The following is a 57,671-nucleotide window of genomic DNA, read 5'->3' as shown; positions in this document are numbered from 1 at the left end:
TTCTCGCCGTGGTACCTTCGTACAGCGCCATGCTGTTGCGCACTGTTACAAGTCCGGCGCAGAGTGGACGCCGCTGGAAGGCCTCACCGACGACCAGGCAGAATTTGCGATTTATGACTCATCACTATCTGAGTACTCGGTGCTGGCATTTGAATATGGCTACTCGGTGGAGCGCCCTGATGCGCTGGTGCTGTGGGAAGCACAGTTCGGCGATTTCGCCAATGGTGCGCAAACGGTGATCGACGAATTTATCTGTTCAGCTGAGCAGAAATGGAATCAGAAGAGTTCGCTGGTCATGCTGCTCCCGCACGGCTACGAAGGCCAAGGACCGGACCACTCATCGGCGCGAATCGAACGCTACTTGCAGTTGTGCGCGGAGAACAACATGCTCGTGGTACAACCGTCGACGCCGGCAAATCACTTCCATTTGCTGCGGCGGCAAGCCTTTGCTCGCCCACGCAAACCACTCATCGTGTTCTCCCCCAAGCAACTTCTGCGCCGTAAAGGCGTTACCTCGGATGTTGCCGAGTTTACTCACGGTAGTTTCTTGCCAGTGATCGGTGAACAGGATACGGCGATCAAAGACGTTGATCGCGTGCTGCTGTGCTCTGGTCGTATCTATTATGATTTGCTCGACGAGCGTTCCAAGCGTGGCGATCAGCGCACTGTGATTGTGCGACTTGAGCAGCTCTATCCAAATCCGGTTGAAGAACTGACTCAGGAGCTTAGTAAGTATCCTGGTGCTGAGGTTGTGTGGGTTCAAGACGAACCAGCGAACCAAGGTCCGTGGCCACATTTGGCGCTTGAGATGTTCTCCCAGATGGATGTAGCTGTGCGCCGCGTATCGCGACCCCATGCTGCTGCACCATCGACTGGCCTTGGCGCAATCCACAAAGCCCAAAACGCTCAGATTTTGGCACAGGCCTTTGATCGGTAGAAATAACAGGCTAAGCGATAAAAATGTAAACTGGTTGGTGGCGGCAAACTTTTCGTTTGCCGCCACCAACCATAGTGGGAATTGTAAACATGGCAAAAATTGCTATGGGTAACGGGTGTTAGGAGTTCACGGTGCAGGAATTGCGAGTCTTTTTTGTTGGCGATGAACTTGTTGCCGGCAAAGGCGATGCCCGTGCTTTGGGTTGGGTTGGGCGAATTATTGCGCGCACCCCGCTCGAGCCTCCAATCACTGCAATTACGTTGGCATTTCCGGGTGAAAACACTGGCCAATTAACTGAGCGATGGGAAGGCGAAGTGCTCCCGCGTCTGAACCGAGACGCCACTAATCGCCTCGTGATTGGATTGGGATCGCGCGATCTCGATGCAGGACTCAGCTCCGCACGCTCACGGCTTCACTTAGCTAATTTGCTCGACAATGCAGAACGCCGGCAACTCTCACCTTTTGTTGTTGGACCGCCTCCACGCGCTGATATGCCAGTGCGCCGAGTAGAAGAACTATCGCACGCCTACGCCGATGTGTGTGCGCGGCGTTCCGTGCCCTATGTAGAGACCTTTGCGCCGCTGGTCAATCACGAACAGTGGAATACTGACATGTCGGTATCCGGTGGCTATACACCACACCAGGCTGGTTACGGCTTAATGGCTTGGCTGGTGCTTCATCGTGGCTGGCATCAGTGGCTTGGAGTGAATCCTGCCAGTTTTGGCGAATAATTCTGCCAACCACCCCGCCCCGAGCTTGCCAAAGAATGAAATGAGGGGCTCAACGAGCCCCTCATTAAGTCATTCTCAAGCGTTTGGACGCTTGCCGTGGTTTGCACCGCTCTTCTTACGGGAGCGACGCTTGTTTCCGCGCTTCGACATATCATTCTCCTTTGTAACGCATCTTTCGATGCCAGACGCCAACTAAGTCTAGCGAACAAAGCCCCCGCCCGTCACCTTCACATCAGGTGAAACTCAACTCACACCGGCGTCGCTATCCTAGCTCGCCACGATACTGCACGATGAACTGCGAAATCCTCACACGCAATTCCGAAGGCGCAACTTCTGAGCAGGAGCGCCGCACTATTTCACGGATACGCATTTCAGCTGCTATCTGTTCTGAACAGTTCACGCATTCCTCGCCGTGAGTGTACAACACTTCGGCACGCTCCTGCGGAATTTCATGATCGAGTAGCTCAAAAAGGCTGTCCACCACGTCACCGCAGCTACAGTTCGGGTCCGACTGGCAATCAACGAGTTGATCAACAAGTTCATCAATCTTAGACGTATGCTCATGCTGATTGTCCGTCATTTCGACCCTCCTACCTTATATCCGAGCTCAACGGCATAGTCGTGTAATATTTCGCGCAACTGCTTGCGCCCACGGTTTAACCGAGACATTACTGTACCGATAGGAACGCCAGTAATACCAGCAATTTCTTGGTAAGAGAAACCTTCAACATCCGCCAGATACACAACGGTGCGCCGCTCCGGTGGAAGCTGTTCAAGCGCCTCCCGAATATCGGTATTCGGCAAGCGCTCCAACACTTCTGCCTCAGCGGACATCAAACCCACTGAATCGTGCGTGGAAGCCTCATACTCGTGCCAATCTTCGACCTCAGCTCCGTCGATTTCCTTAGGACGACGCTGTTGCTTGCGATAGTTCGAAATGAACGTATTGTTCAAAATCCGATACAACCAAGCTTTCAGATTGGTGCCCGGCTGATATTGATGGAACGCAGCAAAAGCCTTTGCAAATGTCTCTTGCACCAAATCTTCCGCGTCTTGCGGTTTTCGCGTCAGACGCAACGCAGCGCCATAAAGCTGATCCAGATATGGGAGAGCATCACGCTCAAATCGCGCTGCGCGCTCACTCATATCTTCATCAGCGTTTACACGCGAAAGATCTTTGCTCAAACGTTCTTCCTTGCTACGGCCTAGCCACGAGTATCTGACACAATCATAGCGCCTTCACGCCAGACTTCACCCACATCTAGAGCTTCATCGAAACACACCACCGAGGGCTTGCTTCCTACTCTCCATTCGAGCGTGACACCCGCAGTGGAATCGTCAACTCCCAACGCAACAGCTGGCGCCGCCACGCAGGCGCGTACAGCTTGCTCCATCGTGACAGCACCAGCCGTAACCATGCGTTTGATCTCTTCCGAAAGTCGAGCTGTGCCACCAGCAATCGCACCTCCACGCGTAAGCCGCGCTACGCCGTCGGCAATCGTGACCGGCAAACTGCCCAGTTCATAGGAGCCATCGGGCATTCCAGCGCCCGCCATTGCATCAGTCACGAAGACGACGCCGAGCTCACCTTGATCGCTAGCCCCAACGTACGACGTCACGTCCGATACGAGATCTGGGTGCAAATGAACACCGTCGGCCACCAGTTCGACGACGCACTCACCGCGTCGTGCCGCCTGGATAAACTCTCGCACTGGTCCGGGCTCGCGATGTGCCAAAGGTGGCATCGCATTGAACAGGTGCGTCGCCGTCTGCGGCGGACGACCAAATCCACGCGCACGGCCTGACTCAGCAGTCTCGCGCAAGCGCTCAAGAGCCTGCGCCCCGAGTGCCGAGGTGTGACCCCACGACGGCACTGCCCCGTAATCGAGCAGCAACTCAGCCGCAGCCTGAGCCCCGGCCACTTCCGGCGCAATCGTCATGGTGCGAATCCAGCCCTCGCCCGCTTCCAACCAGGTACGAAGCTCGGCTAAGTCCGGCTCACGAACTGCGGCAGGATTTTGCGCACCACATTTGTGCGGGGAAATGTATGGTCCTTCAAGGTGAATGCCCAGCAACTGCCCACGCTCACACCACGGCACCAAGGCTTCAATGGCAGGAAGTGGATCAATCATCGACACGAGCGAAGCTAGCAAACCGGACGTGCCCATCTCTTGATGCGCCGCTATAGCTGCAGCAATACCCTCGTCGTCGGTATCATCAGGGAACGAAGCGCCACCGCCGCCGTGATTGTGAATGTCCAAGAAGCCAGGCGTAACCCAGCCACGAACGTCGTCGCGCACGGGCAGAACCTCGGTGAGCACGCCGTCGTCGTCCAAAACAATACCGGAACCCACTAGGCGACCGAAGCCGTCAAGCAAGCGCCCCTCAATGCGCGTCATAGCGTCTCCCAGCGATCGCGGTAAAAATCTTTGCGGCTCAAAAGCTCAGCAGCAGCCTCATCAACCAGCACGGTCACATTCGGGTGCATCTGCAAGATAGTTGCTGGCCAGAAGCTCGAAACAGCGCCTTCAACCAGCTCTTTCACGGCCTCTTTCTTGGCACTACCAGTGGCGATCAGCAAAATAGACCGCGCGTCCATAATCGTGCCCAAACCTTGGGTGATGCAATGCGTAGGAACCTGGTCGATATCGTCATCGAAGAAACGAGCATTATCGGCGCGCGTCTGGCGCGTGAGCACGTCAACATGGGTGCGCGACGTGAGCGCGGTGCCCGGCTCGTTAAAACCGATGTGTCCATTTGAACCGATGCCGAGAATCTGCAGCTCAACGCCACCATGACCACTGATCACCGCATCGTAGCTAGCAGCAGCCGCAATTGGATCTGAATCATTTCCGTTCGGCGTGAACAGGCTCTCCTCAGCCAGCCCGGTCTTATCCTCGCCCACAAGTTCAGTGCGCAAAACATTGCGGTAACGCTCGGGGTAATCTTCGGGCACATTGACGTATTCATCAAGCGCAAAAGCACGTGCACCAGCGAGTGTGAACGTTCCTGCTTGGAAAGCCTCACGCAGTTGCGCATAGAGATTGAGCGGCGTCGATCCGGTGGCCACACCCAAATTTCGCTCCTGGGCATTGTTCATCGCATCAATGACGATCTGAGCTGCCGCAACACCAACAGCTTGCGCGTCGCTAAAAATTCCAACCTTCATGTTCTGTTCTCACTTCTCGTTTTTCGTTGCAGTCACGGCGTCGTTGAACCAGCCGGTGATCGACGTAGGATGGGTGATCGCGGTTCCAACGACGACGGCGAAAGCGCCCGCTTCCATCGCCTCAGCCGCGTGTTCAGGGGTGTGGATACGCCCCTCACAAATAAGTGGGACCTGCGGGAATGCCTGCGCAATTTGCGAAAGCAATTCGAGGTCCGGTCCGAACGTTTTAGGACGATCTGGGGTGTATCCGGCAAGCGTGGTGGAAATAATATCCGATCCCGCAGCTACCGCCATCTGTGCGTCTTCAAAAGAACCACAGTCAGCCATCACCAAAATGCCGTCCTCTTTCAAAGCAGCTACTGTTTCGGCATAAGTGCGCCCATCAGGACGAGGACGGTTCGTTGCATCAATCGCCACAATATCAGCGCCCGCTAGCGAACAGGCGCGGGCATGGCGAAGAGTAGGAGTGATATAAACGCCGTGTTCGCCTTCTTTCCACAAGCCAATGATAGGAATCTTCACACGGCCTTTAATTGCCGAAATATCTGATAGCCCTTGGCAACGAATTGCTGAGGCGCCTCCTATTTCAGCTGCCGCTGCAATTTGCGCCATCGTTTCGGGATTGCGCATTGGTTCGCCTGGATACGCTTGGCACGAAACGATCAGTGTTCCGCGCAGACTTTCAATCAATTCATTCATCGTTAGAATCCTATCGTGGTGTTGCGTACAAAGAAATTAATCTCTAAGGAAGTTCAAAACTGCACCCAGCAAAGGAGCATCACTACCGAGATCGCCGAGCAAAATTGGGGTGCTCTGCACTGCGTCCATCGCGCAGTTGGCAAAACCTTCGCGCACTCCTGCCCACCATTGCTCTCCCGAGCGAGTCATTGATCCGCTCAAAACGATTACCGACGGGTCTATGGAATTTGCCAAAGATGCAATTGCTTCTCCAAGGGCAAAAGCAGATTCGTTAAAACACGCACGTGCCAACTCGTCGCCTTGGTCAGCGCGATCTTGAAGCTCGCGTCCATTGGACACGGGCGTGGCCGACGACGCCGTATCGGCTGCTGGCGCAACCTCACTACTAAGTTCACTAGTATTGATGTGCTCGCGCAGACGAGCCAAGCGGGCGTTATACCACGCAGTGATGCCGCTTCCAGAGCATATCGCCTCGATATGACCAATACGCCCACAGGAACACTGCATTCCCGCCGCATAATGATGGTGAATATGGCCAACGTGTCCGGCGAGGAAATGCGCACCGTATTGCACTTGTCCGGCGTCTATCATAGCTCCGCCAATGCCAGTGCCAACCGCAACCGAAAGTGTGGAATCGTGGCCGCGGCCGGCACCAAGGCGCGCCTCCCCCAGCCCATGCGCATGAACATCGTTCAAAACGCGAACTGGAAGATGCACGGACTGTGAAATGAGCTTTGCAAGCTCGGTACCACCCCAACCAGGCATGGTATTGGTGGCGGAACGAATCGAGCCAGTATTGGGATCAACCACCCCTGCGCTAGCAATTGCCACACCTGTAACCTGTGGGTTTGCTTCATAAAGTTCATTGACGAGCGAAACTATCCGCTGCGCCACAATTGCACCACCGGATAGCGCTTCGGTTGGAATTGAACCACGCTCCACAATATTGAGCATGGGAAGCCGAGTTTGCCCAGCTTGATCGGCTACTTCTACGGCTTGAGAAAACTCAACTATTCCCCAACCAATTTTGGTACCACCGATATCTAGGGCAATCACCGAATCCATATTCTCTCCTCCCCAAAGCGAGACTTTGTTGTGCAATGCTGAGTTGTGGTGGCAGCCAGCCATCCGGTTGGCTGCCACCACAACTCACCAGCGTAATACCAAGATTTTTGCCTAATTCAGCATGCCAGTCTTGAGGAGTACCTTGCGCACCCACTCAACGTTTTCGCCGGTCAATGCTTGAACTGGCTCTGGCATCTCGTTGCTTTCAAATTCACCCATCAGCATGAGCGCTGTCTTGAATGCGCCAACACCAGCGCCAAATCCTTGCACGCCATGCACCATAACGATCGTCATGAGATCTGCCAAACGATCCTGTTCAGCTCGCACTGCTTCCCAATCGCCACGCTGATATGCGTCCCACTGGCGCACATATCCATGTGGATCTACGTTGCCCAGGCCTGGCACCGAGCCGTCCGCACCCGAGAGATACGCACCGTCAACCACTACTTCATGGCCAGTGAGCAGCTGCAATGGATGTCCGGCTTCTTCGTTCATCCGCACCAAGAAACGGAAGGAGACGTCGTCGCCCGAAGAATCCTTCACACCAGCAAGCACGCCTTCCTTGCCAAGCTGTACCAATAGCTGTGGCGGGAGCTTAGTGTGAACACAAACTGGAATATCGTAAGCCCAAATTGGCAGGTCAGTTGCCTCGTGCAAGAGACGGAAATGACGCTCAACTTCAGCCATTCCTTGCAGCGCGTAGAAAGGAGCTGTGGCAACAACGCCGTCTACCCCATAGCTCTCCGCCTGGCGAATATGCTCGATCACACGACTGGTCTCGGTATCGATGACGCCTGCAATCACTGGGATACGACCGTTAACGATCCGCATCGTGTGCTCGAGTACTTCACCACGACGCTGCGCGGTGGAGAAGGCAACTTCGCCTGTCGAACCGAGCACGAAAATACCGTGAATACCGGCCTCAATCATACGATTGAGGTTGCGCTCAAGCGATGGAACATCGATTTCTTGATTTTTTAGTGGAACCGCAAGCGGTGGAACAACGCCACGCAACGGTGCATTCATGATTTCTCCTTAGAGTACTGGGTGAAGCAATGAAGGCGCTGCACCCAAGAGTTTTTGGGTATAAGGGTCTTGAGGATTATTGAGGAGCTGCGCTGCTGGGCCTTCTTCCACGACCTTGCCAGCATTCATGACGGCGATCCGATCCGATACGTAGCGCACCGTCTGGATATCATGCGAGATGAACACCATCGCGAGTCCCAAATCGCGTTTGAGATCCGTCAAAAGATTGAGAATCTGGGCGCGAACTGACACGTCGAGAGCCGAGGTAGGCTCGTCGGCGATGATTGCATCTGGGCGAATAGCCAAGGCACGAGCAATTGCCACGCGCTGACGCTGACCACCTGAGAGCTGACCAGGCAGAGCATCAAGAGCTGAGCTAGGCAACCCCACCATCGAGATCAATTCCTCCACCCGCTTCATGCGATCAGCCTCTGTGCCAATCTTGTGTACACGCAACGGGTCCGCCAGCTGGTCTTGCACCAACATACGCGGGTTGAGCGCCGTCGCAGGATCTTGGAAAACTACCGAGACAACACGACCAATCTGCCGGCGATTCTCCGCGCTGCGCTTGGTCACTTCCATGCCTTTGAAAAAGACTTTTCCGGCAGTAGGCGCTTGCAAACCACACATCACATTCGCTGTGGTTGATTTGCCGCAACCAGACTCGCCTACAATACCGAGCGTTTCACCTGGGAACAGCTGCATATTGACGCCGCGCACAGCCTTAATCGTGTTGGGCTTGAAGATTGTGCCGGTGCGAGTTTTGAAACTCACTTCAACATTTTGAAGGTCGATAATTGGTTGTGTATTCGTCATTTCTGTTCCTCCGCAGTTTCTGTGCGCTCCGGTGTGAGGATTGCATGGGCTCCACGTGGCGGCAACGCTGCGTAGAAGTGATCTGGAGATACTTCTTTGAGCACCGGCCGAATATCGTAGCCGTAATCAGGATGCGAAGATCGCGGCGAGAATCGGTCTCCTGGCGGGAAGTCCTTCGGAGATGGCACGGTACCTGGTACTTGATGCAAACGACCCGAACCAGATTCGATGGAAAGCACAGCACCGAGCAGTCCGCGTGTGTATTCATGAACTGGATTAGTGAGGAGCTCTGCGGTTGGAGCTTGCTCCACAACCTGGCCTGCGTACATCACCGTAATGTGATGAGCTACCTCAGCCACCAGGGCGAGATCGTGCGAAACGAAGATCATTGCAAAACCAAGCTTCTCACGTAGCTCATTGAGCAGGGCGATAACCTGTTTCTGAACGGTCACGTCCAGAGCAGTGGTCGGTTCGTCTGCGATGATCAGCTTCGGATCGCGCGTCAAAGCCATTGCAATTAGCACGCGCTGGCGCTGACCTCCCGAAAGTTCATGCGGATACGATTCAAGGGTGCGCTTCGGGTCGAGACCCACGAGTTCAAGCAATTCTTCTGCTGTGCGGGTACCGCCACGCGAAGTGAGCTGCTTGAGCTGCGACTTAATCAGCATTGCCGGATTGAGCGAGGACAGAGCGTCCTGGTAAATCATCGCCATCTCGTGTCCCAGTAGCGCTTGGCGCTCAGCGGCGGACATCTTGAGCAGGTCTTTGCCCTCGTAGAACACTTCGCCGCTAATCTGCGCACGGGGATCAATTAAGCCCATGATCGACAGCGCAGTAATCGATTTACCACAACCAGACTCACCCACAAGACCCATCGTCTCACTTGGGCGCACCGAGAAGGAGACGTCGTCAACCACATTGACATCGCCGTGACGTGGGAATTTGATCGAAAGGTGACGCACTTCCAACAATGGTTCGCGACCGGCGTCGGCAATGAAACGGTCGGTACGTTGCATTTCAACAGCCTTGAGCGCATCAATACGTGCTTGCAAGGATTCAGCCTGCTCAGCGTAGGCGCGGCGCGGATCGAGCAGCAAACGATCAGCCTCTCGCTTGGAGTCCGACGCCGGCGCGTCCGTGAGCTTTCCACCGCTCGGCGCGGCAACCATTGCGTCAGTAATACCCTCGGAAAGGATATTGAGGCACAGCACGGTGACCATGATGAAGAGGCCTGGGAAGAGCGCCGTCCACCAGTTTCCGAGCATGACCGACATGTTCGCGGAGGCGTCGGAAAGTACGTTGCCCCAGGTAGGAACCATCGACGATTGGAGACCAGAACCGATGAAGGTCAAGGAAGCTTCGAGAATAATCGCATCGGCAACCAGCACCGTAGCAAATACCAGCACTGGAGCTGCACAGTTGCGGATCACGTGCTTGAACAGAATCCACGGAGCGCGAGCGCCCGACACAATCACTGCTCGTACGTAGTCCTCACCGTATGCGCTCATCACATTCGCACGCACAATTCGAGCAAGCTGAGGAATGTAAACGAAGGCAATCGAAAACACAATCACCGTCAAGATACCAACAGTATCGTCGGCCTCAAGGCGCTTGGAAAACACTAGTACCGTTACCGCTGCCAGTGCGATGCCTGGTACAGCCATGACTATGTCGAGGATTCGCATAATCACTTCGGAGAAGGACTTGCGCACAACCGCCGCCACCGAACCGATGATCGAGCCGATAAGCAGTGCAATCAACGTGGCGCATAGGCCGATAATGAGCGAGAAACGGCCGCCGTAAAGGATACGGCTGAGAATATCGCGGCCAACATGATCGGTGCCGAAAATGTGTTCACCGTTAGGCGCAACCCACGGCTCGAAGATCTGTTCTGGGTTGTACGGCGCAATCAGCGGGGCAATCACCGAGATCACCGCCACCAGCGACAGAACTACCATCGCAATTTTCGCGCCTAGGCTCATATTCCGAATACGGCTAAAACGCACACCTTGTTGGGTAAGTTTATTTAGCTTCGCTTGCTTGCTCATCACTACACCGACCTAATTCGTGGATTGATGAGGAGGTAGAGCATATCGACGATAATGTTCACGATAATGAACGCGATAGCCACCACGAGGGCTCCTCCTTGAACCAAGTTCACCCAGTTGTTTTGGATGCCTTTAATAAGAACTTGACCCATTCCATTGATGGAGAAAATAATTTCGATCACGACGGCGCCACCCATGAGATATCCGACGCGCAGGCCGAGTACCGTCACCGGAGTAATAAGCGCGTTGCGCAGTACGTTACGTCCGATCACAACATGCTTGGGGATGCCCGCGCCGAGTGCGGTGCGTACGTAGTCACGGTCGAGTTCTTCCACCATTGAGGTACGCACGACGCGCGTCATCTGCCCGATCACCGGAATAGCCAGGGCGACGGCGGGAAGCAACATTCGCATGAACCAACCAGCGAAATCTTCCGACATCGCCGGTAAGTCACCAGAGACGGGGATGGTTCCCACAAATGCGAGCACGAGCAACACAGCGAGCCAGAATGACGGCGTTCCAATGCACACAACAGAAAGAATACGGATCACTTGATCTGGCCAACGATCACGATAGATTGCAGCGAGAATGCCGAGTGGGAAAGCCACAAGCACTGCCAAGAACAGACCAAAGAAAGTCAGTTGCAGAGTCACAGGCAGAGCTTGACCCACGAGATCGGTCACGCGGTTAGTCTCGCCAACACCGTAGATTCCGAGATCACCGTGGAGCATATTGACGATATAGTGCCCGTACTGAACCAAGATCGGGTCGTTGAGTCCTTGACTTTGCCTGAATGCTTCAAGCGCATCAGGTGTGGCATTTTCACCAAGCGCCGTGTACGCCGGATCAATTGGCGAAAGGGCCATGATGAAAAAGACGAGGATGGTTACGCCCAGCACCATAATTGGGAGAGCAATAAGCCTTCGTCCTAAGAGTCGAAGAAGATTATTCATGGATCCTCATTCTTCCTATTTTCTGTTTCTTAGCGCAGTTGAGGAGGGACAGGACGTGCTGTCCCTCCTCAACGATTACACAATCGCCAATACTGGCAGGAGATTTGACCCGATTGGGTTACTTGGCAGCCGAGACTCCAACAACCTCAAGGCCAGTGGTGCCAATTGGCTTGACATCCATGAGCTTCTTCGGGTTGTAGGCGGTGATCATCACGCGGTGGAAGAGTGGGTAGAGTGGCACTTCTTCCGAGATCATGTCCTGAACTTCGCCCCACTTCTCTTTGGCGGCATCGCCTGTTGCTTGGCTAGCTTCCAAAGCGAGCTTCTGAAGCGCTGCAAACTTGTCTGGTGCAGAAACCTGCCATGCGTCACGCTGCTTGGTCCATACGTTGTCTCCGTACCACCAGTTAACGATGATGCCAGGATCGACGCCGAATACGGATGGATCACCAGGAGCGACGATCGCGTCGTAGTTCGAGTTTGGATTGTCAGCGTAGTTTGCGTAGACATCAGCCGAAGCCTGCGACTTGATGTTCACCTTGATACCAACTGCTTCAAGATCGGACTTGATCTGTGGAGCGAGGTTAGCAATCCATGGGTGGTCAGTGGTAACGAGCGTCATTTCGAGGCTGTTTACACCTGCTGAGGCGAGAAGTTCCTTAGCCTTAGCTTGATCGTACTTGTACTGAACCTTTGCTTCCTTGAATGCACCATTGGTTTCTGGCAAGAAAGACTTGGCAGCAGTTGCCTTGCCATTCATAGCAGAATCAATGAGCTTTTCGGTGTTGATTGCGTAGTGGAATGCTTGGCGAACCTTTGGATTGTTGAAAGGAGCCTTCTTGGTGTTGAACATCAAGAATGGGTTGTTGTAACCCTGAACTTCCTCAACCTTCCAGCCAGCTGCCTTGAGCTTGTCGATTGATGGAGCTGGAACTGCTTCCATAATGTCGATCGTGCCGCCGATAGCTGCTGCGAGGCGTGCGGAGTCATCCTTGAGGATGCTCCACTGCATCTTCTCAACGCGAGCAGGCATCGAACCGTTGTAGTGCTCGTTCGGCACTGCGGTGATCTGCGTATTGGAGATAGCCTCGTACTTGAATGGACCCGATCCAATTGGCTTTGCAGTCAGATCGGCATCGCTCACCTTGGCAGGAACAATCTTGACATCAACGAGGCGCTCTTTAAGCGTTCCGAATGGGAACTTGAGCTTGACAACAACAGTCTTCTCGTCCTTAGCCTTCACTGAGTCAACGAAGGTGAAGAACTGCTTGTAAATCGACTTCTCACCAGTGGTGCGCCCGTAAGAGGCAACAACATCCTCAGCCTTTACAGGCGTTCCATCGGAGAATTTTGCACCATCACGGAGTGTGATTTCGTATTCGGTATCGGAAACCTTCTTCGGTTCACCCTTTGCAAGAGCTGGGTACACCTTGTAGGTTGCCATGTCGAATTCGTACAGTCCTTCAACTACGTGCCAGTTCGTACCCATAGCGAGGGCAGACGACGTTGTTGAGGGGTGGTAGTTCGTGGTTTCGTATGCAACACCGAGGTTGATCTGACCACTTGGCTTTCCGTTGTCCGCAGAAGTCTTTTTGGCATCGCTAGAACCGCCGCCACACGCTGAAAGCGCAAGTGCAGCAGCACCAACAATGGCCGATACTTTTGCCAAACGTTTTGAAAGACGCATAATCTGTCCTCTCCTTTGAGTGACACCGGGAGTTCCGGTCGGTATACTTATCGTATGATGTCTGACAAATTTAAGCAAGTGGTAACAGCAGATTACTTGCGACCGAATTTCACTGCTGATGAAAATTCCAATATATTGGCTGTGAACAGGCTAGATGCAACCATGGATGCGATCAAAGCCTATATTTTGAGGCACCAACTCACCACTGGCGACCCACTTCCCACTGAAGCAAAGCTCTGTGCCGATCTGGGCGTCTCACGATCTTCTGTGCGCGAAGCTCTACGAAAGCTCGAAGCGCTGGATATTATCTCCGTTCGGCAAGGACGTGGCTCGGTAGTTGGGCAAATGTCGATGCAACCGCTCGTCGAAACGCTGGTACTCAAAAACGCACTCGATCACACGCAAGGCACTCGCTCTCTGCGCAGTATCGTAGCCACACGCCGTTTTCTCGATTTAGGAGTAGCCGAGGAGATCGTGACCAATATGAAAGGCACGTCAAATCCTCATCTCTCCGAGCTTGTGTCAGAAATGACTCGCAAAGCACAAAACAACGAGCTATTTCCGAATGAAGATATTGCTTTCCACACTGCCCTGCTCAGATCGTTGAACAACGACCTTATCGAGCAACTCATGCAAGCAATGTGGCTAGTACACCAGGCAATCATCCCACAGCTCATGGGCAAAGATACCCGCGGACTCATTCACACTGCCGAGTCTCATCAACGAATGCTTGACGCAGCCGAAAAGGGAGATCTTCAAGCGTACATTGAGGCAATCAATGAGCACTACCAGCCGCTTGACCAGATCATCAAGGATAACGAAAACAAGCCTCTTTCCTAAGGCGCCTGTATTAATACCGCATAATACAAACCTTCGTTATTGATACACATTGGTCCCCACTATCGACGTAGAATAGGCACTACTGAGAGAGCATTCCTCAGTAGTGCTCTACTCTCTACAACTACCCGAAACAAAAGGAAGTACCATGAGTGTCCTACGTAAAATCGCTCGTCCGATGCTAGCTGCGCCATTCGTTCTCGCGGGACTCGATGCAGCAATTCGCCCGGATACTCACCGCGAGCGCGCCCAAAAAATTTATAATCTCGCGCAGCAGTTCGGCGTCAAAGCGCCATCTGCCGAAGTGACCGACGCCGTTACTCGCGGAACGGGAATAGCCATGGTTTCGTGTGGCCTCGCTTTGGCACGCTCGCGTGCTCCGCGAATTTCTGCAGCACTTCTCGGGTTCATGAATGTCCCACTCGCACTCGCCAACAACCCATTTTGGGAACATCGCGGTGAAGAACAGCGCCAAGATTTCCTCAACCTAGCGAGCGCGGCGGGATTAATCGGTGGAGCGCTCATCGCTTCGTCGGATCGCGAAGGAAAACCATCGCTGGCGTGGCGACTCAACAAATGGTCGGACGGCGTCGCCACCTCGGTGGAAAACACCGTTTCTCATGCTGAAACGAAAGTCAAAGAGCTGGGAGCTCAGCTTTGACGATCTGGCAAGCGCCACATATCTCACAGTCTTCGCCTTTGCAGCCCATTGATACACACGCTATTGATGCACACGTTGCCATACCTGGGTCGAAGTCATTAACGAACCGCTATTTAGTGTTGGCGGCGTTGAGCGAAGCGCCTGTTGTTATCGCAAATCCTTTGCAGGCGCGCGACACTGAACTCATGCGCCAAGCCCTGTGTGCGCTCGGAGTCTCGATTGAGGAAAGAGTCGACGGCGAAACAGTTACCTGGATTGTAACGCCGCGGCCTTTGCATGGTGCTCGCATTAACTGCGGGCTCGCCGGCACAGTCATGCGTTTTATTCCGCCGCTCGTTGCGCTTGCCAACGGCGAAAGTGTTCTCGACGGCGATCCCCAGGCACGCTTGCGGCCCATGACTCCCATTGTGGATGCGTTACGCCAGCTCGACGTGCCTGTCGCGACTGCTAGCGACGCCTTACCCCTTCGCATCCAGGGCGCACACCGTCGCCACGGAGGTAGCGTGCGGATTGACGCCTCGGCGTCGTCGCAATTCGTATCTGCATTGTTACTGGCTGGAGCACGTTTCGAGGGCGGCATCGATATTTATCACGACGGCGGCGCGCTCCCCTCTATGCCGCATATCGCCATGACCATTGATCTATTGCGTCAAGCTGGTGTGATCGTGCACGAAGCGCCTAATCACTGGCGCGTTGAGCCTGGGTCAATTCAACAAGCTAATGTAACGGTTGAACCCGATCTCTCGAATGCCGGCCCATTCCTAGCTGCCGCGATGGTCACGCACGGCTGCGTGCATATCCCCTTTTGGCCGGTATCGACCACGCAGCCCGGACGCGAGTTTGTGCGCATATTCGAGTTGATGGGTGCTCAGTGCGTTTTCCACCAGCAAAATTCAGCTGCTTGCGGCGTACTTGAGCTTACAGGTCCGGAAAAGATCCGCGGAATCGACATGAATTTTCACGACGTCGGTGAACTCGTTCCTACAGTAGCGGCGGTTGCGTGTTTTGCGGATTCTCCTTCAGCACTGCGCGATATTGGTCAGCTACGCGGGCACGAAACTGATCGACTCGCAGCTCTTTGCACTGAAATCTCAAAGCTTGGGTGCGAAGCTCACATCGTGGGCGATGATTTAGTAATTGAGCCTGCCAACTGCCACAATAAGGTTATGCACGCCGCTCACCTCGAATCTTATGCCGATCATCGCATGGCGACCTTTGCCGCCATTGTGGGCTTGCGAGTGCCTGGAGTGAGCGTAAATAACATTGAGACCACCTCGAAAACGCTTCCAAATTTCGTGGAATTATGGGAAGGAATGTTACGTTGAGCAGGCGTGACATCGGCACTGACGACCACCGCGTCAAAGTCCGCCCTGGCAAGCGGTCACGGCCGCGCACCAAAGTTCGCCCCGATTATTCCCAAGCTCGGCGCGGGCGTGTTTTTCGCATTGACCGCGGGCGGTACCACGTTTCAATGCTTGACGACGGCGTGGACGTCGTCGCCGTAAAGGCACGCGAGCTACCTCGCGGCTCGGTAGCAGTAGGCGATATTTGCGCAATGGTAGGTGATCTCTCCGGGCGCAAAGATTCCCTCGCCCGAATCGCCCAAGTTGATGAGCGAGTCACTGCCCTACGCCGTACCGCTGAAGAAGGCGAAGCCGCTGGTAATGAACGTGTGATCGTTGCAAACGCAGATCAGCTCGTGATCGTTACCGCCTTGGCTCAACCGGAGCCGCGCACCGGAATGATTGACCGCTGCCTCGTAGCCGCTTTTGAAGCCGGAATGAAACCAATCCTGCTGCTCACAAAGGCCGATCTTGCCGATCCGAGTGCGATTATCGAGCACTATTCCGGCGTGGATCTTGACATCGTCGTATCGAGCCTCGTACATATTGATCCACTCACACGAGTGGAAACGCTCGATCAAGACCAGCTTCAAACAATCCGCGCGCTCTTGACCGATCATGTTTCGGTGCTGATTGGACATTCCGGCGTCGGGAAGTCGACGCTCATCAACGCGCTCGTACCACGAGCTGCGCGAGAAACAGGGCACGTGAATGCTGTCACCGGACGCGGACGCCACACATCGACGTCGGCTATGGCTTTTCATCTCGACGACGGCGGAACCGTAATCGATACGCCTGGGGTGCGCACATTCGGACTTGCTCATGTGGATGCCGATGCACTCTTGCGCGGCTTTCCCGATCTGCAAGAAATCGCACTAGACTGCCCGCGCGGGTGCGGACACAAGGAAGGCGCTTTAGACTGTGCCCTCGATTTTAGTGCTGATGAGCACGTCAAACTGCGCGTACAATCCTTTCGCCGTCTATTGGATTCAATTCCGCAACCGCAGTGGGCTTAGGATAGAGATATGAATACACGTTCTCGCCATTCTGACGATCTTCAAGTGATTGCAGGGATTATTGATCGAGTCGATCAATTTACGCTCAAGCGTTTTCGCGCTACAGATTTGCGTGTAGATACAAAACCAGATTTCACTCCCGTGACGGACGCTGATCGCGGCGCCGAACAAATTATTCGCGATTTGCTGGCGCAGTTTCGCTCGCGTGACGCCGTGTTTGGCGAAGAACAGGGGCAAAAGGGATTTTCAAACCGGCGCTGGATCATCGATCCTATCGATGGCACCAAAAACTTCGTGCGTGGAGTGCCAGTGTGGGCAACTCTCGTCGCACTCGAAGAAGACGGCGAAATCGTGCTCGGTATGGTCTCAGCACCGGCATTGAATCGACGCTGGTGGGCAGCAAAAGGTTTAGGTGCATACACCGGAAAATCGTGGACCTCTGCCAAACAGATTCACGTTTCACAAGTGAATCGCATTGACGACGCCTCACTTTCCTATTCCTCCCTCGACGGCTGGCAAGATCGTGGTCAGCTGCGCGGATTCCTCCGGCTGGCTCAAGCCTCATGGCGCACCCGTGCCTACGGAGATTTTTGGTCATACATGCTTGTGGCTGAAGGCGCAGTAGACATCGCCACCGAACCGAGCCTCGAACTCTACGATATGGCAGCTCTCGTACCTATTCTTACCGAAGCAGGCGGCAAATTTACCGATCTTGATGGCAATGACGGCCCCTGGGGTAAATGCGCCTTGGCAACCAATGGTCTGCTTCATCAAGAAGCTCTCGACATTCTACAATCAGTATCCGATAACAATTGAAAAGGTGAACATGACTGAGGAACGCGAAGTACTAAGCTGGGAAGAATTTGGAACGGCTTCCCGCGAACTGGCCAAGAACGTGTGGGATTCGGGTTTCCACCCCGATATTGTCGTGTGTGTAGCTCGCGGTGGACTCTTGCCAGCAGGTGCAATCGGCTACGCTCTTGATTTGAAGTCCTTGCTGGTGCTGAACGTAGAATTCTACACTGGAATTGGCCAGACACTTCCTGATCCTCGTCTGCTTGAACCAGCCCCAGATGTGCGGGCAATGGACGGAAAGCGCGTGCTCATCGTCGATGATGTGGCAGATTCTGGCCGCACGCTCGAATTTGTGCTTGACGTATGTAAGCGCGCAGGCGCACTCGATACCCGCGTGGCAGTGCTCTACGAAAAGCCACGTTCCACTCTCAAGTGTGAATACGTGTGGCGCACCACCGATAAGTGGATCGCTTTCCCTTGGTCGGATAAAGATCCGGTCAATGCGGACACCAACTACACCGCCAAAGACTGAGGATTTTTCGTATCCTTAATCTATGCGTATTCTTCACACCTCTGATTGGCATTTAGGCAGAAGCTTCCACGGAGCTGATCTCACGCCCGCCTTTGAACAGTGGTGCGATTACGTGGTTGATTACACCAAATCTGAGAAGATCGACGCATTGCTCATTGCGGGAGATGTCTACGACCGTGGCATTCCACCAGTGGCAATGGTCGATCTTCTTTCTGATACTTTGGCGCGGTTACTCGACCACACCCATGTGGTGATGACGTCGGGGAATCACGATTCGCCCCGGCGTCTCGGTTTCGCCTCTGCGCTATTGCGCCGTAGCCTCAGCATTCGTACCGATCCGCGCATATGCGGTCAAGCAGTAGAAATACCAGATTCTGAGGGGAACACCGGCGCATTTGTGTACGCACTACCGTACCTCGATCCCGATGTGGAACGACGTCGTCTCAGCTCTGATCCAGAGCAAGCCTTAGCACGCTCCCACGAAGCTGTAATGACGGCAGCGATGGCACGAGTCTATGGAGATATTTCTGCACACAGCAGCTCACAAACTGTGCCACGCCTAGCAATGGCGCATGCTTTTGTGGTGGGTGGCGAGCCGAGCGATTCGGAACAAGACCTCCATATCGGCGGGGTTGATTCGGTGCCATCAGGAGTTTTTGCGCCACCTGAGGGAGTGCAGCCGCTCGATTATATTGCCCTTGGGCATTTGCACGGGCCACAGAAAATCGGTTCGGATACGCGACCCCTGATGCGCTATTCGGGTTCACCCATAGCATTTTCATTCTCTGAACAGCATCATCACAAGAGTTCCGTGCTACTCGATTTCTCCGCACGCCACGCATCAGCCCAAGCGCAGGACGCGAGCTGTGGCTTCGGCGTCGAGCTTGTTCCCGCGCCGGTATTTCGCAAGCTCGCGACGTTGCAAGACAACTTCGAAAACCTTATGAGTGATCGCTATCTTTCGTACGCAGATCACTACCTCCGCATCATTATTACTGACGACGAGCGACCACAGAATCTCGTTGCGCGCTTACGCAAGCTATTTCCACACCTTGTTGAGGTGCGTCATGAGCTGGCTATGGAGCAAGTAAAGGCACAGCATATTGCTACCAAGCGCCAAGATCCGCTTGAGGTGATCGCGGGATTTTTTGAAGCCTCCGGCGGACGCAAACTCAATGCGGCAGAGATGGCGTATGTGCAACACGTATGGAGTGAACAGGGCAAAGGAGCAGAACTACAGTGATTATCCGGCGTCTTGAATTTTGCGGGATCGGGCCATTTGGCGGCGAGCACGTCATTGATTTTGACCAGCTAACCGAATCGGGAATTTTCCTACTTGACGGCCCTACTGGTTCGGGAAAATCCTCGATTATTGACGCGATTGTTTTCGCTCTCTACGGCGACGTTGCCGGAAAAGAGAGTTCGCAGGAGCGAATTCGCTCAACGCACACGCCACCCAACACTGAATCGTGGGTTGATTTGGTGTTTAGCGTAGCCTCGGGTACCTATCGGGTACGACGCACTCCTCAGTGGGAACGTCCGAAAAAGAACGGATCAGGAACCACAAAGGTGAACCAGTCTGCTACTTTGTGGAAACTCTCCGAAAGCGCAGTTGACGAGCAAGCCTGGGATTCGGGCGAGCCGATAAGCACGCAGGCTCGTGAAGTGGGCATTGAGCTGCGAGCAATCCTTGCCCTCGACAAAAAACAGTTCGCCCAAACAGTGGTACTCCCCCAAGGTCAGTTCGCAGATTTCTTGCGGCTGAAATCGAGTGAGCGCGAGCCGCTTCTCGAAACGATCTTCGATACCAGCAATTATCGCCTCTTCGCCGATACCCTCAAGCGACAAGCGAGCGATCTCGAAAAACAAGTTCAACAAGCAGCACAAACCTATCGGCAGGCACTGAGCACATGGCTGGAAATATCTGACCTCTCCGACGATATTCGCCAGCAGCTGCGCTCTCTTGAAGAATCCGCGCTCGCGTTCGACGTGCCGAGCGATCCGCAATGCGACGCCGATTTGCTCGCCTTTGTTGCAGACACAGTTGCGGTTTTTGCCGATCAAGCAGCTCAGCGCACCGAAGAAGCACTGGCAGCCCAAGGTACAGAGGAAACTGCACGCGCTGCCTTTGAGGAGACTTTGAAAGTGCTCGAGGCAATCGCCGAGCATAAATCAGCCGCTCAACAGCTCAATGAACTCGATAAACAGCAAAATGTGCGCAATCAAAATCAGGTTGCGCTCGAAGCGCACCAAGAAGCCAGACCCCTCGCCCAACAGCTTGACGAAGCCGATGAGGCGCGCGAACAGCTCAAATTCGTTTATGAACAGGCAGCGGACGCGCTTGATCCTGCGTATTTTGCATCGGTGGAGTCACAGTTTGAAACGTGGTTGGCGTCCGATAGCGACGACGACGTCACGCAGAATGTTCCCGATTTTGATTTTTCCGCGATTCTATCTGAGCTCGAAGAACGCCGTGCAAGACTGAGCGAAACAATTGGATCACTTCAAGGCCTCGCTGCTGAGGAAGCCGAGATCGAGCAACGGAGAGCTGAACTACATCAACGCAAAGCTGAGCGCGATGAATGTGCGGCGATGATTACAGAAATCACTGAGAGTCGCACGAAGCTGCCCGCCGAAATTGCGCGAATCATCGCTGAACTTGCCGCCGCGCAAACATTGCAAGCTGATCTCGGATCTTTGGAAGCACAGCGCACGCAGCTATCCCAACAAGGCAAGCTTTTCGCCCAACACGCGGTGCTAACAGAAAAAATTTCAGCTCACGAAACAGTAGTTGGTGATTTGTTCGATAAACACCGCAAGGCAAAAGAACATTTCGACTTGCTCACCAACCAATGGATAGCTTCAACCGCAGCTAATTTGGCTGAGCAACTTGTGGAGGGCGCGCCGTGTCCAGTGTGTGGATCGTGCGAGCATCCGCACCGCGCTGAGCCCAGCCCAACTCATACCACCCGTGAGCAGGTAGATTTAGCGCAAAATGCGCTCCAAGCAGCAACGAATGATCTCGATGAAGCAAATACTGAACTCACGAAACTCAAAGCCCAGTTATCCGCCACTGCCGCTGATTTAGGCGACGTAACACGCGAAGAGCTCCAGAACAGGCAAGGCGAACTTGATACGCAATACGCCGATGCCCAAAAAGCAGTACACACTGCACAAACGCTCAGCACTCGCCTTGAGGCGAAACGGGAAGAGTCCGAAGATTTGGCAGAAAAATTGGCCGCTGCACAGTCCCAGCATGCTGAGCTAAAAACCGCATGCGAGCTGGAAACTATTGCCTTGGCCAAAGACGCAACTCGTCTCGCAACTGCTCGCGCCGGCTTTACGTCCGTACGTGAACATATAGAAAGTTTGCAAAAAGCACAGGCGAATACTCGAGAGCAAGTCAAATATATCGATTCATTATCGGAAGCTGCCCACACTCTGCACAGCATTTTGCTCAAGATCGTTGCGGGCATTGCTGCCTCATCGTTCCCATCTGCGGTGGCGGTTCGGGAAGCTATACTCACAGAAGATTCAGTAACTCAACTGCGGCGAGCAATCAGAGCTCACGACGATGCTTTGAGCGCCCTGAAAGCCAAGCTCGCAGAGCCACGCTTTGCTAATCTGCCGGATGAATCTACTATCGACCTAAATCGTTTCGAGGCAGAACTCGCAAAAGCCAAAGAAGCACGTTCAGAAGCCGATACTCGCGCAGCTCATGCGCAGCGTTTTGCCAGCGATACGCAACGTCTCTCACTACCGCTGCAAACGGCGTCGGCCGCCTGGCATAAACTCGCTGCCGAAGCTGGACCCGTCTTACGTTTGGCGGACATCGCGCAAGCTGGACGCTCGTCCCGCACCCGCGTGCCACTGAGCATGTGGGTGCTGCTCAAACGATTCGAAATGGTGGTGGATCGCGCTAATGAGCATCTTGCTCAGATCTCGGGCGGACGCTATGAACTGCGCCGGAGCAACGAGGGAAATCGAATCCAGAAGACTGGTCTCGGTTTGAGCATCATTGATCGCGACGGCTCCCCTCAAGGCGATGTCGAGCGTTCAACTGCCTCGCTCTCTGGCGGAGAGACTTTTTACACTTCGCTTGCGTTGGCGCTGGCATTGGCAGAGGTTGTGCAGGAAGAAAATGGCGGGATCCGCATTGATACGCTGATTATCGACGAAGGGTTCGGCACGCTTTCCGACGACGTGCGCGACGCTGTGATGAAAACGCTGAGCACCCTAACTGCGCACGGGCGCAAAGTTGGGATTGTTTCCCATGTTGAAGAACTTAAACAGATGATTCCAAACCGGATCAGTATCACTCCGTCGGCGCACGGCGGCTCAGACCTGACGGTTACCGCTTGAGCTCAGAATTACGGGTTACTGTTTGAGCTCAGAGCTGGCAGTTACGCTTGAGCTCAGTAATCATGCACCGAGCAGGCGGCGTACCGCATCACGCTCAATGACGTCATACCACATGAGTTCAATATCGCCCGACGCGAGGAAAGCTTCTTCGTCGCCGGCGATTGCCTGTGCAACGAGCTCTTCACTGCCCGGTTCATCTACCAGCAAGGCTTCCACTCTGTTCCAAGCGACGACGTCGGTGAGGTTGCGCTGCGTAACGAGGACGTCGTCACGCTGCTGCGGAATACTCACGTAGTTGTCCACAATTTCGGCAACCGCAACGATGCGTCGAAAATTCTGAGAATCGGCACTCATCAATCGCAAAGAATCGTCGGCCGCAGCCAACGTAGCGACCATCTCCAACCCCTCTTGATCTTCATTGGGAAAATGTTCAGCAAGGCCAGAAGTCACCGCATGGACAGCACGCGGCAAAATCGGCGCTGAGTTCAGATCATCGAGTGTGAGTGGAATGTAGATGCGCATATTCCAATAGTACATCTAGCGCGTAGATCAGTGCTTAACTTGCGATTTTGGCGTCAATCAGTTCTGCCGTGAGCCACGCTACCAACCATTTCTTTTATCGCGCCGTGCCGTTTAGCCTGTTATAGACTCTGCCGCGAACAGCCACGCAAAGTTTTCCACACCGTGTAAACGCAACTTTATGGGAAATATTTATTATTGGAACAATACAAGAACATTTTTCCGCGGATTCAGCAGTTCTCAAAGCCACGCAAGCGAATCCTTCAACATCGGTCACGATCTATGAAGGCGTACGCCATGACTGCACAACTTGCTATCTCAATAATCGACGATGATGTATGTAACGAATCTGCTAGGAATAGCGAAACTGACACTGCAGCGGGTGAATCGGGCGCTAATTCAACCCCGAAGCTATCCGTGGTGAGCAATGATGACCTACCCGAAATATCTCTTACTCATCCGGTGTATCAAGAAACCGCAATCACCTCACGCTTACCCAGATCAAAGCGTAAGATTAAGCCTGTTGCCGCCACCCCACACAACACACAGCTACGCGTCGTCTCTGACGAAGAAACGCGACAGTTGACATCTCAACAGTTGACCGCACAACATTTGCCAGAACTTGGAAGTACCCACGCCTACGACCGTACCGCATTCCACACCTATACAAAGACGCCGTTATCACGTGGACACCTTGTGGCGGCCTACCAGCACGACGCCGCCGAGCACGTACCAGATAATCTTCCAGCAGCAGATAATTTTGCAGGAGCAATACTTCTCCAAGTGATCGAAATATTGCTTGGACACCGACCAGCACGGCAATTACAAACCTGGCTCACACCATCAATTTTTGACTCCTTGGCTCGCCGTGCCGAATTAGGAGCCAAAATACAAGGCAAATGTGGCAAAACACTACCGCCACGAATCAGGAAAATCCATACTTGCCAGATATCGCCAAATATTGTGGAAATTTCTGCCGTCATTTTTGACGGCAGAAAAACCAGAGCCGCCGCACTTCGGCTCGAAGTGCGGCGGCAAAAGTGGCATGTTACCGCTTTAGAAATTATCTAAATTCAGTATTGACCCATTGCCAAGGCCTATCGATTCTTCTTAGCGGCTTTCTTCGCTGCTCGACGCTGTTCACGGTTCATGGCTGGCTGATCCGATTGTGCATCAGGCTGGCTCGGTTGCACACGTCCACCCTTTTCATTGCGGGTTTCCGACGTGCGCGATCCATCTTTCGCAGCCGACGTGTACATCATCTTCTGAGCTTGCTCATCTTTCTTGATTCCGAGCAATTTCTCGGCCATAGCCTGAGTATTTTGAGAAGTTCCAGCGAGTCGCACTGCCGCCATCGAGCCCTGGGCATCAACGCCTGCTAACCCGTGCTCACTTGCCTCCTGCGCCTGCTGTTCCAGAGCCAAGCGCTCGTCACGCTCACTCGGAAGCTCGAAATTGAACAGATACTGCACAGTTTCAGTGCGAATTGCATCATTCATCAATTGGAACATCTGGTAGCCCTCTTGTTTATATTCAACAAGTGGGTCACGCTGAGCCATTGCACGCAAACCAATTCCCTCTTTGAGATAATCCATCTCATAGAGGTGCTCGCGCCACTTACGATCCAGCACATTCAACAAAACTTGGCGTTCAATTTGGCGCATCGTTTCATCGCCCAATTCTTCCGCGCGCTCTTCGTAGATGGCATGCGCATCAGTGTGGAATTCTTGAATCAAATCCTCACGAGCCAAATTCTTCATATCGCCATAGTTTTCTTCAAACTCAGCAGCGGTGAATGAAGGCTTGTAGTAGCTCTTCATAGCCGTCCACAGCGCGTCAAGATCCCAGTCTTCTGGAGCGCCGAGAGTCTCAGAACGCACTACGTCGTCGATGGCAAAATCAACAAAAGACTCAATCTGAGCTTCCAAGTCCTCGCCGTTCAAAATCCGGCGTCGCTCGTCGTACACCACAGTACGCTGCTCAGACATCACGTCGTCATACTTCAGAACGTTCTTACGAATCTCAGCGTTACGCGCTTCGATAGCCGTCTGAGCTCGTTCAATAGCCCGCGAGAGCAACTTGAAATCCAGAGCTTCGTCCTCTGGACCATTCTTAAACGGCGCAGTTGCCCGAGAGTTCGCAAACAAACGCATGAGATCGTCGTCCAAGGAAAGATAGAAACGCGATTCGCCCGGATCACCCTGACGTCCAGAACGTCCGCGCAGCTGGTTATCGATACGGCGCGACTCGTGACGTTCCGAACCAAGCACGTATAGACCGCCCAGCTCCACCACTTCGTCATGCTCAGCAGCCACAGTTGACTTCGCTTGAGCAAGCACCTCTGGCCAAGCTTTTTCGTACTCTTCAGCGTTCTCTTGCGGATCCAGACCCCGCTTTTCCATCATGGCTACGGCGATGTGCTCAGCATTACCGCCGAGCATAATGTCGGTTCCACGACCAGCCATATTGGTTGCAACAGTCACAGCACCCTTGCGGCCTGCCATTGCTACCACGGCAGCTTCGCGCTCATGCTGCTTAGCATTGAGCACTTCATGCGGAATATGAGCTTTTTTCAAAAGATCTGAGAGCATTTCGGAATGCTCAACCGATGCGGTACCCACCAGCACTGGCTGACCTTTCGCATAACGCTCGCGAATATCCTCAACGATTGCGGCAAATTTTCCACGTGCGGTTGGGAATACCAAATCCGTTTGGTCAATGCGGATCATCGGCCGGTTGGTCGGAATCGGCACCACGCCGATATTGTACGTTGATGCGAATTCTTCGGCTTCAGTTTCAGCGGTTCCGGTCATGCCCGAGAGCTTGTCGTACAAACGGAAGTAGTTCTGCAAAGTAATCGTGGCAAGAGTTTGGTTTTCCTCTTTAATCTCCACGTTTTCTTTGGCCTCAATCGCCTGGTGCATACCCTCGTTGTAACGGCGTCCTGGCAAAACACGGCCAGTGTGCTCATCAACGATCAGCACTTCGCCATCGGCAACGATATAATCCTTATCGCGCGTAAACAGCTCTTTTGCTTTGATTGCGTTGTTCAAGTAGCCAATAAGTGGCGTATTGACCGATTCATACAGATTATCGATGCCAAGCAAATCTTCAACTGCATCGATACCGGGTTCCAAGATACCCACTGTGCGCTTCTTTTCGTCCACTTCATAGTGAACGTCCTTGCGCATCGAAATAACTGCCTGTGAGAAAGCGGTGTACCACTTGTTGGCATCGCCCTCGGCAGGACCCGAAATAATCAATGGCGTACGCGCTTCATCAATGAGGATCGAATCAACTTCGTCGACGATCGCAAAAAAATGATCGCGCTGCACAAGGCCATCAACTTCGCGCGCCATATTGTCACGCAAATAATCGAAGCCAAATTCGTTATTGGTGCCGTACGTAATGTCTGCAGCGTATTCACGACGACGCTGCTCGGGGTTCAGCGAGGAAACGATACACCCCGTCGTCATTCCCAAGAAACGGAATACGCGTCCCATCAGCTCTGACTGGTAGCTCGCGAGGTAGTCGTTCACTGTTACGATATGAACGCCACGACCAGGGATAGCGTTGAGGTATGCCGCGAGTGTTGCGACGAGCGTCTTACCTTCACCCGTCTTCATTTCGGCGATATTACCAAGGTGAAGAGCTGCTCCACCCATAATCTGCACATCATAATGACGCTGGCCAAGCGTGCGCACCGAGGCTTCTCGCACAGCAGCAAAAGCCTCTGGAAGCAGATCATCTAGGCTCTCACCATCAACGTAGCGCTTGCGGAATTCGTCAGTTAGCGCGCGCAATTCCTCATCAGTGAGCTCCTTGAAATCATCTTCCAAAAGATTAACTTGTTGGGTGATGCTGTTCAGCCGCTTAAGGGTGCGACCTTCTCCGGCTCGCAAAATCTTGTTGAGAAACTTGACCACAACTACTCCTGACGTTCTTGTGCCTAAAAACGGCACGACCAAACATAGTCTACGCCGTAAACTGTGATTTCAGAACTTCACTATGGGAGGCTTCACTCATGGCAAAGGGCGAAAGCACGGCCGTTACCCTACGCCATTCGATCAACCATTGCATACGCGAAAGCGTGTAGCGCATCGCGCACTTCGCCCGCTGGCAACGGCTCGAGCTCTTTAATAGCGTCTTCGACCCACTGGTGAGCAAGCTGGCGAGTTTGCTCCACAACCGAATGTTCGCGCAAACGATCCACAACCTCGGCAAGATTGTCTTCGTTAAGCGTGCCTGAATCGAGCAGACGCAGAATCTCACTGCCCTCGGCATCAAGCGTTCCGAGTTGTGCACCTTGGCGCAACAGCAGCGTGGGCATGGTGTCGACATTCTCGAGCAAATCTGTGCCCGGCGTCTTCCCCGTAAGCTCAGGCTTGGAAACGAGATCGATGACGTCGTCAGCGAGCTGGAACGCCACGCCAACCTTCTCACCGAATTGCGCCACTGCCTCGGCTAAGTCTGCTGAGCCACCTGCGGAAAGCACGCCGTAACGGGCAGATGTCGCGATCAAAGATCCGGTTTTATCAGCTAAAACTTGAATGTAATGGGCGATTGGATCGTCGCCCTCACGCGGACCAACAGTCTCGTGCAACTGCCCAACACAGAGGCGTTCAAAGGTTGTGGCGTGCAAAAGTACCGCCTGCGGGCCCAATTTTGCAACAATAGCCGACGCGCGTGCGAAAAGCACATCACCGGCCATAATTGCCGAAGAATTACCAAACACATACTGAGCCGATGGCACTCCACGACGCAACGGCGCTTCGTCCATAACGTCGTCATGGTAGAGCGAAGCCAGATGCGTGAGCTCAACAACGAGCGAGGAATCAACCACCTCGTGATTGAGCGGATCGGGCCCGAGCTCAGACGTGAGAAGGCACAGAAGTGGGCGCAAACGCTTACCGCCGGCCACGGCAAGATGAGAGGTAGCGGCATCAACAACGAGATCGTCGATACGCACCACATCTTGAAGTTCAGCTTCAACGCCGTCGAGACGAGTCGACAGGCGCGAGCCTAAATCACCGTGGCCAGCCAGTAAATCGGAAAATGCACTCACGCGAAGGATCCTTGCATCAGATCGAGTACTGAGCCTGGCAACAGACCCAGTGCGATGGTTAGAACGACGGCAATAGCGATTGCAACAACCGCCATGCCCTCTGATTGTACAACTTCAACATTCTCAGCCGGCTCGGTGAAGAACATCAACTGCACCAAGCGGAAGTAGAAGTACGCTGTGGCAGCCGAAGCGAGCACCGCGATAACCACCAAAACCACTTCGCCGCTAGCAATTCCAGCACGGAAAACTTCAAACTTTCCGATGAATCCACCAGTGAGTGGAATACCTGCAAAGGACAGCAAGAAGATGAGCATTGAGGCAGCTAGGAATGGCGATCGCTTTCCTAAACCAGCCCATTTCTCCAGTTTGGTAGCTTCGCCGAGAATCTTTCCTTCGGCGTCGCTCTCCCTCACCAGCGTGACGACGGCGAACGCGCCTACCGTAGCAACGCCATACGCAAGCAGGTAGAACAGTACCGAAGACATCGTCTGCGAATACGTTTGCGGCGTCATCTCCACCGTACGGATGGCGTTAACAGCGATCAGAATGAATCCGGCGTGCGCGATGGAGGAATAGGCCAGCAGGCGCTTGATATCAGACTGAATCAGACCCATGACCGTGCCTACGAGGATCGTTGCGATAATAACGATCCACATGAACACATTCAGCGAAGCCGACGACGTAGCAGCCACGTAGAGCATAACGCGCAGCAAAGCGACGAATGCAGCAGCTTTGGTACCAGCCGCCATAAAGCCCGTGATCGGAGTCGGAGCGCCTTGGTAGACGTCCGGCGTCCACGAATGGAATGGCGCGGCACCAACCTTGAACAGCAGGCCGATAACCACCATCGCTACGCCCATCACGAGGATCGCAGCTTGAACGCGCTGACCTTGAATCGAGAGCTGCAAGATTTCGTTAAAGGCAAGCGTGCCGGTAGCACCGTAGATGAAAGCGGCACCCATCAAGAAGATTGCCGAGGAAAATGCGCCCAGGAGGAAATACTTCATGGCCGCTTCCTGCGAAAGCAGACGACGACGGCGTGCCGTTGCACAGAGCACGTACAGTGGCAACGACAGCACTTCCAACGCAATGAATAGCGTGAGCAAGTCAAAGGCAGAAGTAAACGCCATCATGCCACCCACGGCGAATAGTGCCAGTGGGAAGATTTCCGATTGCTCGCGTCCAGCAGCAGCTGATTCGCGTTCCTCGGCTGAACCTGGTCGAGTGGCAGCTGAGGCTGCAAATGCTCCTTCGCGCGTCTGAGTGCGATCGGCAATCACCAAGAAAGCGATAATGGAAGCAACGAGGATGATTCCTTGGCCAATCAGCGAAAATCCATCTTCAACCAGGGAAATTCCGGTGAAACCGCGCTGCGTCTGCACAGCAGAGAGCGGGTTCGTTGCCAAACCATTGTCGGTATGAATCTCCGTCCAACGCCACACCACCGAAACGAGTGCGACAGCAAGAGCGAGGAGCGAAAGCACTACTTGCGTAGCACGGCGAATCGTGCGCGGCAAGAATGCTTCAAGAAGCGTTGATAAAACCGCTGTTCCCAGAACGATAAGCAGTGGGACAACCGCTACCCATTGAATAACAGTAGTAGTCACTTGATTTCTCCTTCGGAAACAACAGAATTATCCGCAGCATCACCCATGGCCTGCGGCGCTGAAATTGTTTGATCCACAGTATTCTCAAAGAACGGATTGATGAAATTTGTTACCGCATTGGGGTAGAAGCCAAGCACTAACATCGCCGAGATGAGCAATCCCATCACCAGTTTCTCGCGAGCATTGAGATCCTCAGCGAGCAATTCGGGGCGAGGACCAGTGAATACACGCTGGTACGGAAGCAGAATGTACAGAGCAGCAAGCACAACCCCAGATACCGCAAATACGGCGGCCACAGGGTTCACTCGGAACGTGCCAACCAACACCATATATTCTGGAACGAAGCCCGATAGACCAGGCAAAGCAATAGTAGCGAGACCCGAAATAAGGAAAGTTCCTGCTAGCACAGGTGTTACACGCTGCCAGCCACCATAGTGAGAGATCTCGTAGCTTTCACCGCGTTTACCGAGGAATCCAACCACAAGGAACAAGCCAGCGGTTCCAACACCGTGGGCAACCATGTAGAGAATCGCACCGGTCATAGCCAATTGCGAGCCACTGAAAATACCAATCACTATGAATCCAAAGTGGGATACCGAGGTGTAGGCAATCAAGCGCATGAGATCTTTGGAGCCAATCGCTAAGAGCGCTCCCCAAATGATGGAGATAATCGCCAAGGCAATAATGATCGGCGCTGCGGTTTGTGCCGCGCTTGGGAAGATCGGCAAACAAATTGCAATCATTCCATACGTGCCAAGTTTGTCGAGCACGCCAACAAGCAAAGTCGAAGTTCCAGCAGGTGCCTCAGCGGTGGTGTCTGGTAGCCAAGTATGAACCGGCCACATCGGAGCTTTGATCGCAAAAGCGATGAAGAACGACAAGAAGATCCACATCTGTGCTGATGGCGAAGCATTAAGACCCTGTTCGAGTGTGCTGATCAGATAGCCCTTATCGCCACCTGGACCATAAGCATAGACGGCGATGACGCCCACGAGCATAATGAGTCCGCCCAAGATCGAGTAGAGCAAGAACTTCATCGCTGCCCGACGGCGATTTGCGCCACCGTAATTTCCGATCAGGAAGTACATCGGCACAATCATCAACTCGAAGAGCACATAGAACACGAACACATCGCGCACTGCGAAGAGTGCAATCATGATCGCTTCGAGGAACAAAATCCATGCCATGTAGCTACCGGAGCGCTCGTCGTCGAAATCATTCCACGCCGCGAGAATCACCACCGGCACCAAGAAGGTTGCCAAGGCAATCATCACCGCACCAATACCGTTGATTCCCCATGCGAGGGAAACACCGATCTGCGGAATCCAGCGATAAGTTTCGGCCAGTTGCACCGTATTCGCATCGGGCATCGAGAACTGGGTAGAAATTGCCGCAACGAACAGGCCGAGGACGAGGATCGACACAGCGAGCGCGAAGAAGCGTCCAGCCTTTCGCAACGGCTTAATAGCTGCAAGAACGAGTGCACCCACAAGTGGTAACAGCACGAGAGTGGTAAGCCACGGGAACGTAGCCTCAATAACTGGTTGCATTACCTTTATTCCTTCCAAACTCACAATGCCGATACCAATGCCACCGTCAGTGCGATGACCACACCGACGACGAAGTAGCTTGCGTAGCTGCGAGCATAACCGTTTTGGAGCTTCCCAACGAAGCGTCCGAACCACGGCAATGCCTTGCCGGTTCCCTCTGCAACGCCGTCAACCAATACCCGATCCACCACGGAGGTTCCATCCATGAGCGCGATACCGGGCTTCATGAATACCGATTCGTTGAACAGATCCTGGTAAAGATCTTGGCGAGCAGCGCGAGTGAGGGCAGAGCCAACCGGAGCAGCCTTTGGTGTAGCCGCCGAAACATACATCTTCCATGCCACAGCCACGCCGATTGCCACAACGAGCAAAGTCGCAACTGAGATCACGAGAATTGGAAGAACTGGTTCACCGTGCTCAGCGTGTCCAATCACCGGCTCAAGCCAAGTCAAGAACCCGAGGTAATTCAAGGCGGCACCAAGGCCAAGCGAACCAAGCGCCAAAATTGCCATCGGAACCCACATGAGCGGAGATGGATCGTGCGGGTGCTTTGCATCTGGACCTTCATGTGCCCAACGCTCTTCACCCAAGAAGATCATGAACACCATACGCGACATATAGAACGCAGTCAGACCAGCAACAAGCACCGTAATCGTGCCAAATATCCACGGTAAGATTCCCTCACCCGTGAATGCCGCTTCGATAATCTTGTCCTTCGAATAGAAGCCCGAGAGGAACGGGAAGCCAATGATTGCTAAGTAACCCGCCATGAACGTGAAGAAGGTGATACGCATGTGCTTGCCGAGGCCGCCAAATCCGCGCATATTTACTTCGTCATTCATTCCGTGCATCACGGCGCCGGCACCCAAGAACATATTTGCCTTGAAGAAGCCGTGCGTGACGAGATGGAAAATTGCGAAGCCAGCACCAACCGGACCAAGTCCAGCTGCCAACATCATGTAGCCGATCTGCGACATCGTTGAGGCGGCGAGAACTTTCTTCATATCGTCTTTGGCAGCACCCACGATTGCTCCGAACACCAAAGTGATCAGACCAATAATGGCGACGGCGAGCGCCGCAGTTGGCGCAGCAACATAAATCGCACCCGAGCGCACCATCAAGTACACGCCAGCGGTCACCATGGTTGCGGCGTGGATCAAAGCAGAAACCGGAGTTGGGCCGGCCATTGCGTCACCCAACCATGCTTGCAAGGGGAACTGCGCTGATTTACCGCAAGCGGCAACCAATAAGAAAATACCGATGAAGGTTAAAGTGGCTTGGTTAGCGGAGGAAACGCCCTTAGTCACCGTAGCGAAATCGACTCCACCAAAATTCGCAACCATTGCCATCATCGCGATGAGCAATCCCAGATCGCCCACGCGGTTCATCACGAATGCCTTCTTACCAGCGGTAGCGTATTCCGGAACGTGGTTCCAGAAAGAGATGAGCAGGTAGGACGCGAGACCAACGCCTTCCCAACCAAAGAACAGGGTGAGATAGGAGTTGCCGAGCACCAACAAGAGCATCGCTGCCACGAACAAATTGAGGTATGCGAAGAAGCGACGACGAGCGACGTCGTGCTCCATGTACGAAACCGAGTAAATGTGAATAAGCGTGCCAACGAACGTTACCAGCAGTACGAACGTGATCGAAAGCGGATCAACGCGAGTACCAAGGCCAACGCTAAGGCCTGGAGCCGCAACCCAATCGTAGAGCTTCGTCTCCATAATTCGGTTTGCACCCTCGAGTGAGAGCAACTGTACGAAGGTGGCGAAGCCGATAGCGCACGACGCCGTCGAGGCCAGTACCGCCAGCCAGTGTCCCCAGCGATCGGCAGCCTTGCCAGCTACCAAGAGGAAAGCACAGCTGAGTAGCGGAATTGCCACCGTGAGCCAGATCATTCCGGCCGCACCCGTTGCTGGCGCAATAGCCACATCAGACATGGAAAGGAATCCAGTAGTCAAAAGGATCACACCTGCTTCCATCAGTTTTTCATGAGGTTTGCGCCGTCAAGCGAAGCAGACCTGCGGGTACGGAATACGGACACGATAATGGCGAGTCCCACCACGACTTCGGCCGCGGCTACAACCATCACGAAGAAGGCAAATACTTGTCCTTCGAGGTTGCCCCACATGCGCGAGAACGTAATGAACGCCAAGTTGCACGAGTTGAGCATAATCTCAACTCCGAGAAGCGCGATCACGCCATTGCGGCGAGTAAGAACCGTCGCTCCACCGATCACAAACAAGACCAGTGCCAAGACGATATAGAACATCAGGTTCATCAGTTCTCCTCCCCTGACGCATTGTGCTGATCCTCAGCAGGTTTCGTTTCGAGCATTTCAGGCGAAGTGCCTGCCTCGATTCCTTCATAACGCTTCAACGCGCCGTCGTGATCCGGTGCTGATTCGCCCGGCATTCCAGGCGTACGAGCTTGACCGATTGCGCCGTAGGTGCTCGGTCCCGAAGGCAAATTACCTTGGGTAATACGAGCAACTGTCTCTGGAGAAATCTCTGCAACCCGTCGTTCTTGCCCGCGGATCTTCAGCACACGGTTCACCGAGTTCTCCAAAGGCTGACCATAAGCGGTGAGCGATGGGTTCGTCGACGAGTTCGACTCAGCATAAACACCTGGGTTCGGCAGCTGGCCTGGATGAACGCCCGCTTCAACGAAGTCGCGCATCTTTTGATGAGCAAGTGCCTCTTGCGTTTGACGCTCGCTCACACGATCGCGGTGAGTGAGAGTCATTGCGCCCAGAGCTGCCACGATAAGCAATGTGCCAGTCAATTCAAGCGTGAGCACATGGTTGGAGAAAATCAGCTTTGCAACCCCAATGGGATTTCCTTCGGCATTTGCAAGCTCCAAACCAAGGGCATCTGGCCACTTAGTTTTGAAAACGAGCGCCACCATAATCGCCAGCATACCCAAACCGCCCAAGAAAGCGACCGGACGCTGGGCTTTGAGCGTCTCGTGTCCCGAATCGGCAGAATCAACACCGATAAGCATGAGCACGAAGAGGAACATCATGAGGATCGCACCCGTGTACACAACCACCTGCGCAACTCCCATAAACGGAGCTTCCAGCATCGTGTAGAGGAAGGCGAATCCCACCATTACAAAGATCACCGAGATGACGGTGTACACCGCACGGCGTGTAATGAGCAGTCCGAAGATTGCCACAATGACCATCGAAATCGCGAGCAAGCCGAAAAGGATCGTCTCCCCCATCGAGATTTCGAGTGTTTCGACTGATGGAATCATTGAGCACCGGCCCCCTCAAGTTCATTTCCAGTCACGACGACGTTCTCCAAAGATTCGTCGCCTGGACGTACGGAACGCACCCATTCCACCTGAGTTTCAGTTGGACCAGTAACACGTCCCTTGTAATAGTCTGCATCTGAGGTTCCCTGCACCATCGGATGCGGTGTGTTAAGCATTCCTTGCGCGAGCGGAACGAGAAGATCTTGCTTTTCATAAATCATTTCTTCGCGGTGCTGACCAGCAATTTCGAAATCGTTCGACATCGTCAATGCACGGGTCGGGCAAGCCTGAATGCAGTAACCGCAGAAAATGCAACGCAAATAATTGATCTGATAAACACGACCGTAACGCTCACCAGGCGAGTACTGCTCTTGCGGGGTATTAGCTGCAGCTTCAACGTAAATCGCATCTGCTGGGCAAGCCCATGCACACAATTCACAACCGATGCACTTTTCCAACCCATCGGCATAGCGGTTCAAACGATGCAAGCCGTGGTAACGAGGGCGAACAGGCACCTTAATGTACGGATACTGCTCAGTAACGGTTGGGCGGAAAATCGTCGTAAATGTAACGCCGAATCCGGCAATCGGAGCGAGTAGCTTCCCCAATGGCCCCTTCTTATTGGGACTGTAGAGAGCCTTGTCCGGCTGAGCGAACTCCGGCTGGGTAGCTGGCACATTATTATTCATCTGCTCAGACATTCTCAGTCTCCTCAGTTTCGGATGGTGAAGGAACGTAGGCTACTTTCCGCTGTACGCGCGGCGACGGCGGAAGATGTTGACCTGGCAATGGCGGAACTGGGTAGCCATTTTCGAAGCCGTCGAAGTCTTCACGCTCACGCGCTGCAATCAACTCGGCCTGCGTTGGCTTTACTGAGTCATCTCCCAATGCCCAGATCAACATGATCAATGCAAAGCCGGTGGAGAGAATGACCAATACGTTCGTCACGTTGATTGGGTAAACCATGTTCACGCCAATCACAATCATGACGATGCTCAGCCAGATCAAAGCACTTGGAATGAGTCCCTTCCAACCGAGCTTCATGAATTGGTCGTAGCGGAAACGCAGTGCAGTACCGCGCACCCAAACGAACACTGCCATGAATACCCATACCTTGAAAATGAACCAAAGCATTGGGATCCAACCGACGTTTGGATCGCCGCCCCAGAGACTGTATATCCACGTCACGAGCGGACCAGCGCGCCATCCGCCGAAGAACAGCGTGGTTGCCAGCATCGACAAGTTAAGCATATTGATATATTCAGACAGGTAGTACCAGCCGAACTTCATTGACGAATATTCAACGTGCGGGCCAGCCACGATTTCGCCTTCTGCTTCAGGAAGATCGAAAGGAAGTCGGTTGGCCTCGCCAAACATCGTTACAAAGTAAACCAAGAAGGCGGGCGCCAAGATGAAAATATTCCACAGTGACTGTTGGCTCGAAATGATTCCTGATGTGGCCATCGTTTGATTGACCACGAAAATGGTGACCAACGATAGACCCTGCGCCAATTCGTAGGAAATCATCTGTGTTGCGGAACGAACCGATCCGTAGAGCGGAAGGGTGGACTTTGCCGACCATCCACCGAGCACCAATCCGTATTCACCCAGCGCTGCCACTGCCAGCACGAAGAGCATCGCAACAGGCGAATCAGCCAGCTGCAACGGAGTTACATGCCCAAACATCGACACGGACGGCCCCATTGGGATCACAGCCATAAGCGTGAACGCACAGAGTGCCGATACCGCCGGAGCAATAAAGTACACAACCTTATCAGCGCCTTTGAGGAAGAAGTCTTCCTTAAACAGCAACTTAATTGCGTCTGGGAACGACTGCAATAAGCCGAATGGACCCACTGTATTCGGACCAAGACGGTTCTGCATACGAGCAATGAGCCTGCGCTCAAACCACAGAGCGAAAATAACCGAGAAGATCAAGAACACCACGATGAATACGGCCTTAATGACCCAAATCCACCATGTATCTTGCGAAAAATCGGCTACGGCTGGGCTTGCCATGAGGATATTCACTCGGCCACCTCCGAATTAGCGATAGTTACTACGTCGCCGTATCCACTACCTAGGTGAGAAAGGGAAAGTCCCTTCGCATTTTGAGGAAGCCATACGGTATTTTCTGGCATTGGTGCAATGGCAACATCAAAAGTCAATGTGCCACTAGCACCCGTTACGTTTACCTTCTTGCCAATACCAGCCTGCTGAGCAGTAGATTCAGACATCACAGCTACAGGCTTACGAGCGGTATTTGCAAGGTGCGGTTCGAAGGACTGGAGCGCACCGCCGTCGAGCAGTTGCTTCCATGTGGAAAGGACGACGCCGGAACCACCAGTAGCAGCCGGAACGTTCGGAACGTTTGCGCGCGTTCCGTCCCACAAACGCAACTGGGCGTATTCGTTCACCACTGCCTCGAGCGAGTCGAGACCCAGATCAACGCCCATTTCTGCCGCGAGGTCGTTGAGCACGCGACGATCAGGAAGCTGATTTGAGGTGAGCACCTGGCCGAATGGACGCATGCGTCCTTCCCAGTTCACGAAGCTGCCACCCTTTTCTACTGGCGGCGCTACCGGCAATAGAACGTCGGCGAATTCGCTAACTTCGGTATCGCGTACCTCGAGCTGCACCACAAAGGCTTTATCGAGCGCAGACGCTGCATGCGCAGGCAAGTCACTGAGTTCAACACCAGCGATGAGTAGCGCATCCAGCTCACCGTTACGAGCTGCATCAAGCATCACATCCGTGCCGCGACCCGGCGTCGCTGGAATACTCTCAACACCCCAAGCTGCGGCAACATCGATACGCGCCGCAGAATCGCTGACGAGTCTTCCGCCTGGAAGAAGATTTGGCATGGCACCGGCATCTACCGCACCGCGATCTCCAGCACGCCGTGGAATCCACGCCAGCTGAGCGCCAGTGCGCTGTGCCAAGCGAACAGCTGCGCTCAATGCTCCTGGCACGAGAGCCGTACGCTCGCCAACAAGAATCACTGCACCTGGCTTTGACAAATCCTCATGCAAGGAACCAAGGGAATCTCCAGCTCCTGCCACAATTGCGTCAAGAGTCTGTGCTTCGCTTCCTGGAGCGGTAGGAATAAACCGCGCTAGCATCTTGGCAGTGCCGCGAGTCTCGTAGGCCGACATCACTGATACTGATGTCGTCTTAGCCAAAGCGCCCTTGCGCAAGCGCAAGAAAAGCGTGCCACATTCATCTTCAGCTTCGAGGCCAACCGTGAGTACGTGAGCAGCCTTTTCGACTGCTTCATAAGTCACTCCAAGTCCGCGACCGGCGACGACGGCGGCAAGGAAGTCGTTTTCTTCCTCACTGACCACACGTGTGCGGAAATCAATGTCGTTCGTATTGAGCACTACTCGTGCAAATTTCGAATAGGCATAAGCGTCTTCGATGGGCAAGCGGCCGCCAATCAGCACGCCAACTTTCTTACCCTGAAGGCCTTGAGCAGCTGTTTCGATGGCATCAAACCAGGAAACATTGCCAACCCCTGCCACGCGCGCGAACTTGAGCCGATCTGCACCATTTTGCCAACGGAAAGCAAAACGATCCTTATCAGTGATCCACTCTTCGTTAACATCCATATCCTCGCCTGCCAGTCGGCGCACAACCGTGCCACGGCGGTAGTCCACGCGGATAGCAGATCCAGAAGCATCGTGCTCAGTTACCGATGGCACCGAAACGAGATCGAACGGACGTGCCCGGAAACGATAGGAGGCAGACGTCAAAGCACCCACTGGGCAAATCTGAATCACATTTCCCGAGAAGTAGGAAGCAAACGGACGTCCATTGACATCAGCTTCTGCCACACCAACCGGACCTGCAGCGAAACCAGCTGCAATACCTGCAGCTCCTTGAGGCCCTACGTACTCATTGGCAGTTCCGAAATCGTGGTGACCGTCGTCGCCAGCGAAATCAAGCACGTTGCCGTCAAAATTTCCAACCTGAGAGCCGTGCATACCATGCATGCCGTATCCAGGAGTTCCGCCACCGCGTCCCTGCAGCTGAATGAAGGCATCTCCGGCGATCTGCGTCGAGAATCGAGTACAACGCTGGCAGAGAATGCAGCGGTCACGATCGAGCAAAATTTGCGAGGACACCGAAATTGGCTTCGGATATGTGCGCTTAACATCGATAAAACGCGACTTCGTGCGACCGTCGGTCATTGCCTGATTCTGCAGTGGGCATTCGCCACCTTTATCGCAAACAGGGCAATCCATCGGGTGGTTGATGAGCAAGAATTCCATCACTCCACGCTGTGCCTTATCGGCAACCTCCGAGCTCTTGGCGCTGTAAACTTCCATATTTGGAGAAACAGCAACCGCACAAGCTGGCTGCGGCTTAGGCATCTTACGAACAACGCCTTCGCGATCCGGCGTTGCCACTTCCACCAGACACTGGCGGCAAGCTGCAGCAGGTGCAAGTAGCGGATGGTCACAGAAACGCGGAATATGCACGCCTACTTGCTCAGCAGCACGAATGATGAGCGTTCCTTGCGGAACGGACACATCCTTGCCGTCAATCTTCAGCGAAACCATATCTACCTGAGTTTCAGTCGTTGTCATTTAGCACCTACTTCACTGAACAGAGCAGACTTTGCGATCGGATAGAGCTCGGCGCATGGCGTGTGATAACCCTGCTCGAATTCGTCCCGGAAAAGGTCAATTGCGGACTTGATCGGGGTTGCAGCTGCATCACCGAGTGCACAGAATGAACGGCCTTGGATATTATTGGCGATTTCGTAGAGCAGATCGACGTCGCCTTCCTTACCTTGCCCTGCCTCAAGACGGTGCATAATCTGGCGCATCCAGAAGGTACCTTCACGGCATGGGGTGCACTTTCCGCACGATTCGTGCTGGTAGAAGTCAGTCCAGCGCGAAACAACACGAACCACCGACACAGTTTCATCGAAAATCTGAATCGCGCGAGTTGCCAACATGGAACCTGCCTCAACAACTTCCTCATATCCGAGCGGAACATCGAGATGATCAGCCGTAAAGAGCGGTGCGGAGGAACCTCCCACAGCGAAGAATTTCAGCTCATGCCCCTCGCGAATTCCGCCTGCAAGCTCAAGTAACTCCCGCATGGTGATTCCAAATGGAGCTTCAAATTGCCCCGGATTCTTCACATGTCCAGAGATCGAGAAAATGCCGTGACCACGCGAATTCTTGGTGTCAGCACCCATCGCCGTAAACCACTCAACACCGTGGTTAATGATTCCAGGCACCGATGCAATCGATTCAACGTTATTGACAACCGTTGGACGCGCGTACAAACCGGCGACGGCGGGGAACGGCGGCTTGAGTCGTGGCTGGCCACGGAAGCCTTCCAGCGAATCGAGCAACGCAGTCTCTTCGCCACAGATGTATGCGCCAGCTCCGGCATGCACGGTGATATCGAGATCGTAATCGCCGTTCGGACCCAGACCCTTGCCGAGAATTCCAGCCTCACGTGCTTCGCGCACTGCTGCAAGGAGTCGGCGGTAAACGTGCACAACCTCGCCACGGAGGTAAATGAATCCGTGGTGTCCACCAATCGCCATCATACAAATTGCCATACCCTCAATGAGCAAGTGCGGGTTGGCCATGAGGAACGGAATGTCCTTGCAGGTGCCAGGCTCAGACTCGTCGGCGTTGACCACGAGGTAGCGTGGGCCACCGTCAGGAGCTGGAAGGAACGACCACTTCAAACCGGTTGGGAAGCCAGCACCACCGCGTCCACGCAAACCCGATTCCTTGATCAGATTGGTGATTGCCGATTCGTCCTGTGCTTTCATTTGCCAAGCTTTGTTAATCGCCTGGTAACCACCGTTTGCGCGGTAGGTTTCGAGAGTCCAAGAGCGCTGCTTGTCCCAAGCTTCGGTGAGCACTGGGGTGAGCATGCTTGGTGAAGAGTATGCGGTCACTTGCTTTCCTCTCCGCTAGGTTGTGGACCAGTCCATGCATTGTCACGGGCAATCTTCAAGCCGCGCAAGGAGGCATCGCCTGCTGCTGGTCCTTCATCAACACGTCCGTCTTCGAAGCCGGCGAGCACACGCGAGATTTCCTTAAACGTTCCCACGGTGTTCGCACCACGGGTAGGATGAATATCTTTACCAGCGCGAATATCGTCCACGATGTCCTTAGCGGACTGCGGTGTTTGATTGTCAAAAAATTCCCAGTTGACCATCACCACAGGCGCATAATCACAACCGGCATTACATTCGAGCTGCTCAAGGGTGATCTTTCCATCCTCAGTAGTCTCGTCGTGCCCAATTCCTAGGTAGTTGCTGAGCTCTTCCCAGATGATGTCGCCACCCATAACTGCACACAGCGCGTTCGTACAAACGCCCACGTTGTATTCACCATTAGGATGACGGCGGTACTGCGAGTAGAAGGTCGCCACAGCTGAAACCTGTGCACGCGAAAGGCCGAGGATATCGGCTACGAGCACGATTCCGCGCGGAGAACAGAAACCGTCTTCTGATTGGATGAGGTGGAGCAACGGCATGATAGCCGAACGCGAATGAGGGTAGCGCGCAACGACTTTGGCGGCGTCGTCACGCAAACGTGCCTCAACTTCGGGGGTATATTTTTCGGCCATTAGCGGTCTACTCCTCCCATAACTGGATCGATCATTGCCAGGGCGACGATCGTATCAGCGAGCATGCCGCCTTCTGCCATCACGCCCAGCGATTGCAAGTTATTGAATCCCGCATCGCGGAAATGTGCACGGTACGGGCGAGTTCCGCCGTCGGAAACCAAATGCACTCCCATAACACCCTTTGGATGCTCGATGAGCTGGAATACCTGACCAGCTGGCACGCGGAATCCTTCGGTGACCAGCTTAAAGTGATGGATCAACGACTCCATCGATTCGGTCATGATCTCCTGCACGTGCTGCGGAGTCTGACCCTGCCCGTCGGACTGAATCGAGAGGCGAGCTGGCCACGCGATCTTCTTGTCCTCGATCATCACAGGTTGACCAGCGGTCTTTTCGAGCTGATCCAAAACCTGGTAGATAATGCGCAAGGACTGGTAGCACTCGTTGAAACGCACCAGTACGCGGTTATAGGCATCGGCCTTATCGGCTACCGGCACATCAAACTCGTACTTCTCATAACCACAGTATGGCTGCGTTTTACGCAAATCCCATGGCACACCAGCAGCGCGAACAGAGGGACCAGTCATTGACAAAGCCATCAGCGACGACAGCGGCGATACCGCTACGTCCACATGGCGCATCTTAAAGATCGGATTTGCCATCGTGAGGTCTTGCATTTCGGAGATCGTCAAACGAATCTTTGGAAGCAATTCACGGATGTAGTCAATGCCGCCCTCTGGGAGGTCTTCAAGCACACCACCTGGGCGAATGAACTCATGGTTCATGCGAAGACCGGTGATGTCTTCCATGATGCGCAAGATGTCCTCACGTCCACGGAATCCAAGGGTCAGCATCGTGGTTGCACCGAGCTCGTTACCGCCCGATCCGATAGCAACAAGATGGGAGTTGATACGGCCCAATTCCATGAGCAGCACGCGAATCGCGCTGGCACGCTCTGGAATTTGATCGGTTACGCCCAAGAGCTTCTCCACTGCCAAGCAGTAGGCCACTTCCTGGAAGATCGGAGCCACGTAATCCATACGAGTACAGAATGCCACGCCTTGAGTCCAGGTGCGGTACTCCATGTTTTTCTCGATGCCCGTGTGCAAGAATCCAGTGGCTGCCCGGATTTCCTTAACGTTTTCGCCGTCCATCTCAAACTGGCAACGCAATACGCCGTGAGTAGCGGGATGCACTGGTCCGAGATTGATCACGATATGCTCTTCGCCGAGCTCTTCGGCTTGCCGAGCGATTGAAGCCCAGTCTCCACCAACAGCGTCGAACGAGGTGTACTTGGCCGCTTCTTCTTCGTTAAGCGGCTTGGTTGCACGAGGTGATTGAGTCATCAGTTGTACTCCCTCCGAGTGTCCGGTGGTGGAATGACGGCGCCCTTGTATTCAACAGGGATGCCTCCAAGCGGGTAATCCTTGCGCTGCGGATGTCCTACCCAATCATCTGGCATCGCTGAACGTGCGAGTCCGGGGTGTCCGTCGAAAATAATACCCATGAGGTCGAACGCCTCTCGCTCAGGCCAATCGTCACCGGGATACACCGGCACGATTGATGGCATGTGCGGATCAGCTTCTGGAGCAGTAACTTCCAAAGCGATCATGCGATTGTGGGTAATCGAGAAGAATGGGAAATAACCATGCAGTTCACGCCCCTTGTCCTGGGGGTAGTGCACAGCAGACACACCGAGCGTCATCTCGAAGCGCAAATCTTGATCGTCACGCAGGTAGCGAGCTACGTCGAGGAGACGCTCACGCTTAACGAAAATCACGAGCTGACCGTGTTCCACCACGACCTTCTCAATCACATCGGTTTCGTCGTATCCATCAGCTTTCGCTAGCTCAATGATGATGTCGACGACGGCGTCAAACCAGCCGCCGTAAGGTCGCGTTGCTGGCTGCGAAATTGCCACAACTTCACGCTGACCTGAGAAACCAGTGGTATCGCCTGAACCCTTGACGCCCCACATTCCGCTTCGTTCGGTAAGGAAATTTGCACCTACCGATGCTTGTGCATCAGGCTGTGGTGCCACTACTCCATCCATGTTCTGTGTCACGCTAGGAGTCCCTTCTTCAATTCGACTGGCTCTGCCTTCAGTGCGGCTTCTTCAGCTGCACGGCACATATCGATGCGGTCTTGGCCAATCGGAGCCTTTTCCATAAGCTGATTTCGCAGTTCAAACACGGCATTAATGAGCATATCTGGACGTGGAGGGCAGCCTGGTAGGTAGATGTCTACCGGCACGATGTGATCGATTCCTTGCACGAGCGCGTAGTTGTTGAACATACCGCCAGAAGATGCACATGCACCCATGGAAATAACCCACTTTGGCTCCATGAGCTCGTCGTAGATATTACGAACGACTGGTGCCATCTTATGGCTCACTCGCCCAGAAACGATCATGAGGTCGGCGTGACGCGGCGAAGCTCGGAATACTTCCATACCAATTCGTGATGCGTCGTAACGAACCGCACCAAAGGCCATCATCTCAATTGCGCAGCAAGCAAGACCCATCGTGACTGGCCATGGCGAGCGGGCACGTGCCCAACCGAGCACGGCTTCCATCGTGGTGAGGCCAATTCCTTGCGGAATCTTTTCTTCCAAACCCATATTTATTCACTCCATTCCAGACCGCCACGGCGCCATTCGTAAATGAATGGAACCGTAATGAGGAATACAAACGAGGCCATTGCAATAAGACCGAAGAGCCCAAGTTCCTCATGGCTAACTGCCCATGGGTAGAGGAATACCACCTCAATATCGAAGATGATAAAGGTCATTGCCGTGAGGAAGTATTTGATGGGGAAACGCCCAGCCGATCCTGCATTTGGTGTAGCTTCAACACCACATTCGTAGTTGAGGACCTTGACGCGGTTATACTTCTTTGGACCTAAAATCGCGCTGGCTGCAAGACCGCCAAAAGCAATCACTGCCGACGCAATAATCATCACTAAAAGTGGAACATAGGGGTTCATTTAGCCTCCACTTGCCTATTGTTCAAACAATGCACACAACTGCGCATTAGACCATCTATAAGCGTATCGCTTTGAGTCGAAAAATTCCGAATAACTGTGCAAATCACGCTTTGGGCACCACCTTGGTCAAGGCGGTGATAAGTTTGTCCATCCAATCACCATCGCGGCGATCATAGGTATCTGAGAGCAGCTTCATCACTAACTTCATGAGCGTTGGCCGAGGTAGACCGTACTTCACACAAATGTGCATCACTTCTGGACGCTCAATAAGCGCAGCAAAAACTCGACCCATTGTGTAATATCCGCCAAGTTCATCACGTATTTCTTTTGGATATTCCATCATCACGCGATCTTGCTGGCGTAAGCTACCACGACCGAGCGCTTGAGCAATGTGATCAGCAAGAATACGACCCGAGGCAAGCGCGTAGGCGATGCCTTCACCGTTAAAAGGCGAAACCATTCCACCGGCGTCGCCAATAAGAGCTAAACCATCGGCGTAGTGCGGCTTTCGGTTAAAGGCCATCGGCAGCGCAGCCGAGCGGAGGGGACCACGCTGGTTTTCAGGGGTAAATCCCCATTCCTCAGGAACATTATTCATCCACGTCTGGAAGACTTTTTTGTAGTCAACACCAGTCGGTTTAGCAGTAGAGGACAGCGAACCGAGACCCACATTAACGAGCCCATTTCCGACGGCGAAAACCCATCCGTACCCAGGTAAAAGATCCGATTCTCCCGCTTTTCCAGACCACAGCTCGAGGTGAGATTCCATCATGGTGGTACTCGCAAGCGGTGATTCAAAATAGGTGCGAACTGCCACTCCCATCGGCCGATTCATGATTTTCTCGCGGCCTGCCGCAGTTGCGATACGTGCCGAAACTCCACCGGCGTCAATCACGAAACGCGCGCCAATGCTAAATTCTTCGCCGCGTCCACCTTCAGCAGTGTTGCGTGCACGCACACCGATCACGCGACCTGAGCGTTCATCAAAAACGGGAGCAGTGACGGTCACGCCTTCGCGAAGTTCAACGCCGGATTTAGTGGCAAAAGTGATGAGCTTATGATCAAAGTCTTTGCGAGCTCGAGCAGTTCCATAGTTAGGCTGAGAAGCGAGGTCTGGCCAAGGAACTTCGATGGTGTGCCCACCGCCGTAGGCACGCACACCATAATTGCGCACCCAACCATCGCTTTCCGGAATCGCAAATCCCATCCGGATAAGTTCAGATACTGCGCGCGGGGTGAGCCCATCGCCGCAGATTTTATCGCGCGGGAAAGTTGATTTTTCTAGCACGATAACGTGAAGTCCATACTGTCCAAGATAGTGTGCTGCTGCCGAGCCGGCTGGGCCTGCACCCACAATTACAACGTCCGCTTTCTCAGCGAAACTCATCGGTCACCGCTTCCAAACTTCATAGCAATATTTACACGCCATTTTGAACATACTTCCTGTGGAAGTCTACGTTGTTTTCAAAGGGGAATACACCTAGAAGTCGCAGAATTACGAAAGAAAAATGTGACGTAATTAGGCATTTAGTCCCTCATTGAAAATTACACCGGTTTACGTGCCCGATGCAGTGCCACAATTCCATTTGTAAGGTTCTTGTACTCGATCCGATCCCAACCGGCATCGGAAATGTATCGTGCCAGCTCATCTTGGGCAGGCCAGGTCAAAATCGACTCTGCGAGATAATCGTATGCGGCGGCGTCGGACGAAAATACCCCCGAAATCACCGGCATTGCTGTGCCCAAAAAGAACTTGTAGAGCGAACTAAATACCGGATTGCATGGACGTGAAAATTCACATACCAGCAAAATTCCGCCCGGCTTCGTGACGCGAAGCATCTCCCGCAAAGCTTTCTGCGGATCCGACACATTGCGCAAACCGTAAGAAATCGTGGTGGCATCGAAGGAGTTAGCCTCGAAGGGCAAATTCATGGCGTCACCTTCAACGAAACTGAGGTGCGGATAGCGGCGTCGCCCCTCTTCGATCATTCCGCGCGAAAAATCACATGCCACGACGTCGGCGCCTTGCTGTGCGTAATGAGCGGCGGACGTTCCAGTGCCGGCAGCGAGATCCAAAATCTTCATTCCCGCGTAAATATCCAGCGCATCTGTGGTAGTTTTGCGCCAAACGTGAATCAGACCACCAGTGAGAACAGTGTTAGTGACGTCATACTTCTTCGCCACTTCGTCGAACATTTCAGACACATCATGTGGATTTTTTGCTAACGTAGCTCGCTTCATATTAAGCATTTAATCACCATTCGACGTAACATCGTTATTTGTGTTGACGATCCCACATCTACGTTCGCAGACTTCTGCCCTACCCGATCTGCCTAACCTCAGATCGCTCCTTACTGCGCCACGCAATCAGCTCGCGTGGATACGAGGTGACGACGGCGTCGTCGCTGCCGGAATTGCAGCGCAAGAAACGCACGTTCCCCAGCGAGGTGACGACGCAGAAAGTCGCTTCAACCACCTCACTACTTGGTGGAATGCAACTGAACTACAAGCAGAGGTTCGCGACGAAGTTCGCGTACCTGGCAGTGGATTATTCGCGTTTGGATCTTTTAGCTTCGCAGCACAGTCCCCAGCTGCTTCAACACTCATAATTCCGCAGGTGCTCGTGGGACGTCGCGCTGGCAAAGCCTGGCTGACGATCATTGGTCCAGACGACGTCGACGTATTTGAGACTCTCGCTCCTGAAGCAAAGGCGCTGCTCGACGCCGTATTGAAAGGTAGCGCCGGCAGTTTTACTCAGTTCAGTGTTGAGAACGTTCACGAAATTCCCGATCCGCTCGAATGGCAAGCCCAAGTCGAGCTGGTCACAAATAAGATTCGCGCAGGTGAGGCTGAAAAAGTGGTGCTCTCACGCACTCTCGCTATTGAGACCGACTCAGATATTGACGAGCGCGTACTCCTCGATCGTCTTTGCGATTCTTACCCATCAACCTGGGTATTTGCCGTTGATGGACTGATTGGCGCAAGTCCAGAGATGCTCGCAGCCTCTGCAGCGATTATTGAGGACTCAGATATCACCTCACCGCAGGATTCTCGCGTATTTGCTCGCGTGCTTGCAGGTACTCTACCGAATCGCACCGAAAGTGTGGCTGGTATCGGCACATCTCTATCCCAGCACGCTAATTCCACCGCCGAGCACGATGAGCAGTCCAGACTGTTGGTTGCGTCCGAAAAAGATCAGATCGAACATCAAGTTGCAGTTGAATCGGTGGTCAATACGCTCAGCGGCGTCGGAACTGTTACTACCAGTGAAACTTTTGTTTTGCCTTTGCCAAACGTTTTACATCTTGCCACTGACGTGGTGGCGGAACTGCACAGTTCCCGCTCGATTATCGACGTGGCTGGTCTGCTGCACCCCACAGCAGCACTTGGCGGACATCCAAATGACACTGCACTGAGCATTATTGAGGATGTTGAAGTAACTGATCGTGATCGCTATGGCGCGCCGGTGGGATGGGTGTCATCTGGGAATTATGGGCAGTGGTGTGTGGCATTGCGCTGCGCAAAGATTGATGCGAACCGCCAAGCGCGCGCCTGGGCTGGCGGTGGAATCATGGCAGATTCAATTCCATCGTCCGAATTGACCGAAACTGAAGCCAAATTTGAGCCAATTATGGGAGCTTTCAACATTGCCACATTAGGCCAGAGGGTGTTGCAATCACGGTTGTGATCGCAACACCCTCTGGTGTGGGTAGTCAGAGTTGACGAGCCCTTGATATTGCGTTTGGGCTGTGCCTATTCAAGGCATAGCCCAAACGTCATTTCTGAGTATCTTGACGGGTTGCAAGAGTTACATCTGTTTCCTGCAATTCACCATTGCGTTCAAACGTCAAAGTCACTTTCTCCCCCGAGCGATGCTGGCGAGTGTAGCCTGTGAGTGAAGCGGCTGATGTGACAGGATTTCCATTTACTGCCGTAATAACATCACCCACCTGAATATGAGCAGCTGCCGCTGGAGTGCCGTCTTCAACCGATTTCACCTCAGCACCTAGCTTAGACATACCCTTATATTGAGCAATTCCATCCACGATGGAAACACCAAGGAAGGCATGCTCAGCAACTCCCTTTTCAACCAGCTGTTTCGCAATATTTTCAGCGAGGTTGATCGGAATAGCGAAGCCGAGTCCAATTGAGCCTGCTTGAGCCCCTCCGCCAGAAATCGAAGCGATCGAGGAAGCAATTCCAATTACGCGACCTTGAGCATCGAAAATAGGCCCACCAGAGTTACCCGGGTTCACTGCCGCATCTATCTGAATCGCATTGGTGACAACGCGGGTGCGCTCCCCCGTTTGTTGGTTCGCACCCGCCGTCTGAACTGGGCGATTAAGTGCTGAAACGATACCCGTCGTCATTGTGGACGACAATCCAAGCGGGTTTCCAATTGCAGCAACCGGATCTCCAACTTTCACCTGGGAAGAATCCCCCATCGCCGCCACGGTAATGTCTTGCGGCACTGTGGCCAGCGTGAGCACCGCCAAATCGGTGGCAGGATCCGTTCCAGCCGTTTTTGCCTCAATAACACGGCCATCCGAAAGCGTAACTGTTATTTTTTCTGCTCCGGCAACCACATGGTTATTTGTGAGAATATGCCCAGCCTTATCGAAAATCACTCCAGAACCAGCTGCTTCGCCTTGGCGAGAATCGACGTTAATCGCCACCACTGCCGGTCCCACGGTTTTCGCGACGGCGCCCCAGTCTGGCGCATCAGCGTGCGCATCCACAACTGGCTTAATATTTGGTTTTCCTTCCGAGACGCTCACTGGTCGCGATCCGTCGTAGCGCAAGGTCATGGCGCCGACGCCGAGTCCACCACCCGCAAGAGCAGCTACAACACCAACCGCAATAAGTGCCGCCCAACCGGGGCGGGACTTCTTCTTCCCCTTTTTGCTATCCTCCGGAGCCTCCGTGTTCGGCGCGTACATCCAAGCTGTTCCTAGCGAAGGATTCGCTTGTGTTGGAGCTTGCTGCATAGGAACCGGCTGTGTAGGAGCAGATGACGCAGGTGTTGCTTGCGAAAAAGCTGGCTGTTCAGGCTCTGACTGAGCAGATGTTGCTTGCGCAGATGCAACGCCAAGTTGCTCGGTTGCAGTAATGTTTTCGTTCTGCGGCAACGATTCGGTGCCAGCTTCTTTCGTCGGCGAGTGTTCGTCCGTTGGCACGTTCGTCTGTGGCGTCACTGGCATCGGCGATTGCGCGTTTGCCGCGTTATCCGTGCCCTCTGCGTTATCCTTACCTTCTGCGCCATCTGCGTTTTCCACACCATCGTCGTGCACCGATCCCACCGCATTCGCACCGTAGTTGATGATAACAGGACGTTGCGAGACTTCGGGACGCTTCGGCGTCGCTCCTGAATCTTGCTGCACAAGCGAATCCTGAGATTGGCTCGGATTCGTCGAATTCAACTGTGCGTCCGATGGCAATTCTTCCGTCGCATCGCCTTGACGTCCGGCAACCGGATCATTGCTTGGCATTTTCTCATCGTTCACGACGTTTCCTTCCGTTCGTACTAAGAGACCTCGCCGCTAGGGACGGCCACAACTAATTAATTCCTGCCGGTTCGCGCCACCTGAGAATTCCCAAAAGCACTTGGGAAATCACGGCACTATCCAACAGCACTCTGCACGCCAGTACTCGCGCTAACAGAGCCATTTACTAGGTATCTCCTGATCTTATGAAACTACTTCATCACAGTGAGCTTCATGCTACTTGGATTGTAGCTGTATGTTAGCTGGGAACGTTACGCTCACAGCAAATCCATGATTTGCTCGCGCCATTCCAGCCTTTTTGCCCGCATCTCCGACATCTCTTCGCGGCCGAGTTCCACCACAAATACTTCGATTCCGCCTGCGAAAGCGTCCATTTCTGCTGCCAAAGACGCCGGATTGCCACTTGCGCGTCGGAAGCTCACATGCTCGCCCACTGCCTGCGCAAACGCAGCAAAATCGAGTTCTTTTGCAGCGCGGAACACTCGATCAAAGGTGGTAACCTCGCCCGCACCGTACTCGAGCGTTGCGAAGAGGGAGCCGCCGGCGTCGTCTACCACCACAACCTGCAAATCCACACTCTCACTTTGTCCACACGTCCGTACGAGCGCGCCCAAGTCATGAATGAATGTAAGATCACCAACCACCACTCGCACTGGCTCATGAGAAGCCAACGCAATGCCAAGAGATGTGGAAACAGTACCATCAATTCCTGCAAGTCCACGATTAGCGGCAAACACCTTGCCTGGACAATCAGCGTAAAGATTGACTTCCCGAATGATCGACGAAGCTCCCAACATCGTGGTGACATCAGAACTGGAAATCGCACGGGCTACGGTCGGAAAATCCATTTGAGGTTGCGCATTGTGAAGATAGCGGCGAGCCTTTATCGAAGCGCGTTGCCATTCCTGATACCACGGTATATCAATACTCAACCACGCAGGTAAATCAACCAGGTCAACTACGCGCGCACTATTGCCAGAAACATCGGTGTAAGTGGGCTGATCGTCAACCACGATTACTTCTACAGCCTCGTTTGCAAGCAACGCAGCTACTTCTCGCGTCAAGGTAGGATGGCCAATCACCACTACCCTTTCGATCTGTTTACCCAGCTCAGAGGAAAGCAGCAAAGGATGCGCCGTAACTGCCTGCGGCAGAGCACGCAAAAGACTCGACGGCTCAGCGAGCACCGGAATCTGCCCAAGTGAATCGGCAAATTCTTGCGCCCGTTCCTCCGAAGCCAATACCCGCGAAGGTCCCGCCACCACCACAGTACGTTTTTCCTGTTCAGGGTTGGCATTATGCGTTTTTGTCTCCGTCGAGCCAGTCATACAATCAGCTTTGGCAGATTCCCACGGCGTTCGCTCCACAAGTGGCTCGCGGAAGGCCATATTGATATGTACTGGACCTGCGCCACGTCCACCAGCGAAACCAACACCCAACGCCACACGAACCGCTCGCATGAGCTGATTGCGCAAAGCCCGCAGATTGGGCGTGTCCGTTGGAATATCGACGCTGTGAAGCACCGATCCACCCAGCACAGCGAGGTGATCGGTCGTTTGCGATGCACGCACTCCCCGCATATCGTGGGGTCGATCCGCAGTCAGAAAGAGGATCGGTACAGCAGCGTGCAGAGCTTCCTCGGCAGCTGGGTGAAGATTCGCGACGGCGGAACCCGACGTCGTCACCACCGCCGTCGGGACATTTTGCGTACCGAAACCCAAGGCAACGAAACCTGCCACTCGTTCGTCCGTCTCCACATGAAGACGGACTGCGCCGGCACGTTCGGCCTCCGCGAGCGCTATCGCAAGTGGTGCTGAACGCGAACCAGGACACAGCACAAACGTGCGCACACCTGCTCCTACCAGCGTGGCAACAGCTTCTCGCGCGGCAACAGTTGAAGAGATCATATCCAGGATTTTTCCAATCGGCGGCAATACAGAGCTCGCTCGTTACTCAGACCAGCGGCATGCCTATGGCACACCATCGAAAGCCAGCGCAGAGCGAAACTTATGAAACTTTGACTATTCTACGCCTTCTATGCCCAAGTGAAACCGCTGGCGGCTAAACCCAGGCTAAACCACCCGCAGCTACCCCCAGGTAAGACCACCTGCGGCCAGCAAACCTTGAGAACGCAAAATTTCCCACATTCGGCTGAGCCTCGCTTCCCATTGCGCCCGCAAATCAGCAGGTACTCGAGCAGAATTTTCTTCGATGAGGTCCGGTTCCACATCTCGAAGCTCTATTACACCGTGGATGGGAACAAGCGGCTTTGATGTGACATCTTCGTGCAGTAAAGACGTCGTGGCAAGACCGCAGGCAAATGGCAAGTCCGGCAATGCCGCCGCGAGCGCCAGACCAGCGCGAAGTCCGACCGAGGATTCAAGAGCTGAGGAAACCACCACCGGCATGTCCAATTCAGCTGCTAAATCGAGTGTGGCGCGCACTCCTCCAAGTGGCTGATTCTTGAGCACCACCACGTCAGCGGCCTCCATTTTTTTCACGAGATACGGATCTTCAGCACGGCGAATCGATTCATCTGCCGCGATGGGAACGTCAATTTTCTTGCGTACGTAGGCTAGATCGGCCACCGTTTCGACTGGTTGTTCCACATATTCGAGGCCGCCAGCTGCGGCGTCGTAAAGCGGAATCAACTTGAGAGCGGTATCGCTTTCCCACCGTGCGTTCACATCAATTCTGATTTTTGCGTCAGCTCCTAGAGCATCGCGCACTGCTTCCAAGCGTGCCAGATCCTGCGCTACATTTTGAGGCGAGTCATAGGGCTGCTGATCTGCAACTTTGACCTTAGCGGTACTTGCTCCCGCCGAGCTTGCAATGGCAAAAGCGCGCTGCGAATCGACGGCCGGAATAGTGGCATTTACCGGCACTTCAGAGCGAATCGCCGGCGGAAGTCCATGCACAGCATGATCTATTGCGCCAAGTAGCCAACGTGCTGAGTATGAATCGTCGTAATCCCAAAATGGCGAAACCTCGGCCCAGCCTGCCTCACCTTGCAAAAGCACGCCGGAGCGCTGAGTAATGCCGCGAAATTTAGTGATTGGCACGTTGAAAACGTAAGCGCGCAGGTCAAGCGACCGGGCGGCCAAGGAGGAAAGATGCTGGTTAGCAGGTAGCTCGCTGTCTGAAAAGTGCTCGGTATTCACATATTTAGGATAATGCCCGAGTTGAGACATCCGCCATGCAGCGGCCACAGTCCTACACGCCGCGGAATCTTGGTGCGTTTTGCGCAACATCTGCACATATATTGAGAAGTTGCGTTTATCGCCCACACATTCCGAACAGCCCACACCAAACCCGAATCGAACTTCGCACAGCACTTTGGCACAATAGAATCTATGAACTCACAAGCTGGTCTTCCTCCTAAAGTCTCGGAAATCTTCGATCCTCGCCGCTGGCGATCCGTCGAAGGTTTCCCCGATTCGGACATCACCTACCATCGCGGCGTAGAGCGCACTTTTTCCGCAGATGGCTCTATAACCAGCGAAATTGATCTTCCCGTGGTACGAATCGCGTTCAATCGACCCCAAGTTCGCAATGCTTTCCGCCCCGAGACCGTCGATCAGCTCTACCGTGCGCTTGACCATGCCCGGCTCACTGGCAGCGTAGGAAGCGTTATCCTCACGGGCAATGGCCCGTCAGAGCGCGACGGCGTATGGGGATTTTGTTCTGGTGGAGACCAACGTATTCGTGGTCGCGATGGTTATATGTATGACGGCGGTGACGACGATGCCTCCATCAATCGCCAAACGCGCGAACTCGCCGATCCAGCCCGCGCCGGCCGCCTCCACATTTTGGAAGTTCAACGGCTCATGCGCACCTCAGGCATGGTAATTATCGGAGCTATCTCCGGATGGGCCGCTGGCGGCGGGCATTCTCTCAATGTGGTTTGCGATCTTTCCTTGGCCTCTATCGAGCACGCACGCTTCAAACAAACTGACGCAAACGTAGGATCCTTTGATGCCGGCTACGGATCAGCCCTGCTTGCCCGTCAAATCGGCGATAAACGCGCACGCGAGATTTTCTTCCTCGCACGTGAGTATTCGGCGCTTGATGCCGAGCGCTGGGGTGTAGTAAACGAGGCCGTTCCCCATGCTGAACTCGAAGAGCGCGCTTTGGAATACGCACGCATCGTGGCTACGAAATCTCCACAGGCAATCCGTATGCTCAAATTCGCTTTCAATTTGGCCGACGACGGTTTAGCAGGTCAACAAGTATTTGCAGGTGAAGCTACCCGCCTTGCATACATGACAGACGAAGCGCAAGAAGGACGTGATGCTTTCCTCGAAAAGCGCCTTCCTGATTGGTCTGGCTACCCCTACTACGCATGAGTATCTGGAAAATGCCAGCTTCTCATCGCGAATCCGCACGTCATGACGATGCGTGCCAATCCTCTCTGCCACGGATAATAGAAGGCGGCACGGGCACAGCAGCCTTAGAGCGCGTTAGTGGCGCAGTCGAATCTGCACTCGCTCAGCGCACAAACGCGCAGGTACCGAGGCCGCTATTTGTGGTCGCGCCGAACACCAACCGTGAAGCTGCTCAAAAAGAGCTAAGTTCCCTGCATATCCCACGCGGTGCCGGAGTTCTATTGCGCACTTCTGGCTCCACCACTGGTCAAGGGAAAATCGTGGCACTTCCTTGGGACACCCTCCTCTATTCTGGCGAGGCAACTCATAGTTTTCTCGGTGGCGCAGGAACGTGGATCAACACTTTGCCACTCCATCATATTGCCGGTTTTCAAACCGTTGTGCGTTCCGTTGCAGCTGGGTTCGTACCGCTCTACGTGCCGATTCGTTCCACACACCACGAGCAGATAGCTCCCAAGTGGCACAATCTAGCAGCTCAAAAGTGCCCTAATCAGCGCTTCTATATCTCGCTAGTGCCCACACAGTTACTTCGCCTACTTGACGACGCCGAGTTGCTCTCCGTTGTGGCTCGCGTAGTTGATGCGGTGGTGGTAGGCGGCGCTGCAAGCTCACCAGGGCTTTTGGAACGAGCGCGCCACGCTGGGCTGAACGTCGTAACCAGCTACGGCATGACCGAAACGTGCGGAGGTTGCGTGTACGACGGCGTCGCCATCGGGGATACCATCGTGTCGCTTGACGACGACGCTCGCATCAGTCTCACGGGGTCAGTGGTTGGTTTGGGTTACTTGATGCCTCCAGACCAGTCGAATCTTCCCGCTGCGCAAGAATTGCCCGCGGGTGCGCGGCGCGTCCACGAGACGGCGGATTACGGCTGTTGGAAAGCTGACAAGCTTCACGTTCTAGGACGAATCGACGACGCCGTCACTACCGGCGGACTTACAGTAATTCCACAGCTTATCGAAGAAGCAATTTTTGATTGCACTGGCATCGATGCCGTTGTCGTAGGTATTCCTGATCCCACATGGGGCGAATGTGCAGTCGCAGTGCTGAAAAATGACGTGTCGAATACCGATTTGCGTGGCGTGCTCAACGAAAAATTGGAACGTGGTTGGACGCCCAAACACATCGTTACGCTGGAGAATTTATTCTCTCGATCGCAGGAAGATCGCAACGTTTCACCACCCAGCGCCTCATCGCAAAGCACGTCACCACACGATGATGCTTTATCGCACAAGGTTTCATCGCACCATGCGTGGCGTGAATCTCGCAGCGAATGGCCACAGACTAGTTCAGGGAAAATTGATAGGCGCAAGATTCGCAATGAGGTAATCGCGTACTTCGCACATATCGGCGACAAACCGATTAGCGACAACGCCATCAACGACGAGCTAGCCACCGATTCACACTAATTCACGCTCGGCTTGCACCCCTCGCCTATTCATTTCCACTCCCCACCTCGAAAGCGACCCTAGCGTCGTGCACGACGAGGCAGTACAATAGGGTGGGCGTTGTAACTGAGGAGAAAAATACATTGAAGAATCACGTCTCTGATTGGCTTGAAGGTGCTCGTATTCGTACGCTTCCGGCAGCTGTAGCACCCGTCATTGCCGGCGCTGCAATTGCATTTTCTGAAGACGCGTTCTCCTGGACGCGCACTATCTTGGCAGCCCTAGTGGCAATTTTCCTGCAGATAGGCGTCAACTTCTCAAATGATTATTCCGACGGCGTTCGCGGCACCGATGAATTCCGCTCCGGTCCGCCGCGACTCACTGGTGGAGGAAAAGTCTCCCCCAAAATTGTGCTCATGATAGCGTTCGGATTTTTCTTCGCTGCTGCACTTGCAGGTCTAATCCTCGTGGCACTCACTGGGCAATGGTGGCTTTTAGCAATCGGCGCATTAGCTATTCTCGCTGCTTGGTTCTACACAGGCGGAAAGAATCCATACGGATACCTCGGTTTGGGCGAAGTTTTCGTGCTTATTTTCTTCGGTTATGTGGCAACGGTCGGCACCGTTTATACACAGTCTGGCACCGCACCACCGTTAGCGTGGATCGTCGCAACGGCCATTGGCGTCATTGCCTGTGCCCTACTCATGGTGAATAATATCCGCGATATTCCCACCGATATCAAAGCAAATAAGCGCACGCTCGCTGTACGGCTTGGCGACGCTAGCGCACGAACCGCTTTTGTGGGAATGCTGGTCTTCGCACCACTACTTACTGCTTTGACCAGCTTTTACACATATCCACTCCTGGGGATCACGGCACTTTTGCTGTTTGTAGTTCCATGTTTGAGCAAGCCAGTTAGTACAGGAAAAACCGGCCGCGATCTTATTATCGTACTGCGCAATACCGGTTTTTTTGAGCTTTCCTACGCAGTGCTGGTCGCAATCTTGCTCGTGGTATCAAAATTGGCCTTCTAATTGGCTAATTGGCACGTTCTAACGTGTTCTCGCCGGTGTTCTCAAAGCTCAAAGCGAAGAAAATACCCCCAATTAGCTCAATAGACTAGAATAATGCTGTGCCTCGAGTATTTATTGTTCTGTTCTTAGTTGCTCTAACGATATATTCGTTTATTGATTGTGCACGCACAGATAGCAACCGTATGCCCGCACGCATTTCCAAAGCCGTGTGGCTCATACTCATTGCCATCGTGCCGGTGCTTGGTCCATTGCTGTGGCTGTTTTTCAAGTACCAATACATTTTCAAGGACAATAGCTCACGCGCACGTCAGGATTTCCCAAGCAAAACGCGTAATCCTCGCACTGCTGAGCGTGGTCCAGTAGCTCCCGACGACGATCCCGAGTTTCTCGCGCGCTTGGAGGCGCAAAACCGCCGTCGTGCTTTCGAGCAAAAACGCGCTGAGGAAGGTAAGAGTCCAGAGCGTACGAAGAAAGATGACGACGAATCGCGAGGTCTCTACGGAAGCTAACAGCTCCTTGTCGCCTGGAGTGTGCAAGGAAAGTGTATAACGTCGGCTACATACAACCCTGCTGAAGTGCTCGCCTCGCCTGTTTGCTACTGCGGCTTCTTTACTTCGGCTTCAGAAGTTCCGGGCACCATGTCCTGTGCACGGCGCATCAAATCGGCCACTGGCTCCCAATATTTCCACGCGATAAGCTGTTTATCAGCAAAGGTCAGCGAAGTAACTGAGGCCAGTGAGCACTCGCGTTTACGCGGATCATGCGCAAGAAATTTTTGTTCCACGAAGCGCCGCATAGTCCAAATCGGGAGCTGATGCGAAACCAATACGGCTTCCCCGCCCCTCGCCAAATCAATGCTTTCGGAGATCACCGCCGACATTCTCGCTACAATCTCCGTGTATGGCTCGCCCCAGGACGGCTCAAAGGGGTTCTTGTACCACGACCAAAACTTCGGATGTGCAAGCATCATCCGGTTTCTGTTCACTGCGAGTCCCTCAAAGTAGTTATCGGCTTCAATAAGCCGAATATCGTGCTCAACAGGCAAACCAAATGCGATCGCCGTCGGCGTCCCGGTTTCAATTGCACGTTCG

51 protein-coding genes (2 of these 51 running past the window's edge) are annotated in these 57,671 nt (G+C 53.7%); 16 read left to right on the top strand and 35 right to left on the bottom strand.

All coding sequences use genetic code 11. From position 1 onward, the window contains the following. Together EZJ44_RS06365 and EZJ44_RS06360 are read left to right on the top strand one after the other, a co-directional pair. Positions 1 to 937, top strand: the 3' portion of a protein-coding gene (locus tag EZJ44_RS06365; protein ID WP_131281428.1) for a multifunctional oxoglutarate decarboxylase/oxoglutarate dehydrogenase thiamine pyrophosphate-binding subunit/dihydrolipoyllysine-residue succinyltransferase subunit. Its footprint begins 2,789 nt before the window's first position; 937 of the gene's 3,726 nt are visible here — the last part of the coding sequence; its start codon lies beyond the left edge, outside the window; it ends in the stop codon at positions 935 to 937. Positions 938 to 1,068: 131 nt separating this feature from the next. Beyond that, entirely contained in the window at positions 1,069 to 1,668 is a 600-nt protein-coding gene (locus tag EZJ44_RS06360) for a GDSL-type esterase/lipase family protein (protein WP_131281426.1), read from the top strand. 75 nt (positions 1,669 to 1,743) lie between these two features. Here the strand turns inward: EZJ44_RS06360 and EZJ44_RS09015 are convergent, their stop codons facing one another. The 12 genes from EZJ44_RS09015 to EZJ44_RS06305 all read right to left on the bottom strand — a co-directional run bounded on the left by EZJ44_RS09015 (position 1,744) and on the right by EZJ44_RS06305 (position 13,131). Further along, the gene (locus tag EZJ44_RS09015) at positions 1,744 to 1,818 is read right to left on the bottom strand and encodes a 50S ribosomal protein bL37 (RefSeq protein WP_376988485.1); all 75 of its coding nucleotides are present in this window, start codon (positions 1,816 to 1,818) and stop codon (positions 1,744 to 1,746) included. A gap of 112 nt (positions 1,819 to 1,930) precedes the next feature. Beyond that, positions 1,931 to 2,248 carry a mycothiol system anti-sigma-R factor gene (rsrA, locus tag EZJ44_RS06355; protein ID WP_131281424.1) on the bottom strand — a complete coding sequence of 106 codons (318 nt, stop codon included), beginning with the start codon at positions 2,246 to 2,248 and terminating at the stop codon, positions 1,931 to 1,933. Beyond that, entirely contained in the window at positions 2,245 to 2,814 is a 570-nt protein-coding gene (locus EZJ44_RS06350; protein WP_131281576.1) for a sigma-70 family RNA polymerase sigma factor, read from the bottom strand. Before EZJ44_RS06350 ends, rsrA begins: the two co-directional genes overlap by 4 nt. Before the next feature lie 59 nt (positions 2,815 to 2,873). Continuing rightward, on the bottom strand, positions 2,874 to 4,067 hold the full coding sequence (locus EZJ44_RS06345) for an N-acetylglucosamine-6-phosphate deacetylase (RefSeq protein ID WP_131281422.1): 1,194 nt from the start codon (positions 4,065 to 4,067) through the stop codon (positions 2,874 to 2,876). Further along, positions 4,064 to 4,837, bottom strand: coding sequence for a glucosamine-6-phosphate deaminase (locus tag EZJ44_RS06340; RefSeq protein ID WP_131281419.1), 774 nt, complete (start codon positions 4,835 to 4,837; stop codon positions 4,064 to 4,066). The genes EZJ44_RS06345 and EZJ44_RS06340 overlap by 4 nt, the downstream gene beginning before the upstream one ends. A gap of 9 nt (positions 4,838 to 4,846) precedes the next feature. Next, complete coding sequence (locus tag EZJ44_RS06335; protein WP_131281417.1) at positions 4,847 to 5,536, bottom strand: N-acetylmannosamine-6-phosphate 2-epimerase; 690 nt, start codon at positions 5,534 to 5,536, stop codon at positions 4,847 to 4,849. A gap of 36 nt (positions 5,537 to 5,572) precedes the next feature. Next, the gene (locus EZJ44_RS06330) at positions 5,573 to 6,601 is read right to left on the bottom strand and encodes an ROK family protein (protein WP_131281415.1); all 1,029 of its coding nucleotides are present in this window, start codon (positions 6,599 to 6,601) and stop codon (positions 5,573 to 5,575) included. A 111-nt stretch (positions 6,602 to 6,712) separates the two neighbouring features. Next, the gene (locus tag EZJ44_RS06325) at positions 6,713 to 7,627 is read right to left on the bottom strand and encodes a dihydrodipicolinate synthase family protein (RefSeq protein ID WP_131281413.1); all 915 of its coding nucleotides are present in this window, start codon (positions 7,625 to 7,627) and stop codon (positions 6,713 to 6,715) included. A gap of 9 nt (positions 7,628 to 7,636) precedes the next feature. Next, complete coding sequence (locus EZJ44_RS06320) at positions 7,637 to 8,443, bottom strand: ABC transporter ATP-binding protein (protein ID WP_131281411.1); 807 nt, start codon at positions 8,441 to 8,443, stop codon at positions 7,637 to 7,639. Continuing rightward, positions 8,440 to 10,491: a dipeptide/oligopeptide/nickel ABC transporter permease/ATP-binding protein gene (locus EZJ44_RS06315; protein WP_131281409.1), complete on the bottom strand. Its 2,052-nt coding sequence runs from the start codon at positions 10,489 to 10,491 to the stop codon at positions 8,440 to 8,442. Before EZJ44_RS06315 ends, EZJ44_RS06320 begins: the two co-directional genes overlap by 4 nt. A gap of 2 nt (positions 10,492 to 10,493) precedes the next feature. Further along, positions 10,494 to 11,444, bottom strand: coding sequence for an ABC transporter permease (locus EZJ44_RS06310; protein WP_131281407.1), 951 nt, complete (start codon positions 11,442 to 11,444; stop codon positions 10,494 to 10,496). A gap of 118 nt (positions 11,445 to 11,562) precedes the next feature. Further along, positions 11,563 to 13,131: an ABC transporter substrate-binding protein gene (locus tag EZJ44_RS06305; protein ID WP_131281405.1), complete on the bottom strand. Its 1,569-nt coding sequence runs from the start codon at positions 13,129 to 13,131 to the stop codon at positions 11,563 to 11,565. 54 nt (positions 13,132 to 13,185) lie between these two features. Here EZJ44_RS06305 and EZJ44_RS06300 point away from each other — a divergent pair, with 54 nt between their 5' ends. From EZJ44_RS06300 to EZJ44_RS06265, 8 genes are all read left to right on the top strand, one after another. Next, the gene (locus tag EZJ44_RS06300) at positions 13,186 to 13,971 is read left to right on the top strand and encodes a FadR/GntR family transcriptional regulator (protein ID WP_165496137.1); all 786 of its coding nucleotides are present in this window, start codon (positions 13,186 to 13,188) and stop codon (positions 13,969 to 13,971) included. 145 nt (positions 13,972 to 14,116) lie between these two features. After that, positions 14,117 to 14,629: a DoxX family protein gene (locus EZJ44_RS06295; protein ID WP_131281403.1), complete on the top strand. Its 513-nt coding sequence runs from the start codon at positions 14,117 to 14,119 to the stop codon at positions 14,627 to 14,629. Beyond that, positions 14,626 to 15,954, top strand: coding sequence for a 3-phosphoshikimate 1-carboxyvinyltransferase (aroA, locus tag EZJ44_RS06290; protein ID WP_241658619.1), 1,329 nt, complete (start codon positions 14,626 to 14,628; stop codon positions 15,952 to 15,954). The genes EZJ44_RS06295 and aroA overlap by 4 nt, the downstream gene beginning before the upstream one ends. Further along, positions 15,951 to 16,988 carry a ribosome small subunit-dependent GTPase A gene (rsgA, locus tag EZJ44_RS06285; protein WP_131281401.1) on the top strand — a complete coding sequence of 346 codons (1,038 nt, stop codon included), beginning with the start codon at positions 15,951 to 15,953 and terminating at the stop codon, positions 16,986 to 16,988. Before aroA ends, rsgA begins: the two co-directional genes overlap by 4 nt. A 9-nt stretch (positions 16,989 to 16,997) precedes the next feature. Then, on the top strand, positions 16,998 to 17,804 hold the full coding sequence (hisN, locus tag EZJ44_RS06280) for a histidinol-phosphatase (RefSeq protein WP_131281399.1): 807 nt from the start codon (positions 16,998 to 17,000) through the stop codon (positions 17,802 to 17,804). A gap of 10 nt (positions 17,805 to 17,814) precedes the next feature. Continuing rightward, entirely contained in the window at positions 17,815 to 18,315 is a 501-nt protein-coding gene (locus tag EZJ44_RS06275; protein WP_131281397.1) for a phosphoribosyltransferase, read from the top strand. Between the two features lie 22 nt (positions 18,316 to 18,337). Beyond that, on the top strand, positions 18,338 to 19,558 hold the full coding sequence (locus tag EZJ44_RS06270) for an exonuclease SbcCD subunit D (RefSeq protein WP_131281395.1): 1,221 nt from the start codon (positions 18,338 to 18,340) through the stop codon (positions 19,556 to 19,558). Beyond that, a complete protein-coding gene (locus EZJ44_RS06265) occupies positions 19,555 to 22,677 on the top strand; it encodes an AAA family ATPase (protein WP_131281394.1) in 3,123 nt (1,040 codons plus the stop codon). The genes EZJ44_RS06270 and EZJ44_RS06265 overlap by 4 nt, the downstream gene beginning before the upstream one ends. A 60-nt stretch (positions 22,678 to 22,737) precedes the next feature. On the opposite strand, the gene EZJ44_RS06260 is transcribed toward EZJ44_RS06265, so the two are convergent. After that, the gene (locus tag EZJ44_RS06260) at positions 22,738 to 23,199 is read right to left on the bottom strand and encodes a DUF6912 family protein (protein ID WP_131281392.1); all 462 of its coding nucleotides are present in this window, start codon (positions 23,197 to 23,199) and stop codon (positions 22,738 to 22,740) included. Positions 23,200 to 23,493: 294 nt separating this feature from the next. Between EZJ44_RS06260 and EZJ44_RS06255 the strand changes: the two genes are divergently transcribed. Further along, positions 23,494 to 24,267 (top strand): Rv3235 family protein, encoded by a 774-nt coding sequence (locus EZJ44_RS06255; protein WP_131281390.1) that lies wholly within the window; start codon positions 23,494 to 23,496, stop codon positions 24,265 to 24,267. Between the two features lie 26 nt (positions 24,268 to 24,293). On the opposite strand, the gene secA is transcribed toward EZJ44_RS06255, so the two are convergent. The 18 genes from secA to EZJ44_RS06165 all read right to left on the bottom strand — a co-directional run bounded on the left by secA (position 24,294) and on the right by EZJ44_RS06165 (position 46,519). Then, complete coding sequence (gene secA, locus EZJ44_RS06250) at positions 24,294 to 27,122, bottom strand: preprotein translocase subunit SecA (RefSeq protein ID WP_131281388.1); 2,829 nt, start codon at positions 27,120 to 27,122, stop codon at positions 24,294 to 24,296. Between the two features lie 128 nt (positions 27,123 to 27,250). Continuing rightward, entirely contained in the window at positions 27,251 to 28,261 is a 1,011-nt protein-coding gene (locus tag EZJ44_RS06245) for a polyprenyl synthetase family protein (protein WP_241658618.1), read from the bottom strand. Further along, the gene (gene nuoN, locus EZJ44_RS06240) at positions 28,258 to 29,868 is read right to left on the bottom strand and encodes an NADH-quinone oxidoreductase subunit NuoN (protein ID WP_131281386.1); all 1,611 of its coding nucleotides are present in this window, start codon (positions 29,866 to 29,868) and stop codon (positions 28,258 to 28,260) included. Before nuoN ends, EZJ44_RS06245 begins: the two co-directional genes overlap by 4 nt. Further along, complete coding sequence (locus EZJ44_RS06235; RefSeq protein WP_131281384.1) at positions 29,865 to 31,418, bottom strand: NADH-quinone oxidoreductase subunit M; 1,554 nt, start codon at positions 31,416 to 31,418, stop codon at positions 29,865 to 29,867. Before EZJ44_RS06235 ends, nuoN begins: the two co-directional genes overlap by 4 nt. Before the next feature lie 20 nt (positions 31,419 to 31,438). Beyond that, positions 31,439 to 33,361 (bottom strand): NADH-quinone oxidoreductase subunit L, encoded by a 1,923-nt coding sequence (nuoL, locus tag EZJ44_RS06230; protein WP_206661867.1) that lies wholly within the window; start codon positions 33,359 to 33,361, stop codon positions 31,439 to 31,441. Between the two features lie 41 nt (positions 33,362 to 33,402). Continuing rightward, a complete protein-coding gene (nuoK, locus tag EZJ44_RS06225; protein WP_131281382.1) occupies positions 33,403 to 33,702 on the bottom strand; it encodes an NADH-quinone oxidoreductase subunit NuoK in 300 nt (99 codons plus the stop codon). After that, positions 33,702 to 34,679: an NADH-quinone oxidoreductase subunit J gene (locus EZJ44_RS06220; protein ID WP_131281380.1), complete on the bottom strand. Its 978-nt coding sequence runs from the start codon at positions 34,677 to 34,679 to the stop codon at positions 33,702 to 33,704. Before EZJ44_RS06220 ends, nuoK begins: the two co-directional genes overlap by 1 nt. After that, positions 34,676 to 35,368 (bottom strand): NADH-quinone oxidoreductase subunit NuoI, encoded by a 693-nt coding sequence (nuoI, locus tag EZJ44_RS06215; protein ID WP_376988482.1) that lies wholly within the window; start codon positions 35,366 to 35,368, stop codon positions 34,676 to 34,678. The genes EZJ44_RS06220 and nuoI overlap by 4 nt, the downstream gene beginning before the upstream one ends. A 4-nt stretch (positions 35,369 to 35,372) precedes the next feature. Beyond that, positions 35,373 to 36,698 (bottom strand): NADH-quinone oxidoreductase subunit NuoH, encoded by a 1,326-nt coding sequence (gene nuoH, locus EZJ44_RS06210; protein WP_131281566.1) that lies wholly within the window; start codon positions 36,696 to 36,698, stop codon positions 35,373 to 35,375. 8 nt (positions 36,699 to 36,706) lie between these two features. Continuing rightward, positions 36,707 to 39,268: an NADH-quinone oxidoreductase subunit G gene (locus EZJ44_RS06205; RefSeq protein WP_131281376.1), complete on the bottom strand. Its 2,562-nt coding sequence runs from the start codon at positions 39,266 to 39,268 to the stop codon at positions 36,707 to 36,709. Next, entirely contained in the window at positions 39,265 to 40,584 is a 1,320-nt protein-coding gene (gene nuoF, locus EZJ44_RS06200) for an NADH-quinone oxidoreductase subunit NuoF (protein WP_131281564.1), read from the bottom strand. Before nuoF ends, EZJ44_RS06205 begins: the two co-directional genes overlap by 4 nt. A gap of 20 nt (positions 40,585 to 40,604) precedes the next feature. Beyond that, positions 40,605 to 41,285: an NADH-quinone oxidoreductase subunit NuoE gene (gene nuoE, locus EZJ44_RS06195; protein WP_131281370.1), complete on the bottom strand. Its 681-nt coding sequence runs from the start codon at positions 41,283 to 41,285 to the stop codon at positions 40,605 to 40,607. Continuing rightward, positions 41,285 to 42,631 carry an NADH-quinone oxidoreductase subunit D gene (locus EZJ44_RS06190; RefSeq protein ID WP_131281368.1) on the bottom strand — a complete coding sequence of 449 codons (1,347 nt, stop codon included), beginning with the start codon at positions 42,629 to 42,631 and terminating at the stop codon, positions 41,285 to 41,287. Before EZJ44_RS06190 ends, nuoE begins: the two co-directional genes overlap by 1 nt. After that, complete coding sequence (locus EZJ44_RS06185) at positions 42,631 to 43,338, bottom strand: NADH-quinone oxidoreductase subunit C (protein WP_131281562.1); 708 nt, start codon at positions 43,336 to 43,338, stop codon at positions 42,631 to 42,633. Before EZJ44_RS06185 ends, EZJ44_RS06190 begins: the two co-directional genes overlap by 1 nt. An 8-nt stretch (positions 43,339 to 43,346) precedes the next feature. Beyond that, positions 43,347 to 43,904, bottom strand: coding sequence for an NADH-quinone oxidoreductase subunit B (locus EZJ44_RS06180; protein WP_124055292.1), 558 nt, complete (start codon positions 43,902 to 43,904; stop codon positions 43,347 to 43,349). A gap of 2 nt (positions 43,905 to 43,906) precedes the next feature. After that, on the bottom strand, positions 43,907 to 44,269 hold the full coding sequence (locus EZJ44_RS06175; protein ID WP_131281366.1) for an NADH-quinone oxidoreductase subunit A: 363 nt from the start codon (positions 44,267 to 44,269) through the stop codon (positions 43,907 to 43,909). Positions 44,270 to 44,372: 103 nt separating this feature from the next. Then, a complete protein-coding gene (locus EZJ44_RS06170; RefSeq protein ID WP_131281364.1) occupies positions 44,373 to 45,656 on the bottom strand; it encodes an NAD(P)/FAD-dependent oxidoreductase in 1,284 nt (427 codons plus the stop codon). 158 nt (positions 45,657 to 45,814) lie between these two features. Then, entirely contained in the window at positions 45,815 to 46,519 is a 705-nt protein-coding gene (locus EZJ44_RS06165; RefSeq protein ID WP_338324613.1) for a demethylmenaquinone methyltransferase, read from the bottom strand. 31 nt (positions 46,520 to 46,550) lie between these two features. Here EZJ44_RS06165 and EZJ44_RS06160 point away from each other — a divergent pair, with 31 nt between their 5' ends. After that, a complete protein-coding gene (locus EZJ44_RS06160; protein WP_131281362.1) occupies positions 46,551 to 47,957 on the top strand; it encodes an isochorismate synthase in 1,407 nt (468 codons plus the stop codon). An 88-nt stretch (positions 47,958 to 48,045) separates the two neighbouring features. Here EZJ44_RS06160 and EZJ44_RS06155 read toward each other — a convergent pair whose 3' ends face one another. From EZJ44_RS06155 to EZJ44_RS06145, 3 genes are all read right to left on the bottom strand, one after another. After that, entirely contained in the window at positions 48,046 to 49,773 is a 1,728-nt protein-coding gene (locus EZJ44_RS06155; protein ID WP_131281360.1) for a S1C family serine protease, read from the bottom strand. A 257-nt stretch (positions 49,774 to 50,030) separates the two neighbouring features. After that, positions 50,031 to 51,680, bottom strand: coding sequence for a 2-succinyl-5-enolpyruvyl-6-hydroxy-3-cyclohexene-1-carboxylic-acid synthase (gene menD / locus EZJ44_RS06150; RefSeq protein WP_131281358.1), 1,650 nt, complete (start codon positions 51,678 to 51,680; stop codon positions 50,031 to 50,033). Positions 51,681 to 51,860: 180 nt separating this feature from the next. After that, positions 51,861 to 53,108, bottom strand: a complete 1,248-nt coding sequence (locus tag EZJ44_RS06145; RefSeq protein ID WP_241658616.1) for an o-succinylbenzoate synthase — start codon at positions 53,106 to 53,108, stop codon at positions 51,861 to 51,863. 18 nt (positions 53,109 to 53,126) lie between these two features. Here EZJ44_RS06145 and EZJ44_RS06140 point away from each other — a divergent pair, with 18 nt between their 5' ends. The 4 genes from EZJ44_RS06140 (at position 53,127) to EZJ44_RS06125 (ending at position 57,089) form a co-directional block, all read left to right on the top strand. Next, on the top strand, positions 53,127 to 54,119 hold the full coding sequence (locus tag EZJ44_RS06140) for a 1,4-dihydroxy-2-naphthoyl-CoA synthase (protein WP_131281356.1): 993 nt from the start codon (positions 53,127 to 53,129) through the stop codon (positions 54,117 to 54,119). After that, a complete protein-coding gene (locus EZJ44_RS06135) occupies positions 54,116 to 55,567 on the top strand; it encodes an AMP-binding protein (protein WP_131281354.1) in 1,452 nt (483 codons plus the stop codon). Before EZJ44_RS06140 ends, EZJ44_RS06135 begins: the two co-directional genes overlap by 4 nt. Before the next feature lie 122 nt (positions 55,568 to 55,689). Continuing rightward, the gene (locus EZJ44_RS06130; protein WP_131281352.1) at positions 55,690 to 56,580 is read left to right on the top strand and encodes a 1,4-dihydroxy-2-naphthoate polyprenyltransferase; all 891 of its coding nucleotides are present in this window, start codon (positions 55,690 to 55,692) and stop codon (positions 56,578 to 56,580) included. Between the two features lie 98 nt (positions 56,581 to 56,678). Then, positions 56,679 to 57,089 carry a PLD nuclease N-terminal domain-containing protein gene (locus EZJ44_RS06125; protein ID WP_131281350.1) on the top strand — a complete coding sequence of 137 codons (411 nt, stop codon included), beginning with the start codon at positions 56,679 to 56,681 and terminating at the stop codon, positions 57,087 to 57,089. 86 nt (positions 57,090 to 57,175) lie between these two features. On the opposite strand, the gene EZJ44_RS06120 is transcribed toward EZJ44_RS06125, so the two are convergent. Continuing rightward, positions 57,176 to 57,671, bottom strand: partial view of a histidine phosphatase family protein gene (locus EZJ44_RS06120; RefSeq protein WP_131281348.1) — the 3' portion only. Its footprint extends 176 nt past the window's final position; the window shows 496 of its 672 coding nt (coding positions 177-672); the start codon falls outside the window, past its right edge; the stop codon is at positions 57,176 to 57,178.

The sequence above is a fragment of the Arcanobacterium bovis genome (assembly GCF_004331995.1).
Classification (GTDB): Bacteria; Actinomycetota; Actinomycetes; order Actinomycetales; family Actinomycetaceae; genus Arcanobacterium_A; species Arcanobacterium_A bovis.
Note: the sequence above shows the minus strand (reverse complement) of the source record. Positions and strands in the feature narration are given on the sequence as shown.

Coding starts and splice junctions, on each gene's coding strand:
- rsrA (WP_131281424.1), bottom strand. CDS start 2,248: ATGACGGACAATCAGCATGAGCATACGTCTAAGATTGATGAACTTGTT.
- EZJ44_RS06350 (WP_131281576.1), bottom strand. CDS start 2,814: ATGAGTGAGCGCGCAGCGCGATTTGAGCGTGATGCTCTCCCATATCTG.
- EZJ44_RS06345 (WP_131281422.1), bottom strand. CDS start 4,067: ATGACGCGCATTGAGGGGCGCTTGCTTGACGGCTTCGGTCGCCTAGTG.
- EZJ44_RS06340 (WP_131281419.1), bottom strand. CDS start 4,837: ATGAAGGTTGGAATTTTTAGCGACGCGCAAGCTGTTGGTGTTGCGGCA.
- EZJ44_RS06335 (WP_131281417.1), bottom strand. CDS start 5,536: ATGAATGAATTGATTGAAAGTCTGCGCGGAACACTGATCGTTTCGTGC.
- EZJ44_RS06330 (WP_131281415.1), bottom strand. CDS start 6,601: ATGGATTCGGTGATTGCCCTAGATATCGGTGGTACCAAAATTGGTTGG.
- EZJ44_RS06325 (WP_131281413.1), bottom strand. CDS start 7,627: ATGAATGCACCGTTGCGTGGCGTTGTTCCACCGCTTGCGGTTCCACTA.
- EZJ44_RS06320 (WP_131281411.1), bottom strand. CDS start 8,443: ATGACGAATACACAACCAATTATCGACCTTCAAAATGTTGAAGTGAGT.
- EZJ44_RS06315 (WP_131281409.1), bottom strand. CDS start 10,491: ATGAGCAAGCAAGCGAAGCTAAATAAACTTACCCAACAAGGTGTGCGT.
- EZJ44_RS06310 (WP_131281407.1), bottom strand. CDS start 11,444: ATGAATAATCTTCTTCGACTCTTAGGACGAAGGCTTATTGCTCTCCCA.
- EZJ44_RS06305 (WP_131281405.1), bottom strand. CDS start 13,131: ATGCGTCTTTCAAAACGTTTGGCAAAAGTATCGGCCATTGTTGGTGCT.
- EZJ44_RS06300 (WP_165496137.1), top strand. CDS start 13,186: ATGATGTCTGACAAATTTAAGCAAGTGGTAACAGCAGATTACTTGCGA.
- EZJ44_RS06295 (WP_131281403.1), top strand. CDS start 14,117: ATGAGTGTCCTACGTAAAATCGCTCGTCCGATGCTAGCTGCGCCATTC.
- hisN (WP_131281399.1), top strand. CDS start 16,998: ATGAATACACGTTCTCGCCATTCTGACGATCTTCAAGTGATTGCAGGG.
- EZJ44_RS06275 (WP_131281397.1), top strand. CDS start 17,815: ATGACTGAGGAACGCGAAGTACTAAGCTGGGAAGAATTTGGAACGGCT.
- EZJ44_RS06270 (WP_131281395.1), top strand. CDS start 18,338: ATGCGTATTCTTCACACCTCTGATTGGCATTTAGGCAGAAGCTTCCAC.
- EZJ44_RS06260 (WP_131281392.1), bottom strand. CDS start 23,199: ATGCGCATCTACATTCCACTCACACTCGATGATCTGAACTCAGCGCCG.
- EZJ44_RS06255 (WP_131281390.1), top strand. CDS start 23,494: ATGACTGCACAACTTGCTATCTCAATAATCGACGATGATGTATGTAAC.
- EZJ44_RS06235 (WP_131281384.1), bottom strand. CDS start 31,418: ATGCAACCAGTTATTGAGGCTACGTTCCCGTGGCTTACCACTCTCGTG.
- nuoL (WP_206661867.1), bottom strand. CDS start 33,361: ATGTCTGATGTGGCTATTGCGCCAGCAACGGGTGCGGCCGGAATGATC.
- nuoK (WP_131281382.1), bottom strand. CDS start 33,702: ATGAACCTGATGTTCTATATCGTCTTGGCACTGGTCTTGTTTGTGATC.
- EZJ44_RS06220 (WP_131281380.1), bottom strand. CDS start 34,679: ATGATTCCATCAGTCGAAACACTCGAAATCTCGATGGGGGAGACGATC.
- nuoI (WP_376988482.1), bottom strand. CDS start 35,368: ATGAATAATAATGTGCCAGCTACCCAGCCGGAGTTCGCTCAGCCGGAC.
- nuoH (WP_131281566.1), bottom strand. CDS start 36,698: ATGGCAAGCCCAGCCGTAGCCGATTTTTCGCAAGATACATGGTGGATT.
- EZJ44_RS06205 (WP_131281376.1), bottom strand. CDS start 39,268: ATGACAACGACTGAAACTCAGGTAGATATGGTTTCGCTGAAGATTGAC.
- nuoF (WP_131281564.1), bottom strand. CDS start 40,584: ATGCTCACCCCAGTGCTCACCGAAGCTTGGGACAAGCAGCGCTCTTGG.
- nuoE (WP_131281370.1), bottom strand. CDS start 41,285: ATGGCCGAAAAATATACCCCCGAAGTTGAGGCACGTTTGCGTGACGAC.
- EZJ44_RS06190 (WP_131281368.1), bottom strand. CDS start 42,631: ATGACTCAATCACCTCGTGCAACCAAGCCGCTTAACGAAGAAGAAGCG.
- EZJ44_RS06185 (WP_131281562.1), bottom strand. CDS start 43,338: ATGGATGGAGTAGTGGCACCACAGCCTGATGCACAAGCATCGGTAGGT.
- EZJ44_RS06180 (WP_124055292.1), bottom strand. CDS start 43,904: ATGGGTTTGGAAGAAAAGATTCCGCAAGGAATTGGCCTCACCACGATG.
- EZJ44_RS06175 (WP_131281366.1), bottom strand. CDS start 44,269: ATGAACCCCTATGTTCCACTTTTAGTGATGATTATTGCGTCGGCAGTG.
- EZJ44_RS06170 (WP_131281364.1), bottom strand. CDS start 45,656: ATGAGTTTCGCTGAGAAAGCGGACGTTGTAATTGTGGGTGCAGGCCCA.
- EZJ44_RS06165 (WP_338324613.1), bottom strand. CDS start 46,519: ATGCTTAATATGAAGCGAGCTACGTTAGCAAAAAATCCACATGATGTG.
- menD (WP_131281358.1), bottom strand. CDS start 51,680: ATGATCTCTTCAACTGTTGCCGCGCGAGAAGCTGTTGCCACGCTGGTA.
- EZJ44_RS06140 (WP_131281356.1), top strand. CDS start 53,127: ATGAACTCACAAGCTGGTCTTCCTCCTAAAGTCTCGGAAATCTTCGAT.
- EZJ44_RS06135 (WP_131281354.1), top strand. CDS start 54,116: ATGAGTATCTGGAAAATGCCAGCTTCTCATCGCGAATCCGCACGTCAT.